Below are 54,971 nucleotides of genomic sequence, written 5' to 3' on the forward strand. Positions count from 1 at the left end.
CCGTACTTCGTGATGGAGTACGCCGACGCGGGCACCCTCGCCGAGCTGCTGGCGGACGGCCCGCTGCCGGTGCCCGACGCGCTGGCGCTGACGGCGGAGGCCGCGCGGGCCGCCGCCGCGCTGCACGAGGCGGGGATCGTGCACCGCGACATCAAGCCGACCAACCTGCTGCTGCGCACCGCCCCGGACGGCACCCGGCGGGTGCTGCTGGCCGACCTGGGGCTCGCCAAGAGTCTGGCGCAGGCCTCGGTGCTGACGCTCGCGGCGGGCTCGGCGGGGTACCGGCCGCCGGAGCAGGCCGAGCCCGGCGAGGGCATCGACGAGAGGGCCGACGTCTACAGCCTGGGCGCGGTCGGCTACGAACTGGTCACCGGGAGCGTGCCGGGAGCGCCGGGGAAGGTGGTGCCGCCCGGGCGGCTGCGGCCGGGCCTCGGGGACGACGTGGCGCGGGCCCTGCTGCGCGCGCTGGAACCGGACCGGAACCGGCGCTGGCCGGCCGCGCGGGAGTTCGCGGCCGAGCTGGACCGCCTGGCGGCGGGGCCCGGCGGGCCCGCGCGGCGGCGGCTGGACCGGGTCCGCGGGCGGCTCGGCGCGGTGACGCTGACGGTCGCCGCGCTCGCCGCCGCGGCGGTGACGGCGGCCGCGGTGACCGTGGTCCTGCACCACGACGGCACGGCGCGGCAGGCCCGGGTGGCGGACGCGCACGGGCGGGTGAGCGTGCGGGTGCCGGCCGGCTGGGACCGCCAGTTGCGCGACTCCGGCTGGGACCCGCGGGCGCTGGGCCTCGGCGCGGGCCACGAGCCGGGTCTGGTGGTCGCCGACGACCTCGCCCACTGGCCCGAACTGGACGCCCCCGTGGACGGGGTGTTCGTCGGGGTCAGCGAACACGGTGACGTCACCGCCCGGGTGAAGGCGCTCACCCATCCCGGCTGCCACTACTCCGGCAGCCGCGCTTTCACCGGCGCCGGCTGGCACGGCCTGGTGCGGGCCTGGAGCGGCTGTCCGGACGGCGGCTCGATCACCGAGTCGGCGCTGGTCCCGGCGGCCGGTGCCGGCGATCCCCAGGTGTACGTGCAGCTACGCCAGCGGGGTGACGGGGACGCCACCGATGGCGTACTGCGCTCGCTGAGGGTGGGCTGAGGAGTCGGCCGGGCGCCGAAGTGGGGAAAAGAACCCCTGTGTTCCGAACTTTTCCCACGGTCCGTGCATCGGAGTGGGGTGACGGCGCACTCGGCACCGTAGGCACGCGTCCGCACGCGTGCCCCGACCCTCCAGGAGTGTTGAGCGACATGGTGTACACCCCTCGGTCCGCGCGGCGCGGGGCCCTGCTCGCGGGCTCGATGGCCGTGCTGGGCCTGCTGACCGCCTGTGGCAACGGCCAGACCGTGCACAGCGATCCGCCCGTGACGGCCTCCGGTACGGCCGCGCCCGCGACCGATGCCTCGACGCCGTCGGCGTCCGACAGCCCGGCCGCACCCTCCGCCGGGTCCCCCACGCCCACCGGCGCCGCCTCGACGGCGGTGTCCCGGGCGACCCGGACCTCGGGCAGCGCGGGAGCGACCGCGGCGACGAGCACCCGCTGCCACACCTCCGAACTGCGCGCCTCGGTGGGCCGCAACGACCCCGGCGCCGGTCAGGAGAACTTCCCCCTGGTCCTCACCAACGCCTCCCACCGGACCTGCACCCTGCGCGGTTTCCCCGGCGCGGCCTTCGTGAGCGCGGGCGGCGCCCAGCTCGGCCCCGACCCCCGGCGCGAGTCGGGCTCCCCCACGACCGTCACCCTGCGGCCCGGGCAGAGCGCCTGGGCCGGGCTGACCTTCTCCAACCCGGAGGTCAGCGGCGCCAGGACGGCGAAGCCGGCCGCGCTGCTGATCACCCCGCCGGACGAGCGGGACCATCTGAAGGTGGCCTGGACGGGCGGCGCGGTACCCGTCTCCGGGAACTCCTCGTCCGTCTTCCTGACCGTGTTCAGCCCCGGTACCGCGCCCTGACCCGCCCGTGCCGACGGCGCGGGCACCGGGGGCGTCTGTTTTCATGGGCGGGAATGCCTGATCGATTCCGGAAGGACCCGCCCTGAACAGCCCGCTCGCCGAAGCACTCTCCGTCGTACTGCTCCTCGCGGTACTGGCCTTCGCCGTGGTACGGCCCTTCGGCTGGCCGGAGGCGGTCGTGGCCGTCCCGGCCGCCGGGGTCGCGATCGCCACCGGCGCCATCTCCCTCGACCACGCCCGGGCCGAGGCCGAGCAGCTGGGGCCGGTGGTCGGTTTCCTCGCGGCGGTCCTGGTGCTCGCCCACTTCTGCGACGTGGAGGGGCTGTTCAGGGCGTGCGGGGCGTGGATGGCCCGGTGGGCGGCGGGCCGTCCGGTGCGGCTGCTGACGGCGGTCTTCGCGCTCGCCTCCGCGATCACCGCCGTGCTCAGCCTGGACGCCACGATCGTGCTGCTCACCCCGGTGGTGTTCGCCACCGCCGCACGCACCGGCGTACGCCCCAAGCCGCATGTGTACGCCTGCACGCATCTGTCGAACACGGCGTCACTGCTGCTGCCCGTGTCCAATCTGACGAACCTGCTGGCGTTCGCGGCCAGCGGGCTGAGCTTCACCCGGTTCGCGGCGCTGATGGCACTGCCGTGGCTGGCGGCGATCGCCGCCGAGTACCTGGTGTTCCGGCGGTTCTTCGCCGGTGACCTGACCGCGGCGGCACCGGCGGCCCCGGACACCGGCGAACAGCCCCCCTTCCCCCGGTTCGCGCTGGTGACCGTCGCCTGCACGCTGGCCGGGTTCGTGGTGGCCTCGCTGTTCGGCGTCGAGCCCGCCTGGGTGGCGGCGGCCGGGGCGCTGGTGCTGGCCGGGCGGGCGCTGCTGCGGGGCCGGGCGACCCCGCTGGGCGTGGTGCGGGCGGCGGCCCCGGCGTTCCTCGCGTTCGTGCTGGCGCTGGGCATCGTGGTCCGGGCGGTGGTCGACAACGGGCTCGCCGACGTGCTCGGGCGGGTCGTGCCGGGCGGCACCGGACTGCCCGCGCTGCTGGGGATCGCCGCGCTGGCCGCCGTACTGGCGAACATCGTCAACAACCTGCCCGCGGTGCTGGTCCTGCTGCCGCTGGCGGCGCCGGCCGGCCCGGGCGCGGTGCTCGCGGTGCTGCTCGGGGTGAACATCGGCCCGAACCTGACCTATGCCGGGTCGCTGGCCACCCTGCTGTGGCGGCGGATCGTGCACCAGCACGAGCACGGGGTGAACCTCGGGGAGTTCACCCGGCTGGGTCTGCTCGCCGTGCCGTCCTCCCTGGCCGTCGCGGTGGTGGCACTGTGGGGGTCGCTGCACGTCTTCTGAGGGAGGCCGACCGTATGCGTGTGATCGCCTGGCTGGTGGAGGGGACCTGGCCCGCCTGTGTGGACGCCGTGCGCACCCATGCGCCGGAGAGCGCCGAGGTGGTGCTGCTGCACGTCAGCGGGCCCGACGTGCCCGGGGTGGCGCACGGCGCGTTCGCCGGGCTGCTGGGCCGGGGGCACCCGGAGCGCGATCCGGGCGCCCTGCTGGAGCGGCTCGGCGACACGTCGGCGGCGCAGCTCCTCTTGGCCGCGGCCGAGCGGCTGGGCCGGCCCTGTGCACGCGAGGAGCGCTCGGGCCGGGTCGAGCGGGAGGTGGTGGCCGCCGCCGAGGGAGCGGACCTGCTGGTGCTGGCGCGGGACGGCGACCGGTCCCGGCTGGGCCCGCACAGCCTCGGCCCGGCGGGCCGGTTCGCCGTCGACCACGCCCCCTGCCCGGTCCTCCTGGTCTGGCCGGAACCGGCTCCCGGTCTGGCGACCATCCCTCCCCCGCCGCCGCACCCCCACCCCTGAACCGGGCCCCGGCCCGGCGGTCGCTCAGTGGCCGCTGATGGCGTGCGGGGCGTAGGGCCGCTCCAGCTCCTCGATCTCCTTGTCCGACAGGGTGAGCTCGACGGCCGCGACCGCGTCGTCGAGGTGCCGCGGCTTGCCGGCGCCGACGATCGGCGCGGTCACGGTGGACTGGTGCAGCAGCCAGGCCAGCGCCACCTGGGCGCGCGGCACGCCCCGTTCGTCCGCGATCCGGGTGACCGCCTCCACGATCGAGCGGTCGCTGTCCGGGTACAGCCGGCTGCCGAAGGCGTCGTGCTCGCTGCGGTCGGTGACCGCGCCCCAGTCACGGGTGAGCCGGCCCCTGGCGAGCGGGCTCCACGGCAGCACGCCGACGCCCTGGTCCGCGCAGAGCGGCAGCATCTCCCGCTCCTCCTCGCGGTAGAGCAGGTTGTAGTGGTTCTGCATGGAGACGAACTTCGTCCAGCCGTGCCGCTCGGCCGTGTACTGCGCCTTGGAGAACTCCCACGCGTACATCGAACTGGCCCCGATGTAGCGGGCCTTGCCCGCCTTGACCACGTCGTGCAGCGCCTCCATCGTCTCCTCGATCGGCGTCTCGTGGTCGTAGCGGTGGATCTGGTAGAGGTCGACGTAGTCGGTGCCGAGGCGGCGCAGGCTGTGGTCGATCTCGGTCATGATCGCCTTGCGGGACAGCCCGCCGCCGTTGGGACCCGGCCGCATCCGGCCGTGCACCTTGGTGGCCAGCACGATCTCGTCGCGGTTCGCGAAGTCCTTCAGGGCCTTGCCGACGATCTCCTCGCTGGTGCCGTCCGAGTAGACGTTGGCGGTGTCGAAGAAGTTGATGCCCGCGTCCAGCGCCTGCCGGATCAGCGGACGGGATGCCTCCTCGTCCAGGGTCCATTCGTGGTTGCCTCTGTCCGGCAGTCCGTAGGTCATGCAGCCCAGACAGACGCGCGAGACGTCCAGGCCCGTCGAACCGAGCTTCACATACTGCATCGTTGCTGCTCCTGCCTTCGGGACGGGTGATCACCTCCGAGCCTACGACGTGGCTCGGCACCGGCTTGACGCCCTCGGCGCGCGGACGATTTGATCCTGACACGTGCCGCGCCGCCCGGCGTGGGCAGGAAGGAGCGGACGTGCCCCTTAGGGGTGTCTTTCGCGCCACCGGTCCGGCCAGGACCACCGGCGCCCTGTCACTGGCCCTCGGCGTCGCCGTCTCGGTACTGGCGGGCTGCGCCGCGCCCGACGGGACCGGCTCCGCGAAGCCCGCCGCCGTCCGGCTGCCGCCGCGGCACGCCGGGTTCGACTACCAGATCGGCGGCGCGTACACACCGCCGGCCGGGGTGCGGATCGTCAGCCGCGACCGGTCCGACACGCCCGCGCCCGGCCTGTACAACATCTGCTACGTCAACGCCTTCCAGGCGCAGCCCGACGAGCGCGGCTCCTGGCCGCGCGACCTGCTGCTGCGCGACGCGCACGGCGGGGTCGTCGTCGACCGGGACTGGAACGAGGCGCTGCTGGACATCGGCACCGCGGCCAAGCGCGAGCGGGTGGCGCAACGGGTGAACCGCTGGATCGACGGCTGCGCGCGCAAGGGCTTCGACGCGGTGGAACCGGACAACTACGACAGCTACACCCGCTCCCGGGGACTGCTCGACGCGGGCGACGCGACGGCCTTCATGGCGCTGCTCTCCCGCCACGCGCACGCCCGGCACCTGGCCATCGCCCAGAAGAACACCGCCGAACTGGCCGGGCAACGACGCCGGGCCGGACTGGACTTCGCGGTGACGGAGGAGTGCGGGCAGTACGACGAGTGCGGGGTGTACGCGAAGGCGTTCGCGGACCGGGTAGTGGACATCGAGTACACCGCGAGCGGTCTGCGCAAGGCCCTCGCGGGCTGGGGGAACCGCCTGAGCATCGTCCGCCGCGACCGTGACGTCACGACACCGGGCAGCGAGGGGTACGTGCGCGCGGTGCGCTAGGACGCGCAGGACAGGGCGGACGACGGGGGCATGGTCGCACGCAGCGTCCGGGGCCACCGCGGCGGGGCGGGTGCGGGCACCCCACGGCCACCGGGTACAAAGGTCGCCGTGTCCCGCCCCGGGTTTCGGGTGATGGGGCTTCGGTCACCCGGCCGGTCCCGGCCGCCGGGTGGCGCCATCACCGACCGAAGGAGTTCGACCATGGGATACGACGAGGCGGCGGGCTCGGCCGTGGTGACGGGGGCGTCGTCCGGAATCGGTGCCGAGTACGCCCTCCGGCTGGCGCGGCGCGGCTGGAACCTGGTGCTGGTGGCCCGGCGCGCCGATCGGCTCGACTCCCTGGAGCGACGGCTGCGGGCGGAGACCGGGGCGGAAGTGGAGTCGGTGGTGGCCGATCTCGCGCGCTCCTCGGACCTCGCCCGGGTCGCCGAGCGGGTCGCCGCGGACGATGTGGCGCTCCTGGTGAACAACGCGGGGATCAACGGCTACGGCTCCTTCGCCGAGGTCGACCCGGCCCTGCTGACCAAGGTGATCGGCGTGAACGTCGTGGCGCCGACGGTCCTGACCCGCGCCGCCGTCCCCGGCATGGTGGCGCGGGGCCGCGGCGCGGTCGTCAACGTCGCCTCGCTGCTGGCGTTCGCCGGCGCCCTGCCGCCCGGCCCCCTCCCGCAGCGGGCCGTGTACGGGGGCACCAAGGGGTACATGGTGACGTTCACCAGGACCCTCGCCGCCGAACTCGCCGGCACCCCGGTCGGCGTCCAGGTCGTCTGCCCCGGCCTCACCGCCACCGAGTTCCACCTGGGCACGGGTGAGGCGCCCGTCGCCGGGGAGGCCCGGGTCCACGACGAGGGCGGCATGGCACCGGCCGACGTCGTCACCGCGTCCCTCGCCGCCCTCGCGGCCGGGGAGGTGGTGTGTGTGCCCGGTCTGACCGAGCCCGCGGCCGTGGACCGGCTCGCCGAGGCGGAACTGGCCGTGCGCAACGGCTCCGGCACCACCCTGGCCCCCCGCTACCGGGCCGCGGAGCGCGCACACGACTGAACGGGTGCCGCCACCGGCCTTCCGGGCGCAAGTGTTGCTGCCACCAGGTGACCGCCCGGCGTGGGAGGCGGCCGAAGGTCGTACCGTCGGATGATCCTCGACCGCAGGCGACCGGTGCCCGGCCGGTCACGGCCGTACCGGAGGAACGCGGTGCCGACCCATCCGACCACGCTGAAAGCCCTGGCCGGGGCGGCGCTGCTGCCCCTGGCCCTCGTCACCCCCGCCTGGGGGAGCCCCGCCGCGCCGGCCCCGCGGGCCGACCAGCCGAGCACCCTGTGCGCCGTCGCCGGCACCCTGCGCGGCGACCACGGCCAGCACGCCGTGGTCTCCCTGTGCGCGGGCACCGGGACCCCTCGGTTCTCCGTCTCCGCCCCCGCCTCCTGCGGCCGGGCCGGTACCCGCGTCCGGTACAACTGCCGCAGCGACGGCAGGTGGACGGCCACCCGCTCAGGGAAGACCCTGGCCGGCGGCACGCTGCCCGGCTCGGGCGAGTACCCGGGGCCCGGGACGTACGACATCACGGCCACCGTGCGGGTGCGCTCCGCGCCCGCCGGGGTCGATCTCACGGGCACGGTGCGGGCCACCCTGACCCTGACCGATCCCAAGGCGAAGCCCACCCACGCCATCACCGTCGACCGGACGACGCTGCACCGCAACGCCACCACCACGTTGACCTACACCGTCCGCAGGGACAGCGCGCAGGGCGACGGCAGCGGGCGGTTCGGGCTGATCGGCGAGGCGGGCACCGGCGTGCGGATCACCACCTCCGACGCCCGCTGCGTCAACCCGCTGGTCGGCGAGTACCCGGCGAAGACCCGGCTGCCCTACTCCCTGGACTGCGCGCTGACCGAGTTGCAGCCCGGCCACCCTGAGCGGGTGAAGGTCCGTGTCACGGTCGGCGGCACCTGCTCCACGGTGGTGTCCAAGCTCGGCTTCTGGATGCCGGACGGCCAGGCGCTGGAGACCGGCGGCATGCTGGAGGGCCCGAAGCTGACCTGCGTCTGAGTCAGGGCCTCTCCAGCAGGTCGAGGGCCGAGGTCCAGGCGAACTCCGGGCGGCTGCCGTCCGGGCCCGGCTCGCCGGAGTACGGGTCCCCGAAGCGGACGCCCATCCCGCGCAGCCGTGCCAGGCTGTCCCGGTAGGCGGGGTGGGCGGCCAACGCCCCGGCGACACAGGGCAGCACGGCGACGGGCACCCCGAGTCCCGCGGCCTCGCACAGGGTGCCGAGGGCCAGGGTGTCGGCGATGCCCGCCGCCCACTTGTTGACGGTGTTGAAGGTGGCCGGCGCGACCACCACGGCGTCCGGCGGCGGGAACGGGCGCGGGTCGGCCGGTGACCGCCACGCCGACCGCACGACGCGGCCGGTCTGCGCCGCCACCGCCGCGGAGTCGAAGAACCCGTTCATCGCGACCGGAGTGGCGATCACCCCGACCTCCCAGTCCCGCTCCTGCGCGGCCGTGATCAGCTTGCTGACGCCCGCGGCGATCCCGGCGGCGCAGACGACGACGTACAGGAAGGGCTTCTCGCGTGTTCCGGCGTGTTCGGTCACCCGGGAAGCGTATCGAGCGACGACCGTCCGTACGGGCGCCCCCGCCCCCCATCGTCCGGGGTGGCGGGGGGCGCCCGGCCGGTCAGTCCGCCTGTGTCGGTGCCGGTTCGGAGTCCGTGACGGTGATCGCGCCCACCGGGCACGCACGGGCGGCCTCGCGGACCATGGGATCGCCCGCCCCGTCCTCATGGCCGGGGACCAGCATGCTGAAGCCGTCGTCGTCCTGGGTGAACACGCCCGGCGCGGTCAGCGCGCACTGCCCCGCGCCGATGCAGGCGTCCTTGTCGATCTCGATGTGCATGAGCTGAGCCTCTTACCAGGTCACGGGGAGTTCCAGCATCCCCTGGATGGTGTCGCCGGGTTTGAACGGGATGGTGTCGGCGGGTGCGGCCAGCCGCAGGCCGGGCAGCCGGCTGAGCAGGGTGCCGAGGGCGATCTCCAGCTCCGCGCGGGCCAGATTCTGGCCCAGGCACTGGTGGATGCCGAAACCGAACGCCACGTGGTGGCGGGCGGGGCGGTGGAAGTCGAGGACGTCCGGGTCCTCGTACTGGTCGGGGTCGCGGTTGATCACCGAGGTGGAGAAGAAGACACCGTCGCCGGCCCGGATGGTGGTGCCGTCGACCTCGATGTCCTCCAGCGCCACCCGCGCGAGCCCGTCGGCGATGGACAGCATCCGCATCAGTTCCTCGACCGCGGCGGGCAGCAGCGCCGGGTCGGCCCGCAGTTCGGCCAGCCGGGCGGGGTTCTCCAGGAGGGTGTAGGTGCCGAGGGAGATCATGTTGGCGGTGGTCTCATGGCCCGCGACCAGCAGGATCACGGCGAGCAGCACGACCTCGCCGCGCTCCAGCGTGCCCTGGGCCAGCTGCTGGTGGACCAGTTCGTCGAGGACGCCGTCGCCCGGTTCGGACTCCCGCTGCTTGACGTCGATCAGACCGCCGATGTAGTCCTCCAGGCGGGCACGGGCGGCCCGGGTGTCCTCGGCCGTCGGACCGCGCAGCAGCCGCCGGGACTGCTCCTCGAAGAACTCGTGGTCGGAGTAGGGCACGCCGAGCAGGTCGCAGATGACCATAGACGGTACGGGCAGCGCGAACGAGGAGACCAGCTCGGCGGGCGGCCCCTTCTCGATCATCGTGTCCAGCAGGCCGTCCACGATGCGCTGGATGGCGGGCCGCAGCCCGCTCGCGCGTTTGACGGTGAACGACGGGATCATCATCCGCCGCTGCCGCTGGTGCTCGGGGTCGTCCTGGCCGAGCAGGGCCACCCGGCGGTCGCGGACGCCCTCGAAGCGCTTGGTGGGCACCGGGAACTCGGGGCGCCGGCGGTCGCTGGACAGCCGGGGGTCGGCGAGCAGCGCGCGGGCGGCGGCGTGCCCGGTGACCAGCCAGACCTCGCGCCCGTCGTACAGGGTGACGCGGGACAGGGGCCGCTGCTCGCGCAGCGGGGCGTAGCCGGTGGGCGGGTGGTAGGGACAGGTGCGGTCCTGGGGGAAGGCGACGGGGTCGGCCGGGGTAGCCGGGCCGGTGATGTCCGTCAGTTCCGTCATGGAAAGACCTCGCAGACGAAGAAGTGCCTCGTGCCGATCTTCATTAGATGCCTCAGGCACCTATGAATCGACGGCAAGTTCGGCCACTTCCATGTTCTCCCCGATCTGTCCGATCCGCGAAGGTACGAGGAACCGGATCCGGCCATTCGGCCCCGGTCCGCGCGGCGGCGGGGCGGTTCAGGGCCGCCGGTCGCCTTCGGCGGACCTGGCGAAGGCACGGGCGACGGTGAGGCTGTCCTCGTAGACGTGATGGCGTACGACGAGGCCCTCGCGGACCGTCAGATGGAGGGCGAACCGGGCGGCGTAGGACCGGCCGGTCGGTGCGGCGGTCTGCCGGAGGACGCCGAGCACGACCGCGTCCTCGCCGTCGACCAGGATCCGCTCGACCGTGGTGGCCGCCTTCTCGGGGATGTGGTGGGCGGCCAGTTCCCGGTAGTGGGCGGCCGCGTCGGCGCGGGTGGCCCGGTGCCGGATCCACGGGGTGTCCGGGCCGCCGTGCTCCTCCTCGGGCCAGTCCAGCCGCCAGTCGCAGTCGTCGGCGTACAGCTCGGCGATCCGGTCCGGCTCGCCCTCGTCGATCCTGGCGAGCAGTTCCTGGACGGTGGTGCGGGTGGCGCGGGGGTGGCCGGTCGGCAAGGCGGGTGCTCCGGGGAAAGGGCGGGTCACGGCGACACCACTGTGCCGGGACCGGCCGGGTGACGCGATCACCCGGCGGGTAGTGATCTTGTTCGAGTTGTCATCCCGGCCGGCGTGAGGGCGTCGGTGGCGGGGAAGCACGGTACGGATGATTCACCGGGCATCCGGTGTTGCAGCCGGATGACGGACCATCCGTTGGAACGACGAAGGGGACTGATCCGATGCCTCTCGAGGGTGAGTACGAGCCGAGCCCCGAGCAGTGGGTGCGCGAGCAGGTCGAGTTGTACGAGAGTTCGGGCGGGACGGAGGGCACCACGCTGCGCGACACCGGGCTGCCGGTGATCGTGCTGACCACCCGGGGCGCGAAGAGCGGGAAGATCCGCAAGACGCCGCTGATGCGGGTGGAGCACGAGGGTGCGTACGCGGTGGTCGCCTCGCAGGGCGGCGCCCCGAAGCACCCGGTGTGGTACTTCAACATCAAGGCCGATCCGCGGGTCGAGCTGCAGGACGGCCCGGTGCGGCAGGACATGGTGGCGCGCGAGGTCACCGGGGCCGAGAAGGCCCAGTGGTGGGAGCGGGCGGTGGCCGCGTTCCCGCCGTACGCGGACTACCAGCGCAAGACGGACCGGGAGATCCCGGTGTTCGTGCTGGAGCGGGCCGGGGACAGCTGACCGGGCCGGGCCGCGGCCCGTTCCGGAGGATCCTCCGCCCGGCAGGTGTGAAGCCGCTTCCGGGCGGGCAGTCGTGCGATCAGGCCCCGCCGCGTTCCCCCGTCGCGGCGGGGCTCTGCCGTGTCCCGTCGGCCGGGCGGTCGGTGATGTCGAGGAAGATCTGGTCGGCGGCCGGGAACGTCGCGGACAGGGAGCGCTTGATGCGGTCGGCGGCCTCCTCGATGCGCTCACTGTCCAGGCCCGGTACGAGGTCGATCCGCGCGGCCACCAGGGTGGAGTCGAGGCCCAGCCTCATGGTGAACAGCGCCGCCACACAGTCGATCTCCGGCTGAGCCCGCAGCAGCGCGTGGATCCGCCCGCTCAGCTCCGGGTCGGCGGCCTCGCCGATGAGCTGGTCGCGGGCTTCGCGCCCGAGCCGGTAGGCGACGTACACCAGCAGCACACCGATGGCGAGCGAGGCGGACGCCTCCCAGACGACCTGGCCGGTCGCCATGTGCAGGGCCATGCCGGCGATCGCCAGGGTCACGCCGAGCACGGCCGTGCCGTCCTCGGCGACCACGGTGCGCAGCGCCGGATCGCGCAACGCGGCCCTGCCGCCACCCCGGCGGCGCACCTGGTGGAGGGCGCGCAGCAGCGAGGCGCCCTCGGCGAGCAGCGCCACGCCCAGCACGATCAGGCCCGCGACGTAGCCCTCGGTCTTCTCCTCGGTGCCCTGGCGCAGGGCCTCGACGCCCTGGAAGAAGGAGAAGCAGCCGCCCATCACGAAGATCCCGACGGCGGCGAGCAGGGACCAGAAGAAGCGCTCCTTGCCGTAGCCGAAGGGGTGCCGTTTGTCGGCGGGGCGGCGGCTGCGGCGCAGGGCGGCCAGCAGGAACACCTCGTTGAACCCGTCGGCGACGGAGTGCGCGGCCTCCGACAACAGCGCGGGCGAGCCGGAGAGGACACCGCCGACGGCCTTGGCGACGGCGATCAGCAGATTGGCGGCGAGGGCGACGAGCACGGTGATCCGGGTACGCCGGTCGGCGCGTGCGCCCTGTTGGTCTCGCGGTGATGGTTCGCTCACGTCCGCCGGTTGCCCCCGATGCGGACGGATCACACCGTGCGCCCGGCGGGAAACGGGGAAGTCGGTGCTTCGGGGACCCTCGCGGCGAGGAGGAGACATGGGCGGTGACGGCAACCGCGCCTACGGCCACAAGACGTTCAGCCGGTCGCGCAGCCACTTCAGGGACCGGATCACGGCGGACGGCTCGGACGGCTGGCCCGTGGCGCCGGGACGCTACCGGCTGGTGGTGTCCCGGGCGTGCCCGTGGGCCAGCCGGGCGGTGATCTCCCGCCGGCTGCTGGGTCTGGAGGACGCGCTGTCGATGGGGGTGGCCGATCCGGTCCAGGACGACCGCAGCTGGCGCTTCACCCTGGATCCGGACGGCCGGGACCCGGTGCTCGGCATCCGCTACCTGAGCGAGGCCTACGACCGCCGGGAGACCGGCTACCCGGGCGGGGTGAGCGTGCCGGCCGTGGTGGACGTGCCCAGCGGGCGGCTGGTGACCAACGACTACCAGCAGCTCACCCTGGACCTCGCCACCGAGTGGACGGCACTGCACCGCGCGGGCGCCCCCGAGCTGTATCCGGCGCGGCGGCGCGACGAGATCGACGCGGTGATGGCCGAGGTGTACGAGGACGTCAACAACGGGGTGTACCGGGCCGGTTTCGCCACCCACCAGAAGGAGTACGAGGAGGCGTGCGCGGGTGTCTTCCGGCGGCTGGAACTGCTCGCCGAACGGCTGTCCGGACAGCGGTATCTGGTCGGGGACACCCTCACGGAAGCGGACATCCGGCTGTTCACCACGCTGGTCCGGTTCGACCCGGTGTACCACGGCCACTTCAAGTGCAACCGGTGGAAGCTGGCGGAGGATCCGGTGCTGTGGGCATACGCCCGGGACCTGTTCCAGACGCCGGGCTTCGGCGACACGGTCGACTTCGACCACATCAAACGCCACTACTACCAGGTGCACTCGGGCATCAACCCGACCGGCATCGTGCCGCTCGGCCCGGATCTCGCCGGCTGGCTGAGCCCGCACCATCGCGAGCAGCTGGGCGGCCGGCCGTTCGGCGACGGCACGCCCCCGGGGCCGGTGCCCCCGGGCGAACGGGTGGCTCCCCAGGGCCGGCCCGCATGAGGATCCCTTGACGAGGAAGTAGTCAGCTATGTCCAAGTCGAAGAAGAAAAAGCTCCCCTTCGTTTACCAGCCGATCGGATTCGCGCTCAGCTGGGTGAGCGGCGCGGTCGCCGGTCTCGCCTTCAAACAGGCGTGGAAGGCGATACGCCACGAGGACGACGCGCCCAGCGCCCTGGACCAGGAACGCGGCTGGGGCGAGATCCTGCTGGCCGCGGCGGTGCAGGGTGCGATCTTCGCGGTCGTCCGCACCGCCGTGGACCGCACCGGTGCGAAGGCCATCGCGCGGTCGACGGGGGTGTGGCCGGTGGCCGACGACAAGGACGACGAGCACTGAGCCGACGGCCGGGGCGGCCGGGACCGCTCCCGGCCCCCTCGTCCCACCTGGCGGGACTTCACCCGATCGGCTCCAGCGCAACCCGGCGGCTGGTCCGGCCGGGACTCCTGGCCGGTTCCCGCTCAACCACGAGGGCCCGGCCGAAGTCCTCGCCCCGCGCGGCGGGCTCAGCCGGTGAGGAGCCAGTCGCCGTCGCGCATCAGGTCGCGTCCGGGCAGTTCGTTCGCTTCCCGCCAGGCCTGGATGCGGTCGGGGACGACGCGGAAGTACAGGTAGCGCGTCGTGAGGACACGGGGGTCGAAGCCGGTCTTGCCCGCGAAGACCTCGGCGTCCTCCTCGGGCAGGTCCTCGGGCGTGACCGCCTGGGCGCTGCCCTCCACGAGCACGACGTCCCGGGTCGGGCCGATGCCGAGCCGGGCCCGGCCGGTGGCCACCAGGTTGCGGCCGGTGGGGCTGTCGGCGGGGGTGGCGAACAGCAGCACCGCGCCGTCCCAGACGAACGACAGCGGCACGAGGTAGGGCGCGCCCCCGTCGGGGCCGGCGGTGGCCACCCAGGCGTCGACGTCGTGGTCCAGCCGGTGCAGGGTGTCCTTCTTGCGCTGCTCGGCGGTGCGGGCGGGCGGCGGGGTCATCGCGTTCGGCCTCCAGGAAGTGACGAGTGCGGTCCAGTGTGGCCGCCGGGGACACGCCGGCGCACGGATATGGGGAAGCGCCGGTGCGTCGCCGCCGGACGTCAGTCGCAGCCCACCTTCGGCTTCAGCAGCGGCCAGGCCTCCACGCCGTGCGCGGTGCGGACGTAGGCGGTGGCGCGGTCGGGGGTGAGCCACAGCCGCCAGTCGTGGTAGCGGTACCCGGTGTCGTACGCGTCGGCGGGCAGATGGTCCACCCGGCCCCGGTACGGCGCGGTGAGCAGACCCTCGCCGGCGAGGACGCCCCTGGGGTCGCGGGCGTAGTTCCGCCGGCCCATGTCCAGGAAGTGGGCGGATTCCCAGCCGCAGTGCTCCGGCCCCGACGAGCTCTCCAGCGTGGTCACCGGCACCCTCCTGCCGTCGCGGCCGGTCCAGATCTCCCGGCCGGTGGTGGCCGTGAAGCTCGCCGGGAGTTCGGCCGGGTCGCAGGAGGCGCTGGTCTCGGGGCCCCAGCCGGGACGGTTCGGCTGGTCCTTGGCCACCACCACGGCCGCCTTGGTACGGCCGCCGACGTCCAGGGAGAACAGCACCCGGTCGGCCTCACGGCGCTCCACGCGGTATCCGTGGTCGGGCAGTTCCGGCTGGAACATGTCCAGGTAGAGCGCGAGCCCCTGCTCGGGGGTGGCGCCGCCGTCGGACTCGCTCCAGCCGTCGGGCCCGGCGCCGTCGAAGATCCGGCCGTCGCACTCCAGCGCCCGCCCGGCGGCTCCGGATGCGGCCGACAGCGCCTCGGGACTGCTGTCGTCGGCGCTCTTGACCGGGACGTGGAGAGGCCCCCGGTACGGCGTGGCGGGCGGGGTGCCGCGTACCACCAGGTCCGCCCTGGGGCCGCCGCCGTGGCCGCAGCCGGCCGCCGCCACGGCCGTCAGGCCCGCCAGTGCCATCGTGACCAGCCCTCTGCGCATGCGCCGCCCCTTCCGCTCCCGGATCCGTACGGCTCTTGGACACGCGAGCGGCCCGGAAGGTTGGAGGACGGGCCGGAAATCGGATCATGGCGCCGTTTCGCGGACGCGCGGGGTGGGGCAGGCTGGGGGACCATGAGCGACGTGAACACCATGCGAGCCATCGGTCAGGACGTCCTCGGCGGTCCCGAGGTGCTGAAGGAAGTACGGCTGGAGCGGCCCGAGCCGCGGCCGAACGAGGTACTGGTCCGGGTGCGGGCCGCCGGGGTGAACCCCACCGACTGGAAACACCGGGCCACCGGCGGGTTCCTGGGCGAGCCGCCGTTCGTGCTCGGCTGGGACGTGTCCGGGGAGGTCGCCGCGACGGGGGTCGGCGTGGCCGCCTTCCGGCCCGGCGACGAGGTGTTCGGCATGCTGCCCTACCCCTTCGGGCACGGCTCGCACGCCGAGTACGTGATCGCCCCGGTCCGCGCCCTGTGGCACAAGCCGGCGTCGATCGACCACACCCAGGCGGGCGCGCTGCCGCTGGTCTCGCTGACCGCCTGGCAGGCGCTGACGGAGCAGGCCGACGTGCGGCCGGGGCAACGGGTGCTGATCCACGCGGCGGCCGGCGGGGTCGGGCACGTGGCCGTGCAGATCGCCAAGGCGCGCGGCGCGTACGTGATCGGCACGGCGAGCGCGGGCAAGCACGGCTTCCTGCGGGAGATCGGCGTGGACGAGCCCGTCGACTACCGGTCCACCGATGTCACGGAAACGGTGCGGGACGTGGACGTGGTCCTGGACACCCTCGGCGGCGAGACGTCCCTGCGCTCGCTGCGGATGCTGCGGTCGGGCGGGGTCCTGGTCTCCATCCTGCCGGTGGGCTCCCGTGAGCTGTTCGACGAGGCCGAGCGGCTCGGCGTACGGGCGGTACGGATGCTGGTGGACGCCGACCGGGCCGGAATGCGGTCGGTCGCGGAACTGGTGGAGTCCGGGAAACTGCGGGCCACGATCGCGGGGACGTACCCGCTGACGGATGCCGCGAAGGCGCACGAACAGGGAGAGACCGGGCGCACCACGGGGAAGCTGGTCCTGCTGGTCGACTGAGCTGCCCCGGCGAGACACGCCTCAAACCGCAAGACATATGTCAATCGAACATGCTCAAATTCCTTCCATCGAGGGTAACTTGACGGTCGATAACCGACGTCCGGGTGCGGGTGGGAGGTGATGCCGAGGTGCGACGGGAGCCCGTGTCCCTCACCCGGCATCTGCGTGTGTACGCCTATCGTGCGCACACCGTCCTGGAGTTCCGGGGCGAGATCGACATCAGCGCGGCGGCGGAGATCCTCCCGGTCCTGGACCGGGTCACCGCCCGCCCCGGCGCACGGGTCGTGATCGATCTGCGGCCCGTGGACTTCTTCGACTGCTCGGGGCTGCGCCTGCTCTACCGGGCGCGGGCCCACGTCCAGGCGGGCGACGGACGGCTGCACCTGGTGTGCACCCATCCGCTGACCCTGCGCGTGCTGCGGGTGACGGGCCTGTCCCGGCTGCTGCCGCCGCACGCCACGCCGGACGCGGCCCTGGAGCAGGCCGGCGCCGCCTCCGGTTCGTGGTGAGCCGCTCCTCAGCCCTCCTCGAACAGGGCGCTGACGGACTCGCCGTCGTGGATGCGCCGTACCGCCTCCGCGAGGGCCGGGGCGATGGACAGCACCCGCAGCTTCTCGGTGCGCTCGTCGGCGGGGATCGGCACGGTGTTGGTGCAGACGATCTCCAGCACGTCGGGCTGCTCGCTTAGGCGCTTGAGCGCCCCGGAGGCGAACAGCCCGTGGGTGCACGCCACTCGGATCGAGCGGGGGCCCGACTCCCGCAGCCGGTCCAGCAGTTCCATCACGGTGCTGCCCTTGGCGATCTCGTCGTCGAGCACGATGACGTCCCGCCCGGCGATCTCGCCGATGACGGAACTGATGCTCACCCGGTCGTCCGCGTACCGCTGCTTGGCGCCCGCCGCCACCTGTGCGCCGATGCGCCGGGCGAAGGCGGCGGCCTCCTTGGCGTTGCCGAGGTCCGGGGAGACCACCGTGGTGCGCGAGAGGTCGTACTGCCGGAAGTGGTCGGCCAGTTCGCGCAGCGCGTGCAGATGGTCCACCGGCACCGAGAAGAAACCGTGCACCTGCGGGGAGTGCAGGGTCATGGCGAGCACCCGGCTCGCGCCCGCCGCCACCATGAGGTCGGCGACCAGCCGCCCGCCGATGGAGATGCGGGGCGCGTCCTTCTTGTCGGAGCGGGCGTAGGAGTAGTGCGGCATGACGACGGTGATCCGGGAGGCCGAGGCGCCCCGCGCCGCGTCGCACATCAGCAGCAGCTCCACCAGGTGTTCCTGCACCGGCTTGACCAGCGGCTGGATCAGGAAGACGTCCCTTTCCCGGCAGTTGGCCTGGAGTTGGACCTCCAGGCAGTCGTTGGCGAACCGGCTGATCCGCGTGGGGCTGAGCGGCACACCGAGGTGGGCGCAGACCTCCTCGGCCAGGTCGGGATGGGCACTGCCGCTGAAGACGGCGATGTCTCGCACGATCTGCTCCTCGCATGATCATTCCGGGCTGCCGCGTTCATGCTACTGACCCACGTCGCAGCGGTAGAGCGTCTGGCCCGGGGCGGCGGCCGTGCCACCGTAGGCCGCGGCCGGGACCTCGGCGCAGGAGGACGCGACCCAGTCGGAGATCCGCGTCGCCGCCGTCTTCCCGGCCGTCGCGTTCGCCGTACCGGCCGCCGCCGGGCCGAACCCCGCGCTGCCGCCCGCCAGGACGTACCGGACCCGGCCCTCGGCCACCAGCCGGCGGAACCGCGCCGGCGTCGGGAAGGGCACCCGGCCGCTGAACCCGCCGAGCGGGAGCACCTCGGCGCCGGTCGCGAGGATGTACGGGGACGCCGCGTTCCAGTTGGTGGTGGCGAACACATAGCGGGCGGAACCCCGGTGGGCGCGGGTGTAGTCGAGCAGCCGGCGCTGGGCCGGGGTCATGCCGCCGTCCGAGGCGATGCCGCCCCAGGCACCGGGCCCGGCGGAGGCGGGCGTATGTCCGCGGGCCGCCTGGGCGCCAGGGGTGCCGGTGTGCGCGGTGCCCCGGTCCGGGGCGGTCGGGCCGACCGAGCCCATGCCCGCGGTGCCGTACGCGGGGTCGAAGACCTGCACCGCCCACGCGGTCGGGGCGGCGAGCAGGGCCGCGAGGGCGGCGGCCGGTCCGCCGAGCGCGAGCCGGCCGCCGGCGCGGGGGCGGCCAGGACGGGTGAGGACCAGCAGGACGGTGGCGGCCGACCCGAGCACGGCCACCGCGGGTGCCAGCCACGGCAGGAAGGCGGGGAAGCGGCCGGCCAGGTACGCGCTCCAGGCCGTCGTCGCCGCGACCGCGCCCGGCAGGGCCCACGCGCGGCGCCCGCCGGCCCGGTGGGCGCGCCACAGCCGTACCGCCCCGGCGCCGGTGAGCGCGGCGAGCGGTACGGCGATCACGCCCATGTAGTAGGTGTGCGGGCCGACGCTGCCGGCGCTGAAGACCAGGAAGTACGTGGCGAGCCAGGTGCCCCACAGCAGGAAGCCGGCCCGCGCCGCGTCGGTGCGCGGCCGCCCCCGGCGCCAGAGCACTCCGCAGCCTGCGGCCACGGCGGCGAACGGGTAGAGCCAGCCGGTCTGGGCGGCGAGCGCGGGGCCGAACATCTTCGCCCAGCCGTCGCGGGCGCCGCCGAAATCGCCCCCGCCCCGGGGCGCGGCGCCCCCGGGACCAGCCGCGCCCCGGTCCCCGGCACCCCGGTGGGCGGGCCCGGCCGCGCCCGTCGCACCGGTGCCGTGCCGTGCGCCCAAGTGCCCGGTCGCATCCGGGACCGCGGCGCCCGGCCCGCCGGTCCCCCGCCCGGCGCCGGCCCGGTGCCCGCTCCCCTGGGTCGCGCTCACGCTTCCCGTGGCGGCCGCGCTGACGCCCAGGGAGCCGAAGCGGTTCAGGAAGTTGTAGCCGACGACCATGCTGAACGCGGAGTTGTCGGTGGTGCCGTCCACGTACGGCCGCTCCTTCGCCGGTACGAGGGTGACGGCGAGCATCCAGGAGGCCGACACGGCGACCGTCACCAGGGCGGCCAGGCCGAGGTGGGCGAGCCGGCGGCGCAGCGCGACCGGGGCCGAGACCAGGTGGACCAGGGCGAGCGCGGGCAGCACGGCCCAGGCCTCCAGCATCTTGGCCTGGAAGGCGGCGCCGACCCAGAAACCGGCCCGCAGCAGCGGGCCCGGCCGGCCGGAGCGGGCGGCGCGCTGGGTGGCCTCGGCGGCGAGCAGCAGGCACAGGGTGAACGCCGGGTCCTCGACGGAGGTGCGGAACAGACCGACCGCGGCCGGGGTCACCAGGAACGCCGCACCGGCGACGAGGGCCGCGTGGGTCCCGGCCCAGCGGTGCACCAGCCGGTACAGCACCAGCAGGCTCGCCACGCCTTCGAGGACTTGGGGCAGGGTCAGGGTCCACGGGTGGAAGCCGAGGAGGCGGGCGCAGAGCGCCTGCGGCCACAGGAATCCCGGGGTCTTGTCGAGGGTGATGGAATTCCCGGGGTCGAAAGAGCCGTAGAAGAACGCCTTCCAGCTCTGCGTCATGCTGCGGGCCGCGTCGGCGTAGAAGGTGTGGTACTGGCTGTGCCCGATGTCCCAGGAGTAGAGCAGGGCGGCGAGCGCGGTGAGGACCAGCAGTGCGGGGCGGGCGTACGCGGGCTCGCCGGCCGGGGTCTTCCAGGGTGTGCGGCGGCCGGCACCGGTGGGGGCGGTCGCGTCGAGAACGTTCGTGGCCATGCGCGGCAGTGTTGGTCACGGTCCGCGTCGAGAACGCCGTGTCGCGGCCTCTTCAAGGAAACTCTCATCGCCGGCAGGGCAAGTCTTTGACCGCACCAGCAGAAATTTGCTCGGGTGAAGCGCATTCATTGCCTTCACCGCATGCGGCACCGGCGTGCCCCGGTCAGCCGCCGAGCACGCCGGGCAGGGCGAGCGCGGCCAGCAGCGTGGCGCCGACCACCACCCAGGCGACGTAGTCGCCGACATGGCCGGACTGGAGGCGGCGCAGGGACGTGGTCCACGCGGGGGCGGCCGGGCGGCGCGGCCGGGTGACGGTGACGGCGGCGACGGCCACGGCGAGGACGGCGGAGAGCAGACCGAGCAGCACGCCGTGCGCGGTCCACGCGGCCGAGGCCCGGGCACCGCCCGAGCCCGCCTCGTTGACCGAGCGGGCCACGAGGTCGCCGAAGCCGGGGACGGTGCCCACGGCGAGCGCGGCGGCGAGCAGCACGGCGGCGACCGTGGTCATGGTGTCCGGGACCCGGCCGACCAGCCCGGAGGTCTCCGGCTCCTCCTCGGAGCCGCTGGTCTGGTAGGCGTCGGTGTCCTCGGGGGGCGGCCCGAGGCCGAAGAAGACGCGGGCGGTCACCCGGAGCACCGCGGCCGCCGTGAGCGCGGAGACGGCCACGTACACCACGGTGAGCGGGCCGCCGACCGCCTCCTCGCTGACCGCCTTGCCGAGCCCGGTGCCGAACGGCGGCAGGCCCGCGAGGGCGAGACCGCCGACGGCGAACAGCACGGCGGTGGTCCGCAGCCGGCCCGCCCGGCCGTGCAGCGCGTGCTCGTCCACGCTGCCGAACCGGTCCAGCAGGGCGCCCGCACAGGCGAACAGCGCCGCCTTCACCCCGGCGTGGCCGAGGATGTACAGGGCGGCCCCGTCGTCGCCCTCGGGGGTGAGGACGCCGACGGCGACGAGGAACAGGCCTGTGTGGGCGATGGTGGAGAAGGCGAGCAGCCGTTTGATGTGCCGCTGGTACCAGCACATGACGGCGCCGGTGACGGCGGTGAGCACGCCGAGCGTCAGCAGGGCGCGGGTCAGGTCGGCGGCCGGGATGCCGCCGGGTCCGGCGAAGACGGTGCCGTAGACGCGCCAGACGCCGTACACACCCAGTTCGACCATCACGCCGGACAGCAGCATGCACACCGGGGTGGGGGCGACGGCGTGGGCGTCGGGGAGCCAGAAGTGGAAGGGCACGGTGGCCGCTTTGACCAGCAGCCCGGTGAGCACCAGCACGAAGGCGGCCAGCACCAGTGCGTCGGGGCCGCCGTGACCGGCCGTGCCGTCGAGACCCCGGCCGATCTTCGTCATGGACAGCTCGCCGGTGCGGGCGTACAGCAGCGCGATGCCCGTCAGCATGCCGTACGCGCCCAGCGAGTTGACGACGCCGAAGGTCAACGCCCCCTGGACCGCCTTGGCCTCGTCGATGCGGTAGCCGGTCAGGGCGTAGGCCACCACGCTCATCAGCTCGAAGAACACGAAGGCGTTGAACAGGTCCCCGGCGACGGCGAATCCGCACATGGCGCCCTGGAAGACCAGCATCAGCGCGGGGAACGAACCGGCGTGGCCGTGCGGCGGCTCGTCGAAGTAGCGCCAGGAGTAGGCGAGGGCCGAGAGGGCGAGCAGGGAGACGAGCGCCGCCATGCCGAGCGACGGGCCGTCCCCGATCAGCTCGATGCCGACGCTCTCGCCGCCGACGGGCGTCCAGCCGCCGACCCACTCGACCATCGGCGGTGAGGAGCCGAGCAGCAGCACGAGGGCGAGCGCGGCGGTCGCGGCGGAGACGACGAGGCCGGTCAGCTCGGCGGCTGCGCGCGGCAGTCTGCGGCCCGCGGCGGCCAGCAGGGCGGCCCCGAGCAGCGGCACCGCGACGAGGAGGGGGAGCAGATGACGCATCAGCCGCGCAGCTCCCGCAGTTCGTCGGGGTCGACGGTGCCGTGCCGTTTGACGATCTGCAGGACCAGGGCGAGCAGCAGGGCGGTGACGGTGGCGCCGACGACGATGTCGGTGAGGGTGAGGGCCTGTACCACCGGGTCCACCACGGGCCGGGAGCCCGGCTTGATGTCCGAGAAGACGGGTGCGGTGCCGCCGGACCGGTAGCCGACCGCCAGCAGCAGGATGTACGTGGAGACCTGGCACACCGACAGACAGCCCACGGCGTGGATCAGGTTGCGGCTGGTGGCGAGGCCGTACACGCCGGTCAGGAAGACGTAGGCGGCGACCAGGTACGGCAGGACGTGCGTCACGGTGCTCACCCTGCGGGCTCCTCCTCGATCTCGACGGCCTGGTCCAGGAAGTTGGCGAGCAGGACGACGACCGCGCACGCCACCTCCATGCCGACGGCCGCGTTCAGCAGCGGGACGGTGCCGCCCGAGGACAGCGTGTTGAACGTGCCGTACGGCAGCAGGGTGTTGGCGAGGAACGCGGTCCCGGCCAGGACCCCGGCGAGGCCGAGCACCAGGTAGGCGCAGACGGCGAGGGCGTCGGTGGCCTCGAAGACGCCGAGGGGCCGGATGCGTTCGAGCGCGTGGTAGTCGGCGCCGAGGTACAGCAGGTGCAGGGCGGTCGCGGCGACCACCCCGCCTTGGAAGCCGCCACCGGGGCTGAGCTGGCCGTGGGCGATGACGTACAGGCCGCAGACCAGGGCGACGGGCATCACGAGCAGCGCGTAGCGGCGCACGGGCAGGGCCACGCGGGCGGGTTCGGGGCGGGCCAGGTGTTCGTCGCGGGCCTGGCGCAGCAGCACCACGCAGCCGAGGACGGCGGCGAACAGGATGCTCATCTCGCCGAGGGTGTCGTAGGCGCGCTGGTCGAAGTTGACGGAGGCGATGGTGTTGGCGGTGTGCCGGGTGAGGGAGGCGTGCACCGCACGGGTGCCGTAGGGGTGTGAACGGCCGCCGAAGCCGGGCAGGTCGAGGCAGGCGGCGGTCAGCAGCGCGGCGAGGCCCGCGCCGCCCACGGCCAGCAGCCACAGCCGCAGCCGCCGGCTCACCGCGCGCCGTCCCGGTCCCGGCCGCGGCGGCGGATCTTGCGCACCGACAGCATGACCAGCAGCGGGGTGAGGACGGCGCCGACGGCGAGCTGGGACAGGCCGACGTCGGGCGCCTGGAGCACGGTGAACAGCACGGCCAGCAGGATGCCGAGGACGGACAGGACCAGCGCCTGGCGGGCGGGGTCGCGCTGGGCCACGGCCGCGGTGGCCGCGCCGGCCACCAGCAGCAGGGCCACGAGGATCACGGCTTCGTCCATGCCCCACCTCCCGTCCGGGGTGCCGGCTCAGCCACCGCGCACCCCCCGGAAGGCGCCCGACAGGGCCCGTGAGGCGATCAGGTTGCCGCCGATCAGCAGGGCGCCGATCACCAGCAGCTTCACCATGGCCCGGCCCGGCCCGGTGGCCGCGCAGACGGCGGCCACGACCACGGCGCCCACCGCGGCCACGGCGTAGGTGAGCCCCCAGGCGCTCGGCCGCTGTCCCTCCAGGTCCTCGTGGAGCAGCCGGGCGAAGACCAGGGTGCCGACCGGTCCGAGCAGAGCGAGCAGCAGGGCGAGGTCGACGTAGGCGGGGCGGCCGTACCCCTGGGCGAGCAGCAGCAGCGCCGGGCACAGGGCCGCGGTGGTGAGGTTCTGGGCGACGACGCGGCGGGCGGTCCCCCCGGTGGTCACGCCCCACAGGGCGGCCGCCCCTCCCCCGCCCAGTTCGACCGTCGCCGCCAGGATCCAGCCGTTCACCGCCAGCTCACCGCCCGCCGGCCGGCCCGTGCCAGCAGCGCGCCCACGGCGGCGACGCTCGCGCCCACGATCCACTCGAGGGGGTAGACGCTGCTGATCAGCACCAGCCAGAGCAGGGTCAACGCGACCCACCACAGGAGGAGTTCACCGACGACGAGCAGCACCGCACGGGGTGTCGTCCGCCGGTCCATCCGCCACCTCCTCGTTTCCGGTTCGCGGCGGTGTGTCCGCTTCGCCGCCCGGTGCATCCAAGCACCGCCGGACCCCTGGCGGGGCGGCGGCACGCGGGACCGGGGGCGGAGTGCCCCGGGAGCGTGAACGGAAACCGGGGCATGACCGGCGCCTCAAGTGAAGGTCTGTGCCCGACTCTTGACGCCCCCTTATCTCACTCCTTAAATCAACCAGGAAACTTCCCCCCACCGACCCCCCACGATCGGAGTGCCATGGCCTCCCCACGCCTGCTGCGCAGATGTCTGTTCGCGGCCCTGTCCGCCGTGCTGATCGGCTCGGCCGCCGTCGGCCCGGCCCACGCGCGTCCCGCCGACCCGGCCGCCGCGCCCGCCGCGACCGTGACCGCCTTCTCCGACACCTTCGACGGGCCCGCGGGCTCACCGGTCGACTCCTCGAAGTGGACGCTGGAGACGGGCGACAACGTCAACAACCACGAGCGGGAGTACTACACCTCCGGCACCCACAACGCGGCCCTGGACGGCCAGGGCCATCTGGTGATCACGGCCCGCAAGGAGAACCCGGCCGGTTACCAGTGCTGGTACGGCACGTGCCAGTACACCTCGGCCCGGCTGAACACCTCGGGGAAGTTCACCGCGCGCTACGGCCATGTCGAGGCCCGGATGAAGATCCCGCGCGGGCAGGGCATGTGGCCCGCGTTCTGGATGCTGGGCACCCCGGTGAACTGGCCGGACTCGGGCGAGATCGACGTGATGGAGAACGTCGGCTTCGAGCCCTCGACCGTGCACGGCACCATCCACGGCCCCGGCTACTCCGGCTCGGGCGGCATCGGCGCCGCCTACTCGCTGCCGAACGGGCAGGCCTTCGCGGACGGCTTCCACACCTTCGCCGTGGACTGGGCACCGGACTCGATCACCTGGTCCGTGGACGGAAACGTCTACGAGCGGCGCACGCCCGCCGACCTCGGCGGCAAGACCTGGGTCTACAACGACCGGCCGTTCTTCCTGATCCTGAACCTGGCGGTCGGCGGCTACTGGCCCGGCGACCCGGACGGCAGCACCCAGCTCCCGGCGCAGCTGGTGGTGGACTCGGTGTCCGTCACGACCACGGACAGCGCGGCCGGGCTCCCGATCCGGGGGCTGGCGGGCAAGTGCGTGGACGTGGCAGGCGCCAACTCCGCGAACGGCACCCCGGTCCAGCTCTACGACTGCAACGGCACCGCGGCCCAGTCGTGGACGGTCGGCTCGGACGGCACGATCCGGGCGCTCGGCAAGTGCCTGGACGTCACCGACGCGGGCACGGCGGACGGCTCGACGGTCCAGCTGTGGGACTGCACGGGCGGGGCCAACCAGAAGTGGACGGTCACCGGGGCGCACGACATCGTGAACCCGCAGGCGAACAAGTGCCTGGACGTCACCGGGAACGACTCGGCCAACGGGACGCGGCTGCAGATCTGGTCCTGCACCGGCGGGCCCAACCAGAAGTGGACGGTCGGCTGAGCGAACGGCTCAGTGCAGCTTCCAGGTGTACTTGTCGCCACCCACCCAGCGGACCACGTCCGGGTCGTCGAGGTCGTGGATGGTGATGCCGTGAGCCGCGGCGACCTCCAGGACGTCGGTGACGGTCCTCGCCTCGCCGATCACCTCCTTGTCGATCTCCACGACCCGGAAGGGCGGCTCGCCCGGCTTCCCCGGGCAGACGCCGAGCACCAGGACCCGTGGCCGGCAGATGTGGGGAGCTGCTTGTTCGGTCATGCAATTCAGGTTAGGACGGAACGCCCGCCGACGGGTCGCCGCGCACCGGCGCCGTCCGCGCTCACGGGCGGCGCCAGTCGTCGCTGGTCAGATGGGAGCCGGCCTGCGGTCCCATGCGGAGCATGCCGCCGTCGACGCTCCAGGAGGCGCCGGTGACGTAGGAGGCGTCCGGGCCCGCGAGGAAGGCGATCACGGCCGCGACCTCGCGGGCGTCGCCCGGCCGCCCGAGCGGCACCCCGGGGCGGCGCACGCCGCGGACGTCGGTGTCCTCCTGGCCGGTCATCGGGGTGGCGATCTCACCCGGCGCGACCGCGTTCACCGTGATGCCGTGCTCGGCCAGCTCCAGGGCCATCACCTGGGTGAGCAGCCCGAGCCCGCCCTTGGCCGCGCAGTACGGGGCGGAACCGACCCGGGGCTGGTGCTCGTGCACCGAGGTGACGTTGACGATCCGGCCGCCGTCGCCCTGCCGGATCATGTGCCGGGCCGCCCGCTGCCCGCACAGGAAGGGGCCGACGAGGTCGACGTCCAGGACCCGGCGGACGTCCTCCAGGGTGAGGTCGAGGTAGGGCGTGCTGGTGCCCGTGCCGGCGTTGTTGACCAGCACGTCGAGCCGGCCGAGCGTCTCGCACAGCTCGTCCACGGTGTCGGCGGCCTCGGGCAGCCGGGTCAGGTCCAGCCGGGCGACGGCGGCGGTGCGGCCCTTCTCCCGGATCTCCCGCGCCGTCTCCTCGGCGCCCTGCTCGTCCGTGTGCCAGGTGATGCCGACGTCCAGGCCCGCCTCGGCCAGTCGTACGGCGGTGGCCCGGCCGATGCCGGAGTCCGCGCCGGTGACGACTGCCGTGCGGCGCGCGGCCGGGGATGCGGGCATGGTGTGCCTCCTTCGGTGGTCGGCTCTCGGACGAGTCACCGCAGTACCCGGGGCGGAACCGGCAAAACGGCCGATGCGCGGCTCCCCGCGCCGGGTGCCGGGTGCCGGGCGCTGAGGCAACCTTGGCTGCATGGACCCCGTTGCCGCCCTGGAGCGGATCGCGTTTCTGCTGGAGCGGGCGCTGGCGCCGACCTACCGGGTGCGGGCCTTTCGCACGGCGGCCCGGGTGCTCGACGGGCTCGGGCCCGGCGAGGTGGCGGCGCGGGCGGCGGACGGGACGCTGGAGGGGCTGAAGGGCGTCGGGCCGAAGACCGCCCAGGTGGTGCGGGAGGCCCTGTCCGGCGAGGTGCCGGGGTATCTGCGCAGGCTGGAGGAGGAGGCCGGGAGCGAGGCCGCACAGGGGCCCGGGGCGACGCTGCGGGCGCTGCTGCGCGGCGACTGCCACACCCACTCCGACTGGTCCGACGGGGGCAGCCCGATCGAGGAGATGGGGCGGGCGGCGGCCGCCGTCGGCCACGAGTGGGCCGTGCTCACCGACCACTCCCCGCGGCTGACCGTGGCCCGGGGCCTGTCGCCCGAGCGGCTGCGCGAGCAGCTGGACGTGGTGGCGGAGCTGAACACGCGCTGGGCGCCGTTCCGGCTGCTCACCGGGATCGAGTGCGACATCCTCGACGACGGCTCGCTGGACCAGGAGCCCGAACTGCTGGAGCGGCTGGACGTGGTCGTCGTCTCCGTGCACTCCAAGCTGCGGATGGACGCCCGCGCGATGACCCGTCGGATGGTGACCGCCGTACGCGATCCGCACGCCGATGTCCTCGGGCACTGCACCGGGCGGCTGGTCACGGGCCGGGGGCGGCCGGAGTCGCGGTTCGACGCGGACGAGGTGTTCGCCGCCTGCGCCGAGTCCGCAACGGCCGTGGAGATCAACAGCCGGCCCGAACGGCTGGACCCGCCCCGGCGGTTGCTGCGCCGGGCGGTGGCCGCGGGGACGCTGTTCTCGATCGACACCGACGCGCACGCGCCCGGCCAGCTGGACTGGCAGATCCTCGGCTGTGCCCGGGCCGAGGAGTGCGGGGTGCCGGCCGAGCGGGTGGTGACCACCTGGTCGGCCGACGAGCTACTGGGCTGGACGCGGCACGGCCGGGTGCCGGCACGCGTGGCGCGGGCGTGACGTGGTACCCGGAACCGGAACGGAAAAAGTCCTGCCAGAGAGGGTCACCGTATGGAGCGCGCCGCGGTCTTCGATGTCGACGGAACCCTCGTCGACACCAATCATCTGCACGTCGTCACCTGGTGGGAGGCGTTCCGGCAGGCCGGACACGACGTGCCCATGCACGCGGTGCACCGGGCGGTCGGCCTCGGTTCGTCGGACCTGATCGCGCATCTGCTGGGCGAGGACCGCGACCGGGAGCAGGACGACGCGCTCAGCGCCGCGCACAAGGCGCTGTACGGACAGTACTTCGACCGGCTGCCCGCCCTGCCGGGCGCCGGGGAGCTGCTGCGGCGGCTGCACCATGACGGCTGGACGGTCGTGCTGGCCACCTCGGCGAGCGGTTCGGAGCTGGGCGCGCTGCGCCGGGCGATCGACGCGGACGACGCCATCGCCGACACCGCGAGCAGCGACGACGTCCAGCAGGGCAAGCCCGCTCCGGAGCCGGTGGAACACGCGCTGGAGCTGGCCGGAGTACCGGCCTCACGGGCGGTGTTCGTCGGAGACACGGTCTGGGACATGCGGGCCGGCACCAAGGCCGGGGTGCGCTGCGTCGGCGTGCTGTGCGGCGGACTCCCCCGGGCCGATCTGGAGGAGGCGGGCGCGGAGGCGGTCTACGCGGACCCCGCCGACCTGCTGGCACGCCTCGACACCAGCCCTTTCGCCTGACGGCCGTGGTGTGTGAGGCAGGTCACGGACGGGGGTGGAACACCACGGTCCGCCCGCCCGTTGAACCGACCGTGGGTGCGGATGGGACAGTGTCCCCGGGCCTCACCTTTTGCCCACAGGGACGATCGTTCGGCTGAAGCCCTGTGGAGCCTTTCGCCGAGAGGCGACCGCCATCCGTGCCCACCCACAGACCGCCCCGGCCGTGAATCCCCCCGTCACGGCCGGGGCTTTCCTCTGCTCGCGCGACGGGATGCGCCGGAGCCGTCCCGGGGACGCGCGGTGCGCGTCGGGCACGCGTGTGCGCCAGGGGCCCCCGGGTACCCGGCCGGTCGGTGCGGGCCTTTCGCCCGAGGACCGGAAGGAGCCAAGGTGAGCAGCTCAGCGGGCAGCAGGGTGGTGGTCACGGGGGCCACCGGCAATGTCGGTACGAGCGTGGTGCGTCTGCTCTCCCAGGATCCCGGGATCAAGTCGGTGCGGGGCATCGCCCGGCGCATCCCCGACTGGTCGCCGGCGCGGACCGAGTGGTCCGCCGTCGACCTGGCGTCGGACCGGGCGAACCTGGCCGAGCGGTTCGAGGGCGCCGACGCGGTGATCCATCTGGCGTGGGCGTTCCAGCCGACGCACGATCCGGCGACCACCTGGCGGACCAATGTGCTCGGCGGGATCCGGGTGCTGGAGGGGGTCGCCGCGGCGCGGGTGCCGGTGCTGGTGCACGCCTCCTCCGTGGGCGCGTACTCGCCGGGCCCCAAGGACCGCGCGGTGGACGAGTCCTGGCCGACGCACGGGTGGCCGGACGCCGCGTACTGCCGGGAGAAGGCGTACCTGGAGCGCACCCTGGACGTGTTCGAGCGCGATCACCCCGAGGTGCGGGTGGTGCGGATGCGGCCGGCCTTCCTGTTCAAGTGGGAGTCGGCGAGCGAGCAGCGCCGGATCTTCGGCGGGCGCTTCCTGCCCGGCCGGCTGGCCCGGCCCGACCTGCTGCCGTTCCTGCCGGACATCCCGGGCCTGCGGGTACAGGCCCTGCACACCGACGACGCCGCCGAGGCATACCGGCTCGCGGTGCACTCGCCGACCGCCCGCGGCGCCTTCAACCTCGCCGCCGAGCCCCCGCTCGACGCCACCGTGCTCGGCGAACTGCTCGGCGCCCGCCCGATGCGGTTGCCGCGTACGGCGGCCCGCTCGGCCATCGCCGCGGCATGGGGCCTGCATCTGCTGCCGGCCTCCCCGCACCTGTTCGACGCGGTGCTGCGCCTGCCGCTGATGGACTGCACCCGGGCCCACGAGGAACTGGGCTGGCGGCCGCGGTGGACGGCGACGGAGGTGCTGGAGGAATTCCTGGACGGGCTGCGGCAGGGCGGCGGCATGGACACCGCGCCGATGCACAGCGGCACGATGGGCTGACCGGACGCCACTGGGAGAATCGACATGGCCGCAGAGAACGACCAGCGACACGACGAACAGTCCGACCAGAAGCCCGGCCACCCGCCGGACCCGGTCCCGCGCGACCTGCCCGACCAGCAGTCCCACCCGGACGACCACTGGGACCCGGACCACCCGGCGCCCGGCCCGGCCGAGGAGACCCCCGACCCGGACGAGGCGGGCACCGGCCCCCGGAACGCCCCGCGCACCGGGACGGTCCACCCGGAGCATCCGGAGCCGCAGGAGCCCTCGGACTGAGGGGGCACTGCGTCTCACCGGGACGGGTGACCGGTCGGCCCGGTGCCTTGTGCGTCGGCGCGGGCCCGGGGAAGCATGACCGGACATGCCCACCAAGACTCTTTCGGTCCCCACCCCGGACGGCGTCGCCGACGCGTACGCCGCCTTCCCCGACGACGGCGAACGGCACCCGGGTGTGCTGCTCTACCCCGACGCCTTCGGCCTGCGGCCGGTGCTGGAGGAGATGGCCCGGACGCTGTCCGGACACGGGTACTGCGTGCTCGTGCCCAACGTCTACTACCGCGAGGGCCCGGCGCCGCTGATCGACCTTCCCGAGCACATCGGCGAGGAGGACAGGCCCGCGGTCATCGCCCGGCTGAAGCCCCTGGTCGACGCGCACACCACCGAACGGGTGCTGCGCGACGCCGACGCCTTCCTCGCGTTCCTCGCCGCCCGGCCCGAGGTGGCCCCGGGGCCGGTCGGCGCGATCGGCTACTGCATGGGCGCCGTCCTGGCGATGCGTACGGCGACGGCGCACCCCGGCCGGGTGGCCGCGGTCGCCGGGTTCCACCCCGGCTTCCTGGTCACCGACGACCCCGACAGCCCGCACCGGCTCATCCCGCAGCGCCTCACCGCCGAGGTCCACCTCGGCCTCGCGGAGAACGACATGTCACCGGAGGCCATCCGCGAGATCGAGCGGGCCTTCGAGGCCGCCGGCGTCGGTCACACCACCGAGGTCTACCCCGGCAGCGTCCACGGCTTCACCATGTCCGACACCGACGCCTTCGACCCGGCCGCCTACCAGCGCCACTGGGACCGGCTGCTCCCGCTGCTCGGCCGCGCCCTGAAGAACGGCTGAGGCGCCGCGGGCCGGCGCGCCCCGTCACGCCCCCGGGGTGCGCTCCCGCAGCGCCGTCCGCCAGGCGGGGGGCGGGCTCTCGGGGGCCGGGGCGGGGCGGTGACCGCCGGCGGCGAAGAAGTCGGCCAGGGGGAGGATCGCGGCGCCGACGGTCACCGCGTCCGGGCCGAGCCGGCCCAGTTCGATGGTGACCTTGTCGGCGGGGTGGCGCAGGGCGTACGTCGTCGCGTGCCGGCGTACGGCGGGCAGGAAGCGGGTGCCGAGCTGGAGCCCGGCCCAGCCGCCGACGATGATCCGCTCGGGCTGGAAGAGGTTGATCAGGTCGGACAGTCCCGCCCCCAGGTACTCGGCGGTCTCCTCCAGGACGGCCAGCGCCACCGGGTCCGCCGCGCGGCCCTCGGCGGGGTAGGCGGCGGCGAGCATGGCGGTGAGCGCGGTCTCCTCGTCGGCGTCCGCCGGTGGCCGACCGCCCTCCTCGCGCCAGCGGGCGAGCAGCGACTCGGCGCCCGCGTACGCCTCCAGGCAGCCGGGTGCGCCGCACCGGCAGCGGCGCCCGCGCACCCGTACCGTCAGATGGCCCCACTCGACGGCCCGCCCGCGCTCCACCTCGGGAGTGACCAGGCAGGCGCCGACGCCGGAGCCGAAGAGCACGACCACCGCGTTGCGGGCGCCGCGCCCCGCGCCGAACCACATCTCGGCCTGGCCCAGGGTCTTGGCGCCGTTGTCGATGAAGTACCGGACGGTTTCCGGCAGTTCGGAGGAGGAGCGGAGCAGCTGCTCCAGCGGTACCGCCTCCCAGCCGATGGTCTGCCCGTGCACGACGGCGCCCCGGTCGGCGGTGTGCTCCACGATGCCGGGCACGCCGATGCCGATGCCCAGCAGCCGCTCGGGCACGGCGGCCTCGGCGGCGAGCATCTCGGCCACGCCGTCGCGGATGTGCCCGGCGATGACCTCGACGTCGTAGCCCAGCGGGGTCAGCGGGCGTTCGGTGCGGGCCAGTTCGGTCAGGGCGAGGTCGAACAGCTCGATGCGGACGCGGGTCTCGCCGACGTCGACGCCGATCAGCTGCCCGCTGTCCGGGGAGACCCGCAGCAGGGTGCGGGGCCGGCCTCCGTCGGAGTCGACGCTGCCGGCCTCCTCCACCAGCCCGTCGGCGACCAGATCGGCGACCACGTTGCTGACCGAGCCGGAGCTGAGGCCGGTGGCCGGACCCAGCTCGAAGCGGCTCAACGGACCGTCGAAGTACAGCCTCTGCAGCACCGCGGTGCGGTTGCCCCGCCGTAGGTCACGTACCGTGCGCCCGTTCCGCCCCGCCATGCGGCTCCTTTCACGAACCATGCCCGACCTGCAACATACTCCTTCGGGCGACCGGAACGCGACTTTCCACCAACCCTTAGTTCACGCTGTGAGCTAAGGCGGGGGTCCGTGCGCGTCCCGGCGGGGCGGCGTTCCCGGCTTCAGCCGGCCGCGTACACGTCCTCGACGTAACGGCCCTGCGCCACCAGGGAGTCGAGCCAGCGCCCGGCGGCCGCCTCGTCGGCGCCCGGGGTGCGCTCCCGGTACAGGGTACGGAACGCCTCGCGGACGCCCGGCGCCATGCGGGCGCCGTCGCCGCAGACGTACACCCGGGCGCCCGCGGAGAGCAGCGCCCACACCTCGTCGGCCTCGGCGGCGATCCGGTGCTGCACGAAGCGGGCACCGTCCTCGGGTGCCTCGCTGAAGGCCGGGCGCAGCCGGACCGCGCCCGCGGCCTCGGCGGCACGCAGCTCCTCGGCGTGCAGGAAGTCCGCGTCGGGCGCGTCGCAGCCGAAGTAGAGCAGCGCCTGCGGGAGTCGGCCGCCCGCGCGCACGGCGGCGACCCGGTCGGCGACGGTGCCGCGGAACGGGGCGAGTCCGGTGCCCGCGGCCACCATCACCACCGGCGCGGAACCGTCGACGCGGAAGGCCTCGCGGCACGGCTGCACCCGGGCGTACACGGTGTCGCCGGGCCGCAGGCCGGCCAGGTGGCCCGACCCGGTGCCCCGGTACCGGCCGCGGCCCGAGCGGGCGGGGGCGTCGAGGACCGAGACCATCAGGTCGGCGTGGCGCGGGTCGGCCGCCGGGGAGGAGGAGAGGGAGTAGTGGCGGGGCCGCAGCGGGGTCAGCAGGTCGAGCAGGAGCGGCCAGTCGAGGGCGCCGCGCAGCGCCGGGTGGTCCTCGGCCAGTTCCACGAGGGTGCGCGGGTCGTCACCGGGCAGGGCCGCGAGGGCGGCGCGCTCGGGCGGGCAGGGGTTGGCCTGCGCGAGCAGGGCGAGCTGCCGGGCCGTGGGCCGCTCCTGCAGCTCGACGTGGTGGGTCAACAACTGCCGTACGGTCAGCGGGCGGTCCACCGCGAGACCGTCGCGCCGCGCCCGGGTGGCGCGGATGTCCAAGACGGTGCCGCCGTCCAGGCCGAAAGCGGCGAGCGCGCGGTCCACCAGGCCGGGGGCGTTGACGGGGAGGACGGCCAGGTGGTCGGCGGTGCGGTAGGTGACGCCGTCGGGCAGGGCGATGCGCAGGAACCGCTTGGTGCGCGGGTGGCCGGGAGCGGTGAGATCGTACGCCTCGGTGACGGTCATCTCGGTCAGCCCGTGCCGTTCGGCCAGGGCGTCCAGCGGGCCGCCGGTGAGCGTGCGCACCTCGTAGGCGTGTCCGGGCTGCGGCCGGGCGTCCCGGGTGGCGTCCGGATCGCCGTACGCGGTCAGCAACGCGGTGCGCAGCCGGTCGGTGAACTCCCGTACGGTGCCGGTGAGGTCGCCGGAGGCGTCGGCGGCCGCCCGGTCGGTGAGCCGGGTCGCGCCGAGTTCGGCGAGGCGGGCGTCGATGCGGGTGGGGACCTGCTGGTAGGTGGCGGACCAGTTGCGGTCGCCGACGCCGAGGACGGCGTACGTCACCCCGGTGAGGTCGGGGACACCGTCGAGCAGGGCGGTGAAGGCGGTGGCGTCGTCGGTGGGGCGGCCGTTGTAGGAGGCGGCGGTGATGACGACGGCCCGGTCCGTGGGCAGCCCGTCCGCGTAGGAGTCGAGCGCGGCCACCTCGGTGGCGCAGCCCAACGCCGCTGCTTCGTCGGCGAGTTGCCTGGCGAAGGCGCGGCAGGTGCCGTAGTTGCTGCCGTGCAGGAAGAGCACGCCGGTGCCGGGGCGGACCCGGGACGGGAGAGCGTCCGGGGCCGTCGTCGGCTCGCTCCGCGCGGGGGTGCCGGGCAGCGGGGCGTGGACCCGGTCGGCGGAGGTGCGCGGGGTGAGGGTGAGGGTGAAGCCCTCGGGCTTGAGGGTCAGGGTCTCCTTCACGTCGAGCCGGTAGCCGGCGTGGTCGTGCAGCCGGTAGCGGTGCACCAGCAGGGCGAGCAGCATGGTCGCCTCGTGCAGCGCGAACTGCCGTCCGATGCAGGCGCGTTCGCCGGTGCCGAAGGGCTTGAAGGCGTGCACCGGGCGGGCCTGCTCCGCCTCGGCGGTGAACCGCTCGGGGTCGAACAGCTCCGGGTTGTCGCCCCAGACGGGTTGGCGGTGCAGCATCGGGGTGAGCACGGTGACGGGCTGTCCGGCGACGAGCGGGATCCGGCCGCCGAGCAGGGTGTCCTCGCGGGCGTGCCGGCTGAACGCGGCGGCCGTCGGCCACAGCCGCAGCGCCTCGTTGAGCACCTGGCGGGTGTAGGTGAGCCGTCCGACGTCCTCGTACGTCGGCTCCGGGTCGGCCGCGTCGCCCCACAGCGCGTCGGCCTCCCGCTGCACCAGCCGGAGCACGGCGGGGTGCTTGACCAGGTAGTACAGGGCGAAGGACATCGCGCCCGAGGTGGTCTCGTGCCCCGCGATCAGGAAGGTGATCACCTGGTTGCGGATGTTGGCGGCGTCCAGGGTGGTGCCGTCCGCCGGATGCGGCGCGCTGAGCATCAGCCCGAGCAGGTCCTCGGCGCCGCTCTGGTCGGTGCCGGTGCGGGCGGCGACGACGTCGTCCACCACCCCGGCGAGGAAGTCCGCGTCCCGGCGGAAGGCCGCGTCGGCCGCCGCGTGGTCGCGGTCCGCGGGCGCGGCCACGCGGGTCATGCTCCACTCCAGGCAGCGGACCATGGACTCCACGAAGGGGTGCGGCCGTTCGCGCCCGAAGGAGCCGAAGTCGTAGCCGAATCCGGCGAGTCCGATGGTGTCGAGGGTCATCCGGGTCATGTCGTCGGCCACGGCGACCGGGCGCCCGGCGTGGGCCGCGCGGTCCCAGGAGTCGATGAGCCGGCGGGCCACCCGCAGCATCACCGGGTGGTAGGTGCGCATGGAGCCGAGCGCGAAGGCGGGCATCAGGATGTCGTGCGCCTTGGCCCAGTTCGGTTCGTCGTTGTACGCGGTGAACAGGCCGTCGGCGGTGAAGGCGCGCACGTTCTCCAGCGCGGGTCCGACGTGCTTGGCGAAGCGGTCCTCGTCGGCCAGGTCGGCGACCAGGTCCGTGTCCGCGACGAACAGGGTCTCCCGGCCGTGCAGCCGGCGCACCAGCACCGGCCCGTGGGTGCGCATCAGGCCCATGGTGTGCTGGATGGGGGTGCGTCCGACACCGGTGGTGCCGAGGTCCACGACGGGGACGCCGGAGGGGGCGGGATGCGGTGCGGTGGGGGGCATGGCGCGGCAACTCCCTTTCACGGTGCGCGAGTCTCTCGCGCTCCAGCCTGCTCGCCGCGCTCCCCCGGTCGGGACCACACCACTACACGATCGTGCAGTGGAAACCGGCCCGCGGGACTTGCGCGCGGCCGCGGCCGGTGCCCCGCCGATTTGGCGCCGGCCTGGGCCTTCGTCTTGGATGAGGCGGACACTGCGGCACGTCGGGAGGTACGCGTGGAGACGGGCGACGCCGTGGTCTGGCGCAACCGCGCCCTGACCCTGTTCGACCGGGTGGCGGTGCCGGTCGCGGTGTGCGACGCGTACGGCCGTGTGGTGCTCGCCAATCCCGCGATGGCCGCGGAGTGCGGCACGACGCCGGGGCGGCTGCGCGGCCGGGACGTGCTGGAGCTGTTCCGCCCGCAGCGGGCCACGCAGGTGGAGCGGATCGTCGAGGCGCTGCGGCTGCGGCGCCGTTCGCGCTACCGGGTCTCGGTGTGCTGGCGGGCGCCGGACGGGGGCGAGCGGTACGGGGAGCTGACCGCGGACCCGGTGAGCGACAGCGTGGAGGAGACGCCCGCGCTGCTGGTGATGCTGCGGATCGAGGACGAGCGCCCCGCCGCCCCGCCGGTCCCCGCCCCCACGCCGGTCACCCCCGTCGAGGGCCGGGTGCTGGCCTTGCTGGCCTCGGGCGCCACCACGGCCCGCGCCGCCCGCGAACTCGGCCTCACCACCGACGGCGTCAACTACCACCTGCGCCGTCTCTCCGCCCGCTGGGGCGCCGCCAACCGCACCGAACTGGTGGCCCGCGCCTACGCGTCGGGGGTGCTGGCCCCGGGGGTGTGGCCGCCCGAGGCACCCTGACACGCGGGCCTGCCCCCGGCGGAGCGGGGGCAGGGGATGAACGGCGCGGCAGCGCCGGCCCCCGGAGCCGCGCCCACCGGGCGGTCGCCGGTCGTCAGTTCCCGACCGCGGACGGCTCCCGGACGGCGCCGAAGCGGGCCAGGACGTGCCAGACCTTCTTCAGGTCCTGGAGGTCGTAGCGGCCGGTGCGGGCCGCGTCGCCGATGACCCGCGGGGTGAGTACGCCCCGCTCCGCGATCCGGGCGCCCAGGCGGGTGTACTCGGCGCCCCGGAAGTCGGCGTGGCGGTGCAGCCGGTCGGCGGTGAGCCGGTAGCCGGGATGCCACTCCAGCGGGAACGGCAGCCGCCGGGCCGCCGCCTCCACGGGTGTGCCCCGGTAGCTCGGGTCCAGCACCAGCGCCCGCACGTCCCGGGTGAGCAGCACGCCCCCGTGCACATGGCACTCGATGTAGTCGTCGAGCGCGTCCCGCTCGTCCGCCTCGGCGAGCGTGATCAGCGGCATCGCGCCGGCCACCCCGAAGTCGGTGGGCTCGGCCGCGCTGTCCGGGTAGCAGAAGGTGGCCCGGTGCGCGACGGGTGCGTCCAGCCGCAGGAAGGAGGAGCCGAACCGCGGCGCGGCGCCCCCCGGTTGGCGGCGGAAGTCCAGGGCGCCGTACACCGGCCGCTCCTCCGCCTCGGCGTCGTCGTAGGCGCCGCCGAAGATCCGGCTCTCCCAGCGCCAGCGGTCGCCGCCCGGGTGCGCGGTGAGGCCGCCGTTGCTCGTGCCGGTGACGAACTGGGAGTGGTAGACGCCGTCCCGGGCGAGGGAGTCGAGGACGGGGAGCCCGCCCGACAGCCGGTCCGGGTGGAAGTTCAGGGTGATGTGCGGGCCGGGGGCGAGCGCGGGCCCGGACGCGCGGGCGGTCACGTGCCGCAGGGCCCGGTGGGCGCGTAACGGCAGGCCGTCCGGAAAGCCCGGGAAATCCATTGGCTCCCCCTCCCCCGAGGTATCTACGCTGCTCAGGGACCCATCTTGCGGGTTCCGTGCACGTACGACGAAGGAATTTCCCATGAGATCGCTCACCGAGCAGGACATCCGCGGCTCTTTCGTGAACTGCTCCAAGGGGGAGGCCAAGCGGCTGGCGATACCCCGGGACCTCGACGAACGGCCGTGGGACGATCTGGACTTCCTCGGCTGGCGGGACCCGGGCGCGCCCGACCGCAGCTATCTGGTGACCGAGCGGGCGGACCGGCTCGTGGGCATCGCGCTGCGCTTCCCGGCGTCCCAGCGCGGCTTCCTGCACCGCAGCATGTGCTCGGTGTGCCTGACCACGCACCCCGGCGGCGGCGTGTCGCTGATGACCGCGCGCAAGGCGGGCACGGCGGGCCGCGAGGGCAACTCGGTGGGCCTGTACATGTGTACGGACCTGGCGTGTTCCCTGTACGTCCGCGGCAAGAAGGTGCCCGAGTCCGGTACGCGGTTCGAGGAGAGCCTGACGCTGGAGGAGCAGATCGCGCGGACGGCCGGCAACCTGGCCGCCTTCGTCGACAAGCTCTACGCCTAGGGCGCGAAGGCCTGCCGGACAGCGTGCGGGCCGGTGGGCTCCTCCGGTCGCAGCGCTGGTCACCGGCGCTCGGCCGGATGGCCCAAGCGTCTTCGCCCCGCGCCCGCCCTCCTCGAACGGCCACGTTCGACGCGGCCGAGGAACGGGAACAGGCGAAGGAATGTACGACGTACGCAAGGGGATCGAGGGACTGCGGCGCCTGGTGATGCGCCGCCGGGAGCCGGTGGTCGTCCAGACGCTGCGGTCTGCCGCGGCGGCGACGGTCGCCTATGTCATCGCGCTCCGGCTGAGTCCCGAGCCCGCCCCGCTGACCTCGCCCCTGACCGCGCTGCTGGTGGTCCAGGTGACCTTCTACGCCACGCTGACCAACGGCATCCGGCGGGTGAACGCGGTGGTGGCCGGTGTGCTGGTCGCCATCGCCTTCAGCGTGCTGGTGGGCCTGACCTGGTGGAGCCTGGCGCTGCTGATCGTGGCCGCGCTGGCGGTGGGCCATCTGGTGCGGGTGGACGAGTACGTGGCCGAGGTGGCGATCAGCGCCATGCTGGTGCTGGGAGTGACCACGGTCGGCTTCACCGCCTGGGCGCGGATCGTGGAGACGCTGATCGGCGCGGTCGTGGGCACCGCCTGCAATCTGCTGCTGCCGCCGCCGGTGTGGGTGGACGCGGCGGGCCGGTCGATCGCGGACCTGGCGCGCCGGGTGCGGCAGTTGATGCTGCGGATGGGTGAGGAGGCCGCCGGCCACATCCCCTGGCAGCGGGCGGCCGAGCGGCTGCACGAGGCACGCCGGCTGGACCAGTACATCGCCGAGGTGGACGCCTCGCTGCGGCAGGCCGAGGACAGTCTGCGGCTCAATCCGCGGGTCAAGGAGGGTCTGCTGCACCGGGTGGTGCTCCGTACCGGCCTGGACACGCTGGAGATCTGCACGGTGGTGCTGCGGGTGCTGGCCCGCTCCTTCACCGACCTGGCCAAGGCGCGTGGCTCCGAGGACCTGTTCCCGCCCCGGGTCGGGGCGGTGGTGGAGGAACTGCTGTCGGAGATCGGCGACGCGGTGGTCAGTTTCGCGGTGCTGGTCACCGCCCATCTGAGTGCGGACGCCGAGTCGGCGGAGGCACGACTGACGGCCGAGCTGCACACCGCGGCCGGCACCCGGGACCGGCTGGCCGAGCTGCTGCGCGAGGAGGTCCGCAGGGACTGGGCGAACTGGCAGCTGCTGGGCGCCGTACTGACCGAGACGACCCGGATCATCGACGAGCTGAACACCGAGCACCGCACCCGGCGCCTGCTGGAGGAGCTGGACCGGGTCTCCGCCGAACAGCGTGCCAAGCTGCCCCGGATGACGCGGATGCGCGAGCGGCTCGGCATCCAGGAGAAGCTGTGGAGCGACCGGGCGGGGTTCGGCGACCGCACTCCGTGAGGCCGGCCGGCTGCCGTGTCCCGCGTCGCCGTCCTTGCCCCGCGCACCCGGCTCGGGCCAAGGTGGCCCTCACGACCGGGCGACCGACGACCTGAGGTGTGGGATGGACACGGAGGCAGCGGCGAGCGGCGGCTGGAGCAGGCGCCGGTTCATCGGGGTGGGCGCGGGCGCGGCGGCCGTGGTCGCGGTGCCGTCGCCGGCCGCCCCGCCCCCTAGCGCCGCGCGGGCCGCGGACCCGCGGCGGCCGCCCGGTGACCGCTCGGCGGGGCCGCGCCCGCTGTACGTGGGCACCTACACCTCCGCCCCGGGCGGCGGCACCGGCATCCGGCTCGCCTCCTACGACCCGGAATCCGGTGCGATCACGGGCTCCGGAACGCTCACCGGGGTCCCCGACCCGTCGTACCTCGCCGTGCACCCGGACGGGCGCACGCTGTACGCGGTGGACGAGCGGCAGGACGGCGGGGTGACGGCCGTACGCCTGGCGGACCGGCGGATCCTCGGCACGCGGAGCACCGGGGGCGCCGGGCCCTGTCATCTGTCGGTGCACCCCTGCGGGCGCTGGCTGCTCAGCGCGAACTACGGGTCCGGCAGTGTCGCCGTGCATCCGATCGCCGCCTCGGGCGCCCTGGGCGAGCGCACCGACCTGGTCACGCACACCTCCCCGGCGCCCGGTCCGGGCCAGGAGGGGCCGCACGCCCATCAGTTCACGACCGCTCCGGACGGCCGGCACCTGCTCGCGGTGGACCTCGGCACGGACACCGTCTACACGTACCGTCTGGACACGGCGAAGGGCACCCTCACCGAGACCGGTCAGGCGCACACCCGGCCGGGCGCGGGGCCCCGCCATCTGACCTTCCATCCGGGCGGGCGGCACGCCTATCTGGCCAACGAGGTCGACGACACGATCGCCGTCTGCGCCTACGACCCGCCCTCCGGCCGGCTGACGATCGGCGCGCCGCAGCCGACGGGCTCCTCGGGGGACGTCACCAACTACCCGGCGCAGATCCTGGTCACGGGCGACGGCCGGTACGCCTTCCTGGCCAACCGCGGCCACAACAGCCTGGCGAGGTACGCGGTGGAGGCCGGCGGGTCCCGGCTGCGGCTGCTGGGCACGGTGCCGGTCGGCGGGGACTTCCCGCGGCAGATCGCGTTCTCGCCGGACGGCCGGCTGCTGTTCGCGGCGAACCAGCGCTCGGGCACGGTCACCGTCTTCCACGTCGACACCGATCGCGGTGAACTGCGGCTCGCCGGTGAGCCGTTCGCGTCACCCGTCGCCGTCTGCGCGCTGCCGCTGTAGCGCCCGGGGGCAGCCTGCGGTGCCCGCCTGTGCCAGCAGGGCGTGCACCCGCTCGGTGAGCTGGGCGAGGTCGTCGGCGGGGCGGTGGAAGGGCAGGCGTACGTCGCCGTGGGCGCGGGTGCGTTCGATGCGCAGGGTCAGCCCGTGCCGGTCGACGGCGAGGGGCAGTACGCGGGTCGCCGCGTGCAGGCTCTCGGGCCGTACCAGCCGGGTGAGCCGCCGCACGGCGTCCGGGTGGGCGTCGGCGAGATGGGTGAGCAGCCGGGCCTCGGCGGTGGCCAGCGGGTCGGGGCGGGCGGCGGTGAACTCGTCCGGTTCGAGGAGTACGGCGCCGTCGGCACGCCGCAGCACCACGCGGTCGGGGTGGCAGCGCAGGGCGCCGCCGTCGGGGGCCGGGGCAAGGCGGCCGGCCAGCCAGAGGCGTGCGCGGATGCGGTCGCGCACGGGTACGGGCGCCACGTCGGGGAACTCCAGTACCGCGCGGGTGCCCTGCCGCGCCGCCGCGGGGAGGTCGCTGTCCTCGGGCACCGCGAGCAGGACCGCGCCGTCGTCGGCCACGGTGTGCGCGCCGACGTACTCCTCGCGCGTGCCGCCCGCGGTCACCGCGCACGACCATGCGGCGGCGAGCACCGACCGGGCTCGTTCCGCCGCGCCGGGGGCGGCCGTCCACTCCTGCGTGTCATCCAGGGTGCGGCCCGACCGGGCGCCTCAGGCGATGGCGCCCAGCAGTGCCCGCGCGCACAGATCGCGCACCTGTTCCCGGCTCGCCTCGCCGTCGCGCAGCCACTCCAGGCAGACGGCGGTGGTGAAGGCGAGCCAGCCGCGCACGGCCAGCCGCAGCTGCGGGCCGCGCTCGCAGACGGGTCCGAACTCGGGGTCGGCCGCGAGGGCGGCCAGGATCTGCTTCTCCTGGGCGGCCAGGGCCTGCCGGTAGACCCGGCGCACGGCCTGGTCGCCGGCGGCGTCGGCGCGGTGGAAGGCGCGGAACCCGTGGGCGTGGGCCTCGACGTAGCCGAGGTAGGTGTCGAGTCCGGCGGTCAGCTGCTCGCGCACCGGCACCCCGGGCTCGGCCGCCGTCATGCGCAGCATCCGCTCGCTCTCGCGCTCCACGACCGCGGCGAAGAAGTCCCGCTTGGTCGGGAAGTAGTGGTACAGCAGCCCCCGGGAGACCCCGGCGAGGTCGGCGACCCGCTCGATCCACACGTCGTCGTAGGGACTCTCCGAGAACAGCCGCGCGCCGACCGACAGCAGCTGCTCACGGCGTTCCCCGGTGCTGAGTCGACGCCGGGCGCGTTCCCCCTGGTTCGCGGGCATGCCGTCACTTTACTTGACGTCGGTTCAACAAGCGGACCAGACTGGAAGCCTTATTGAATCCACGTATAACAGGCGCGGATCAAGCTCGACGGTCCGCCCGGGCAAGGGAGTTCGGCGTCATGACGGGTACGGCGGAGGGACCACGTTCGAGCGGGGCCGCACGGGGCGCGGGTCCGGCCGAGCCCGCGCTGCCGAAGGGCTTCCGCAGCGCCGAGCTGGGCTGGCCCGAGCTGCACCGCATCCCGCACCCCCGCCACCGGCTGCCGCTGCTCGGTGATGTGCTGGGCGTCGACCGGACCCGGCCGGTACAGGACTCGATGCGCCTCGGGCGCGAGCTGGGGCCGATCTTCCGGCGGCGGATCTTCGGCAAGGAGTTCGTCATGGTGTGGGGCGCGGAGCCGGCCGCCGACCTCGCCGACGAGTCCCGGTTCGCCAAGCACGTCGGCCTCGGCGTGGCCAACCTCCGGCCGGTCGCCGGGGACGGGCTGTTCACCGCGTACAACCACGAGCCCAACTGGCAGCTGGCCCACGATGTGCTGGTGCCCGGGTTCAGCCGGGAGGCGATGGCGGGCTACCACGGGATGATGCTGACGGTCGCCGGGCGGCTGACCGACCACTGGGACCGGGAACTGGCCGCCGGCCGCGCGGTGGACGTGCCCGGGGACATGACCAAGCTGACCCTGGAGACGATCGCCCGGACCGGGTTCGGGCACGACTTCGGCTCCTTCGAACGGGAGCGGCCGCACCCCTTCGTCACGGCGATGGTCGGCACGCTCTCCTATGCGCAGCGGCTCAACAGCGTGCCCGCCCCGCTGGCCCCGCTGGTGCTGCGCGGCGCCGCCAGGCGCAACGCGGCCGACATGGCCCTCCTGAACCGCACGGTCGACGCGCTGGTCGCACAGCGGCGCCGGTCGGGCGGCGGGGAGGGGGACCTGCTGGACCGGATGCTGGCCACCGCGCACCCGGAGACCGGCGAGAAGCTCTCCCCGCAGAACGTCCGCAGGCAGGTGATCACGTTCCTGGTGGCGGGCCACGAGACCACGTCCGGCGCGCTCTCCTTCGCCCTGTACTACCTGGCCCGGCACCCGGAGATCGCCGCGAAGGCGCGGGCCGAGGTGGACCGCGTCTGGGGCGGCACCGAGCGGCCCGGCTACGAGCAGGTGGCCAAGCTGCGCTATGTGCGCCGGGTGCTGGACGAGTCCCTGCGGCTGTGGCCGACCGCGCCCGGCTACGCCCGCGAGGCCTTGCGGGACACGGTGCTCGCCGGGGGCCATCCGATGCGCCGGGGGGCGTGGGCGCTGGTTCTCACGCCCCTGCTGCACCGCGACCCGGGGGTGTGGGGCGAGGGCGCCGAACGCTTCGACCCGGACCGCTTCGAGCCCCGGGCGGTCCGCACCCGCCCGCCGCACACCTTCAAGCCCTTCGGCACGGGCGTACGGGCCTGCATCGGCCGCCAGTTCGCCCTGCACGAGGCCACCCTGGTCCTGGCCCTGCTGCTGCGCCGCTACGAGCTGCGGGCGGACCCCGGCTACCGGCTGACGATCACGGAGCGGCTGACCTTGATGCCCCAGGGGTTCCGGCTGCACCTGGAGCGCAGGCGACCGGAGGGATCGGGGCCGTCGGCCGCGCAGGAGGCGGCGCCGTGGGCCCGGGAGGAGGACACGGCGCCCGCCGAGGGGTGTCCGCTGCACACGGCCGGCAGCAAGGCGGCCCCCGGCGCCCCGGCGTAGCGCGCGAACGACGCGGTGCCACGGGCGGGTCGGGGCGACCCGGGGGCTCGCCGCCCGGTGGGAGCGGTCAGTCCGCCGTCTCCCAGTGCGCCGGGCGCCGCACCGACCGGGGGAGTTTCGTGGCCCGGTTGCCGCGGGCCGCGTTGACCTGGGGCTGGGTGAGGAAGAAGGCACCGGTGAGGTCCGCGCCGCCGAGGTCGGCGTCACGGAGGTCGGCGCCGATCATGTCCGCGTCGCGCAGATCGGCCCCGGTGAGGTCGGCCGCGATGAGGTACGCGCCGCGCAGGCTCGCCCCGCGCAGGTCGGCGCCCCGCAGCCGGGCCCCGATCAGGTCCGCGCCCCGCCGGTCCTTGGCCTTGCGGCCCTTGCGGTCCCCGGCACGGACCAGCTCGCTGGTACGCAGCAGCAGCACATTGACCCGCCCGCGGTGCGCGTCGACGCCCAGCCCGGCCAGTTCCTCGGCCGGCTGCCGGGTGAGCCGCTCGGTCTCCCGCAGGAGCCGCCGCAGTTCGGGGTGAACGGGGCGGGCGGCGGCCAGTCCCAGCGCCTCGGTCAGGTACCACAGCAGTTCGTGGAGCTGTCGTACGACGGGGAACACGTCGAACATCAGACGGGCCCGCTCCTTGGGGGCGCCCCGCCAGTCCTGCCCGCCGAAGGTGTGCCCCGAGACCTTCTGCCCCGCGCCGAAGCAGTCGTAGACGGTGCAGCCGGTGAATCCCTCGCCCCGCAGCCGGGCGTGGATGCCGCAGCGGTGGTCGGTGCCGAGGTTGGGGCAGGGCCGCCCCGCGGGCTTGTCGAGCGCGAAGTCCGCGGAGGCGGCGAAGGGGAGTGCGACGCAGCACAGCCCGAAGCAGTTCCCGCAGTCGCCGCGCAGCTCCGCGAGCCCGGCCGTCTCATCTGACATGAGCACAGCCTACTCGCGCCGACCTGCCGGAATGCCCGCCACCACCGGGGTTGCGGCCCCTGCGCCGGAGGAGTTACCTGGAAGTACCGGCGGTGAAGCGCGCGCACGGGGGCTCCGGCACGTACCGAGGGCCCGGGTCGTCGTGTGCTCCCCCGGCCCCGGCTCCTGCTCGCCGCCGCCGTCCAGCGCTCCACGCGGAGGTGACCAAGGTGAAAGCCGTCGTCTACGAAAAGCCGTTCAGCGTGACGGTGAGGGACGTCGATGACCCTCGGATCCAGCACCCCAACGACGTGCTCGTGCGCGTCACGTCGACCGCGATCTGCGGCTCCGACCTCCATATGTACGAGGGCCGCACGGCGGCCGAACCGGGCATCGTCTTCGGACACGAGAACCTCGGTGTGATCGAGGAGATCGGCAGCGGCGTGAGTTCCCTCTCGGTGGGCGACCGTGTCGTGATGCCGTTCAACGTGGCCTGCGGATTCTGCAAGAACTGCCTGGCCGGCGAGACCGGTTTCTGCCTGACGGTGAACCCCGGCTTCGCAGGCGGTGCCTACGGATACGTGGCCATGGGCCCGTACAAGGGCGGGCAGGCCGAGCACCTGCGGGTGCCCTTCGCCGACTTCAACTGTCTGAAGCTGCCGCCGGGCGAACAGTTCGAGACCGACTTCGTGCTGCTCGCCGACATCTTCCCGACCGGCTACCACGGCTGTGAGCTGGCCCAGGTGTCCCCCGGTGAGAGTGTGGCCGTCTACGGCGCCGGTCCGGTGGGCCTGATGGCCGCCTACTCGGCGCTGCTGCGCGGCGCGTCCAAGGTGTTCGTGGTGGACCGGGTGCCCGAGCGGCTGGCCAAGGCCGAGGAGATCGGAGCCGTCCCCATCGACTTCACCAAGGGCGATCCGGCCGAGCAGATCCACGCCCAGACGAACGGCGAGGGCACGGACAAGGGCGTGGACGCCGTCGGCTACCAGGCCCAGGCGCACGACGACGCCAGCCACGAGGAACCGGCCGTCGTCCTGAACTCGCTGGTGGAGACGGTACGGCCGACCGGCAGGCTCGGTGTGCCGGGGCTGTATGTGCCCTCCGACCCGGGCGGGCCCGACGAGCACGCGAAGCACGGCCAACTCCTGGTCTCCATCGGCAAGATGTTCGAGAAGGGCCAGAAGGTGGGCACGGGCCAGTGCAACGTCAAGCGGTACAACCGCCAGCTGCGCGATCTGATCATCGCCGGGCGGGCCAAGCCCAGCTTCGTGGTCTCCCATGAGCTGCCGCTGGAGGACGCGCCGCAGGCGTACGAGAAGTTCGACAAGCGGATCGAGGGCTACACCAAGGTCGTCCTGCACCCGGGTCACGCGCTCGCCGCATGAGGCCCCGGGGGTCCGGGCGCCCGGCGCGGGTGCCCGGACCCCCGTGTGTCACACCTCGTCCCGGACGACCGCCAGCAGCCGGTCCAGCACCCGGGGCGCGCCCGTGCGCAGCCCGTCGTGCTCGTACTCGTTCGTCACCCAGGGCCGCAGGCCGCGGATGGCGCTCGCGGTCTCCAGGGAGTGGCCGGCGTCGACGTACATGTCGTCGTGGTAGACGGCCGCGGCGACCGGCACCTCGTTGCGGGCCAGGCGGTCGCGGTCGTACAGCGGGGTCCAGTCGGTACGGGCGGCGAGCAGTTCGGCCGTCTCGCGCAGCGGGCGCAGCGCCGGGTCGTTCTCGAACATCCAGGGGTGCACGGTCTCGCCGGTGAACAGCACCGGGGCGTCCCCCGCGAGCGCCTTCGCCGCGTCGAACTGGGGGAACTCGGCGCGGACGCGCTCGGCGGCCCAGGCGGTGGGTCGGCTGTCCTGGCCGTAGATCGACTCGTGGACGAGGGCGTACAGCGGGTGCGCGGCGTACGACAGCAGGGCCTGCGCCTGCTCCTGGAAGGCGTCCGACAGTTCGGGACCGGCCGGGGTGCGGACGAACGCGTCGGCGAGGAGGTGGTGGAGCCGGTGGCTGCCGTCTCCGGTGCCGAGCATCAGGCCGAGGGACTGGAAGGCCTCGACGGTGAAGCGGTAGCCGTTCGGCAGGACCACGTCACGGGTGAGCAGGTGGTCGGCGATCCGGCGGGCCCGCTCGACGTCCTGCGGGTAGCGGGCGTAGTGCGCGGATACCTTGCGCTCGATGCGCGGGTAGGCGGCGCGGTAGACGTCGTCGGCGTGCGCGTCGAGGGAGGGCAGCCCTCCGGTGATCAGGGCGGTGGCGAGGCCCTCCGGGGCGAGGGAGAGGTACGACACCGTGCAGAAACCGCCGAAGCTCTGGCCGAGCACGGTCCAGGGGGCGCCGCCGGTGACCTCGGCACGGATGTGCTCGCAGTCGCGGACGATGGAATCCGCGCGGAAGCGGGCGAGGTAGTCGGCCTGTTCGGCGGGGCCGCCGCGCAGCGGCAGCGTCTGCCGGTTCGCAGGCGTGGAGCTGCCGGTGCCGCGCTGGTCGAGCAGCAGCACCCGGTACTCCCGCAACGCCCGGTCGAGCCAGGCCTGCCGTCCGACGAAACGATTCGCCCCGAATCCCGGGCCGCCCTGGAGGTACAGCAACCAGGGCAGCTCCTCCCCCGCCTTCTCCCCGGCGACCACCTCCCGCGCGTACAACTCGATGCTCTCGCCACCCGGATCGGCGTGATCAAGCGGCACGGTGAACCGACGATCGGTCAGTACGACGCCGGGCTGGCGGTAGCTGGTGCTCAACGGGTCTCCCGGAGGGGTGGGACGGAGGGAGTCCAGTTCAGCACACGGGGTCGGGGCGGCAGGGCGCCAGGGTGGTGCTCGCCGCCACCGGCCGGCGGTCGGGCGCCGCCGCGGGCCGGGGCCGCCGCACACGGCCGGCTCGTGGCCGCCGGTGCGGCTGCGGACCGGCCGCCGCGGGCCGACGCGCGGGCGGCCCCGGGGCCCGGCTGCCGGACCCCGTACGGTTGCGGAGAGGGCAGGATTCGAACCTGCGCAGGTCCTTGCGGACCCGACCTCCGAGCCATGCTCGCCGGTCCCCGTTGAACCGCTCCGGGCACCTCTCCTCGCTCCCGGCCGGGCCTTCGCGGACCCGCGCCGTTCACGAGGACCAAGGTGCCAGGACCCGCTGACCCGGCGCTGACACGGGCATCGCCCGACGCCGTGCACCCTCCGGCCGGGAACCCGGGGACCCCCTCCGACGTGGCACTCCGCGTCAATTCGACGCACCGGTGATTCATCTGTCCGAGTGACCTCTTCGCATTCTTTCGGGCAGCTGTTTCAGCCATTGACCAAGTCAATGCCCCGTGAGTGTGAGGCACGTGGGCGTCCTGTTCCGTCGTCGCCCCTGCCCGCGAAAACGACAGGACGGTACTTCACGGGCATCTGCACGGGAAACCTCCCGTGCGGGCTTGGCCGGTAGCGCGGGCACGCCGCTTTGCGGTGGCGGCGGAATGCGCTGTCCTGCTCGCGCAACCAGCCGACGCCCGGACCCTGCGACCACCGGGCCCCGCCGGCTGTTCCACCACGCAGCACCCAGCAAAGGGGGAAGGCTGTGACCACTCCCGTCCCGTCCCGGATCGCCCTGGCGAACGGCAGCTTCGAGCAGCCCGCCGTCAGCGGCTTGGGCTTTCTGCCCGACGCTTCCCAGACCCAGAACCCACAGCACGTTCCGGGCTGGCTGACCACCGCCACCGACCACCTCATCGAGATCTGGCACGACGGCTTCAACGGCGTCCCGGCGGCAGACGGCGTGCAGTTCGCCGAGCTGAACGCCAACCAGGTCTCCACCCTCTACCAGGACCTGCCCACCACCCCGGGCGCGACGCTGTACTGGCGCCTCTACCACCGGGGGCGGCTCGGGCAGGACACCATGGCGCTGGACATCGGCGCCCCCGGCGCGGTCGTCCAGCAGCGCACGTTCACGGACGGCAACCACGCCTGGGGCTTCTACACCGGCACCTACACCGTCCCCACCGGTCAGACCACCACCCGCTTCGCCTTCCGCTCCGTCTCCGCCGCCGGCGGCGACCCGACGGTCGGCAACTTCCTCGACGGGATCTTCTTCGGCACCGCCCCGTCCGTGGCCCTCGCCAAGTACGCCATTCCGGACGGGCCGCTGCAGGTGGGTGACGTGATCACCTACCGCGTCGTCGTCAGGAACCAGGGCGGCGGCAACGCCGAGGCGCTGACCCTGAGCGACACCGTCCCGGCCGGCACGACGTACGTGCCCGGGTCGCTGCGGATCGTCAGTGGCCCCAACGCCGGGGCGAAGACCGACCGGCCTGGCGACGACCAGGCGTATTTCGACGTGGCGGGCAACCGCGTGGTGTTCAACCTGGGCAACGGCGCCACCAGCGGTCAGGGCGGCAGCCTGCCCAACACCGACGCCCTGCCGAACGGGACGACGGTCGAGTACCGCGTCACCATCGACGAGGCCAGTGCCGGCGGCCGCGTCGCCAACACCGCCACCGCGACCTACGAGAACCGCCTCGGCCCCACCCCGCAGCCCCTCACCGCCACGTCCGACGAGGCCGACACCCAGGTGCTGCCGGCCGCGGACCTGAGCGTGACCAAGTCCGCCGACGCCACCACCGTCACGGTCGGCCAGACCGTCACCTACCGCGTCAGCGTCCGCAACGCCGGGCCCAACACGGCCACCGGCGTCACCGTCGCGGACGCCCTGTCCGACCACCTCGCCTTCGTCTCCGCCACGCCGTCCACCGGCAGCTACGACCCCGCGACCGGCCAGTGGGCCGTCGGGACCCTGGCCAAGGGCGCGACGGCCACCCTCACCCTCCACGCCAAGGCCACCGCCACCGGCCCCGTCACCAACACCGCCACCGCCCACGCCGACGAGACCGACCTCCACCGCGGCAACAACACCGACAGCGTCACCGTCTGCGTCGAACCCGCCCCCAGCTGCCGGCCCTGTCCCCCGGCGCCCGCCTCCGGCTGCTGCTGACGCGGCGCCGGCCCCGGTTCCGCGCACCGCCCGCCAGGTGCCGGCCGCCATCGGCGACCGGCGCCTCGCCGGACCCGCGTACCGTCACGCCGTCGGTCGTCGGCATCCCGGCCGCGGGAGCTCCGGTGCGGACTCCCGCCCGCGCCACGCGCGCCTCCTGGTCTCCGGTGGCCGTGACGGGGCGATTAGGCTGCGATGCGTCCCGTGGTCGACTCGGAGGAGCCGCGATGCGTGTCGCCCTGTTCCTGACGTGTGTCAACGACACGCTCTATCCGGACACCGGACGGGCCGTGGTGAGGCTGTTGCGGAGGCTGGGGATCGACGTCGAGTTCCCGCTGGGGCAGACGTGCTGCGGGCAGGCGCACTACAACACCGGGTACCGGCACGAGGCGGAGCCGCTGGCGCGCCGCTTCGCCGAGGTGTTCGAGGGGTACGACGCGGTCGTGACGCCCTCCGGGTCCTGCGGGGCGATGGTGCGCGAGCTGTATCCCCGGATGGGCGAGCGGGCGCGGGCGGAGGGGCGCGGGGACTCGCTGGCGCGGACCCTGGCGCCGGTGGTGCCGAAGACGTACGAGCTGACGGAGTTCCTGGTGGACGTGGTGGGCGTGACCGATGTGGGCGCCTGGTACCCGCACCGGGTCACCTACCACCCGACCTGCCACGGGCTGCGCACCCTGGGCCTGGGCGACCGGCCGCGCCGGCTGCTGGAGGCCGTCGGGGGGCTGGAGCTGGTCGAGTTGCCGGGCGCGGAGGAGTGCTGCGGGTTCGGCGGGACGTTCGCGGTGAAGAACGCCGCGGTGTCGGCGGCGATGGGCACGGACAAGGTGCGCAACGCCGAGTCGACCGGCGCCGAGGTGCTGTGCGCGGCCGACAACTCCTGTCTGATGCACATCGGCGGCACCCTGAGCCGTCTCGGGGCGGCCATGAGGCCCGTCCACATCGCGGAGATCCTGGCGAGCACGGAGGAGGACCCGGCACGGTGAGCGGCACCTACGTCGGCATGCCGGCGTTTCCCGAAGCGGCGCGCGACGCCGTCGACGACCGTACGCTGCGCGGCAATCTGCGCCACGCGACGCACACCATCCGCGCCAAACGGGCGGGTGCGGTGGCCGAGTTGGCCGACTGGGCGCAGCTGCGCGAGGCGGGCCGCCGGATCAAGGACCACACCCTGCGCCATCTCGACCGGTACCTGGAGCAGTTGGAGGCGTCGGTGACCGCGGCGGGCGGCACGGTCCACTGGGCCGCCGACGCCGAGGAGGCCAACCGGATCGTGACCCGGCTGGTCAAGGAGACCGGCGAGTCGGAGGTCGTCAAGGTCAAGTCGATGGCCACCCAGGAGATCGGGCTCAACGAGGCGCTGGAGGCCGGGGGCATCCGCGCGTACGAGACCGATCTCGCCGAGCTGATCGTGCAGTTGGGCCACGACCGCCCCTCGCACATCCTCGTCCCGGCCATCCACCGCAACCGCGGCGAGATCCGTGACATCTTCGCGCACGAGATGGGCTCCTGGGGCCGCCCGGCTCCCGCGGGCCTGACCGACAGGCCCGCCGATCTCGCGGAGGCCGCCCGGGTGCACCTGCGGGAGAAGTTCCTGCGGGCCAAGGTCGGCATCTCCGGTGCCAATTTCATGGTCGCCGAGACCGGCACCCTGGTCGTGGTGGAGTCCGAGGGCAACGGACGGATGTGCCTGACGCTGCCGGAGACGCTGATCTCCGTGGTGGGCATCGAGAAGATCGTGCCCACCTGGCGCGACCTGGAGGTCTTCCTCCAGACCCTCCCCCGCTCCTCCACCGCCGAGCGGATGAACCCGTACACCAGCACCTGGACCGGCACCACCGACGAGGACGGCCCGCGGACCTTCCACCTGGTGCTGCTCGACAACGGCCGCACGGACACGCTGGCGGACCAGGTGGGCCGCCAGGCCCTGCGCTGCATCCGCTGCTCGGCCTGCCTCAACGTCTGCCCCGTCTACGAGCGGGCCGGCGGACACGCCTACGGCTCCGTCTACCCCGGCCCCATCGGCGCCATCCTCACCCCCCAGCTCCGGGGCACCGCGAGCGAGATCGACGCCTCGCTGCCGTACGCGTCCAGCCTGTGCGGGGCCTGCTACGAGGTGTGCCCGGTCGCCATCGACATCCCCGAGGTGCTGGTGCACCTGCGGGAGCGGGTCGTGCAGGGCGGCCCGGCGGTACGGCGGGGCAACAAGGTGGTGCTGCGCCCGGCGAAGGGGCACGCGGCCGAGCGGGCGGCGATGCGGGCGGCGGGCTGGGCGTTCACGCACCCCGGCGCGCTGCGCACCGGGCAGCGGCTCGCCTCCCGCAGCCGCCGGCTGCACCCCCGTACCCTGCCGGGCCCCGGCCGGGCGTGGACCGGCAGCCGGGATCTGCCGGCGGTGCCGGCGGAGCCGTTCCGGGACTGGTGGCAGCGTACGCGCGGCGGAGAGGACGCCAAGTGAACAGCAGGGAACGGATCCTGGGCCGGGTGCGGCGCGCGCTCGCCGACGTGCCCGCGGACGACCCGCCGTACGATCGGGCAGTGCCCCGGGACTATCTGCGCGAGCACGGGGAGCGGACCACCGAGGAGACGGTGGAGCTGCTGGCGGAGAACCTGGCGGACTACCGGGCGGTCGTGCACCGCACCGGCGGCGAGGAACTGCCGATCCTGATCGCGCGGTTGCTGGACGCGCACGGCACCCGCGAGGTGCTGGTGCCCGACGGGCTGCCCCCGGAGTGGCTGGCCGCGACGGACGCGCGGCGGGTCGAGGACCGCGTGGCGGACACCCCGGACCGCCTCGACCGGGTCGACAGCGTGGTGACGGCCTGTGCCGTGGCCGTCGCCGAGACCGGCACCATCGTCCTCGACGGCTCCGCCGCCCAGGGCCGGCGCCGCATCTCGCTCATCCCCGACCACCACATCTGCGTGGTGCGGGTGCCGGAGCAGGTCGTGGGGTCCGTCCCCCAGGCCCTCGAACGGCTCGACCCCGCCCGCCCGTTGACCTGGATCTCCGGACCGTCGGCCACCAGCGACATCGAGCTGGACCGGGTGGAGGGCGTGCACGGACCGCGCGCGCTGGAAGTGATCCTGGTGGGCTGATCCCTCCTTCCGGACGAGGCCGGCGCAACCGGCGTGCGGGCGGCGGCCGATCAGGCCGCGGTGAAGCCGCCGTCCGCGGCGAGTACGGCGCCCGTGACGAAAGCGGACCGCGGTGAGGCCAGGAAGCACAGGACCTCCGCGATCTCACGGGGCTGCGCCACCCTGCCCAGGGGCTGGGCGTCCGCGAAGGACGCGAGATAGGCGCGGCTGTCGGGGCGGAAGGTGTCGAGGAGATCGGTTTCGACGACGCCCGCGGCGACGAGGTTCGCGCGGATGCCCAGGGGTCCGCCTTCCAGTGCCAGCACCTTGGTCAGCTGGGCCAGCGCGCCCTTCGACGCGCTGTAGGCGACCCCTTCGGGCAGTCCTACGGTGGACGCGTAGGATCCGGTGCCGACGATGGCGCCGCCACCGCGCTCCGCCATGGCCCGGAAGGCTTCGCGGGCGAAGAAGAAAGCGCCGCGGGCGTTGACGTCCATCACGCTGTCCCAGTCCTGTGCGGTGGTGTGCGTGACGGGCTTGTTCAGGGTGCGTCCGGCGTTGTTGACCAGGATGTCCAGCCCGCCGAAGGCGTCGACGGCGGTCCCTACCGCGCGGGCGGCGGACTCTTCCGCGGTGACATCGCCGGTCACCGTCACGACGCCGGGGAACTCCGTTGCCAGGCGGTCCAGTTCGGGTCGTATGTCGAGGGCGACGACATGTGCGCCGCGGGCGTGGAGGAGTGCCACGGTCTCCTTGCCGATGCCACGCGCGGCGCCGGTGACGACAGCCGTCTTCCCGGTGAACTCGGCGGCTTCGGTGGACGCGGTCGTGGATGTCATGCGGGTGTGCTCCCGGTGGGGTGGTGGTCGGGTGTCCGTGCGTGGTGACGGATGGTTGGCGGGAAAGGGAGGGGCCACGCCGTCAGTGGTCCCGGCTGCCGGTCCGGTGCCGGAGGAGGAGGGTGCCGCCCAGGCCGGCGAGCACGACGGCGACGATGACGGCGGTGCCAGGGCCGTAGCCCGCCAGCGGGTCACTCCGGTTCGCCCGCTGTCCGGCTTCGTCGACCGCCGTGACGAGGGCGAGAACGACGGCGCCGCCGATCTGCATGAAGGTGTTGAGCAAGGCGCCCGCCAGTCCCTGGTCCCGGTCGGGCACCCCGGCCACCGCGCTCATGTTCAGGGCGGGGAATGTCGCCGCGGTGCCGATTCCGTTGACGACCATGACGGGCAGGATCACGGTGAGGAAGGAACTGTCCGGCCCGATCCGGAAGAACAACGCGTAGGACAGCGCGAGGACCAGCATCCCGGCGGCGATCGTCCTGTGCACGCCGAACCGGGTCGCGAGCCGCCCCGCGAACGGCGCCAGCGCGCCGTTGGCGAGACCGAGCGGGACGAAGGCGCCGGCCGTCCGCAGCGGCGTCCAGTCCAGCACGTTCTGCAGGTAGAGCGTGGCGAGGAACGCGAAGGACGTGTAGGCGCCCCACATGGCGAAGATCGTCAGGTTGGTGCCGGCGGTAGCGCGCCCGGCGAGGAAGGACAGCGGGACCAAGGGCCTGGGCGCGCGGGACTCGACACGCAGGAACAGGCCGAGCAGGCCGGCCGCGGCGGCGAGGAGGACGAGGGTGCGGGCGGACAGCCAGCCGTGCGGGGGAGCCTGGGTGAGGGCGTAGACCAGAAGCACCAGTGCTCCGGTGGCCGTCAGCGCACCCGGGACGTCGATCCTCTCGCGTGCGCTGTCACGGGGGTCCGCCGGGAGCAGGCGCGGCCCTGCGAGCAGTGCCGCCACGGCGATGGGCACCGGGAGCGCGAAGACCAGTCGCCACGACAGTCCGGTCAGCAGGCCGCCGAGAACGAGTCCTCCGATGAAGCCGCAGGCGCCTGCGGTCGCGTACCAGCCGAGAGCGCGTCCGCGCCGCGTGCCTTCCGGCCAGTCGGTGGTGATCAGGGAGAGGGCCGCCGGGGCGAGGAAGCCCGCAGCGATGCCCTTCGCCAGCCGTGCCGCGATCAGCAGGCCACCGGTCGGAGCGAGCGCTCCCAGCACGCTCACCACGCCGAAGACGGCGACGGCGGCCAGGAAGGCGCGTCGTCGGCCGAACAGGTCGGCGACCCGGCCGCCCAGGAGAAGAAACCCGCCGTAGCCGAGGGCATAGGCGGACACGACCCACTGCAGAGAACCC

54 protein-coding genes and 2 pseudogenes (2 of these 56 cut by a window edge) are annotated in these 54,971 nt (G+C 73.9%); 28 read left to right on the forward strand and 28 right to left on the reverse strand.

All coding sequences use genetic code 11. The annotated features are described in order from the left end of the window. The 4 genes from HZZ00_RS21750 to HZZ00_RS21765 form a co-directional block, all read left to right on the forward strand. Positions 1-1,140, forward strand: partial view of a serine/threonine-protein kinase gene (locus tag HZZ00_RS21750; RefSeq protein ID WP_180328006.1) — the 3' portion only. It extends 249 nt beyond the left edge of the window; the window shows 1,140 of its 1,389 coding nt (coding positions 250-1,389); its start codon lies off the left edge, out of view; the stop codon is at positions 1,138-1,140. 149 nt (positions 1,141-1,289) lie between these two features. Next, positions 1,290-1,991, forward strand: coding sequence for a DUF4232 domain-containing protein (locus HZZ00_RS21755; RefSeq protein ID WP_180328007.1), 702 nt, complete (start codon positions 1,290-1,292; stop codon positions 1,989-1,991). Between the two features lie 82 nt (positions 1,992-2,073). Next, the gene (locus tag HZZ00_RS21760; protein ID WP_180333651.1) at positions 2,074-3,327 is read left to right on the forward strand and encodes an SLC13 family permease; all 1,254 of its coding nucleotides are present in this window, start codon (positions 2,074-2,076) and stop codon (positions 3,325-3,327) included. A gap of 14 nt (positions 3,328-3,341) precedes the next feature. Beyond that, positions 3,342-3,836, forward strand: coding sequence for a universal stress protein (locus HZZ00_RS21765; RefSeq protein ID WP_180328008.1), 495 nt, complete (start codon positions 3,342-3,344; stop codon positions 3,834-3,836). Between the two features lie 24 nt (positions 3,837-3,860). On the opposite strand, the gene HZZ00_RS21770 is transcribed toward HZZ00_RS21765, so the two are convergent. Beyond that, the gene (locus tag HZZ00_RS21770) at positions 3,861-4,829 is read right to left on the reverse strand and encodes an aldo/keto reductase (RefSeq protein ID WP_180328009.1); all 969 of its coding nucleotides are present in this window, start codon (positions 4,827-4,829) and stop codon (positions 3,861-3,863) included. A gap of 140 nt (positions 4,830-4,969) precedes the next feature. On the opposite strand from HZZ00_RS21770, the gene HZZ00_RS21775 reads away from it, so the two are divergent. From HZZ00_RS21775 to HZZ00_RS21785, 3 genes are all read left to right on the forward strand, one after another. Next, the gene (locus HZZ00_RS21775) at positions 4,970-5,815 is read left to right on the forward strand and encodes an endo alpha-1,4 polygalactosaminidase (protein ID WP_374028474.1); all 846 of its coding nucleotides are present in this window, start codon (positions 4,970-4,972) and stop codon (positions 5,813-5,815) included. 201 nt (positions 5,816-6,016) lie between these two features. Continuing rightward, positions 6,017-6,856 carry an SDR family oxidoreductase gene (locus HZZ00_RS21780; RefSeq protein ID WP_180328011.1) on the forward strand — a complete coding sequence of 280 codons (840 nt, stop codon included), beginning with the start codon at positions 6,017-6,019 and terminating at the stop codon, positions 6,854-6,856. A gap of 150 nt (positions 6,857-7,006) precedes the next feature. Beyond that, complete coding sequence (locus HZZ00_RS21785; RefSeq protein WP_257585016.1) at positions 7,007-7,861, forward strand: hypothetical protein; 855 nt, start codon at positions 7,007-7,009, stop codon at positions 7,859-7,861. Position 7,862: 1 nt separating this feature from the next. Here the strand turns inward: HZZ00_RS21785 and HZZ00_RS21790 are convergent, their stop codons facing one another. From HZZ00_RS21790 to HZZ00_RS21805, 4 genes are all read right to left on the reverse strand, one after another. Beyond that, positions 7,863-8,405, reverse strand: coding sequence for a flavoprotein (locus HZZ00_RS21790; RefSeq protein WP_180328012.1), 543 nt, complete (start codon positions 8,403-8,405; stop codon positions 7,863-7,865). An 82-nt stretch (positions 8,406-8,487) separates the two neighbouring features. Then, complete coding sequence (locus HZZ00_RS21795) at positions 8,488-8,706, reverse strand: ferredoxin (protein ID WP_180328013.1); 219 nt, start codon at positions 8,704-8,706, stop codon at positions 8,488-8,490. Positions 8,707-8,718: 12 nt separating this feature from the next. Next, complete coding sequence (locus tag HZZ00_RS21800) at positions 8,719-9,948, reverse strand: cytochrome P450 (protein ID WP_180328014.1); 1,230 nt, start codon at positions 9,946-9,948, stop codon at positions 8,719-8,721. A gap of 177 nt (positions 9,949-10,125) precedes the next feature. Beyond that, on the reverse strand, positions 10,126-10,584 hold the full coding sequence (locus HZZ00_RS21805) for a nuclear transport factor 2 family protein (RefSeq protein ID WP_180328015.1): 459 nt from the start codon (positions 10,582-10,584) through the stop codon (positions 10,126-10,128). Between the two features lie 221 nt (positions 10,585-10,805). Here HZZ00_RS21805 and HZZ00_RS21810 point away from each other — a divergent pair, with 221 nt between their 5' ends. Continuing rightward, the gene (locus HZZ00_RS21810; RefSeq protein WP_180328016.1) at positions 10,806-11,255 is read left to right on the forward strand and encodes a nitroreductase family deazaflavin-dependent oxidoreductase; all 450 of its coding nucleotides are present in this window, start codon (positions 10,806-10,808) and stop codon (positions 11,253-11,255) included. Between the two features lie 79 nt (positions 11,256-11,334). On the opposite strand, the gene HZZ00_RS21815 is transcribed toward HZZ00_RS21810, so the two are convergent. Beyond that, the gene (locus HZZ00_RS21815; protein ID WP_374028475.1) at positions 11,335-12,351 is read right to left on the reverse strand and encodes a cation diffusion facilitator family transporter; all 1,017 of its coding nucleotides are present in this window, start codon (positions 12,349-12,351) and stop codon (positions 11,335-11,337) included. 64 nt (positions 12,352-12,415) lie between these two features. On the opposite strand from HZZ00_RS21815, the gene HZZ00_RS21820 reads away from it, so the two are divergent. Then, a complete protein-coding gene (locus tag HZZ00_RS21820) occupies positions 12,416-13,432 on the forward strand; it encodes a glutathione S-transferase family protein (protein WP_180328018.1) in 1,017 nt (338 codons plus the stop codon). 28 nt (positions 13,433-13,460) lie between these two features. After that, a complete protein-coding gene (locus tag HZZ00_RS21825) occupies positions 13,461-13,766 on the forward strand; it encodes a DUF4235 domain-containing protein (protein ID WP_180328019.1) in 306 nt (101 codons plus the stop codon). 167 nt (positions 13,767-13,933) lie between these two features. Here HZZ00_RS21825 and HZZ00_RS21830 read toward each other — a convergent pair whose 3' ends face one another. Beyond that, on the reverse strand, positions 13,934-14,398 hold the full coding sequence (locus tag HZZ00_RS21830; RefSeq protein WP_180328020.1) for a pyridoxamine 5'-phosphate oxidase family protein: 465 nt from the start codon (positions 14,396-14,398) through the stop codon (positions 13,934-13,936). Positions 14,399-14,499: 101 nt separating this feature from the next. Beyond that, positions 14,500-15,360 (reverse strand): hypothetical protein, encoded by an 861-nt coding sequence (locus HZZ00_RS21835; RefSeq protein ID WP_180328021.1) that lies wholly within the window; start codon positions 15,358-15,360, stop codon positions 14,500-14,502. A gap of 132 nt (positions 15,361-15,492) precedes the next feature. Between HZZ00_RS21835 and HZZ00_RS21840 the strand changes: the two genes are divergently transcribed. Together HZZ00_RS21840 and HZZ00_RS21845 are read left to right on the forward strand one after the other, a co-directional pair. Next, entirely contained in the window at positions 15,493-16,443 is a 951-nt protein-coding gene (locus tag HZZ00_RS21840; protein ID WP_180328022.1) for an NADP-dependent oxidoreductase, read from the forward strand. Positions 16,444-16,571: 128 nt separating this feature from the next. Next, a complete protein-coding gene (locus HZZ00_RS21845) occupies positions 16,572-16,952 on the forward strand; it encodes an anti-sigma factor antagonist (protein WP_070023276.1) in 381 nt (126 codons plus the stop codon). An 8-nt stretch (positions 16,953-16,960) separates the two neighbouring features. On the opposite strand, the gene HZZ00_RS21850 is transcribed toward HZZ00_RS21845, so the two are convergent. The 8 genes from HZZ00_RS21850 to HZZ00_RS21885 all read right to left on the reverse strand — a co-directional run bounded on the left by HZZ00_RS21850 (position 16,961) and on the right by HZZ00_RS21885 (position 24,109). Further along, positions 16,961-17,905 carry a ribose-phosphate pyrophosphokinase gene (locus HZZ00_RS21850; RefSeq protein ID WP_180328023.1) on the reverse strand — a complete coding sequence of 315 codons (945 nt, stop codon included), beginning with the start codon at positions 17,903-17,905 and terminating at the stop codon, positions 16,961-16,963. Positions 17,906-17,947: 42 nt separating this feature from the next. Continuing rightward, the gene (locus HZZ00_RS21855) at positions 17,948-20,152 is read right to left on the reverse strand and encodes a glycosyltransferase family 39 protein (RefSeq protein WP_180328024.1); all 2,205 of its coding nucleotides are present in this window, start codon (positions 20,150-20,152) and stop codon (positions 17,948-17,950) included. 163 nt (positions 20,153-20,315) lie between these two features. Next, positions 20,316-22,085 carry a complex I subunit 5 family protein gene (locus tag HZZ00_RS21860; protein WP_180328025.1) on the reverse strand — a complete coding sequence of 590 codons (1,770 nt, stop codon included), beginning with the start codon at positions 22,083-22,085 and terminating at the stop codon, positions 20,316-20,318. Then, positions 22,085-22,435, reverse strand: coding sequence for a sodium:proton antiporter (locus HZZ00_RS21865; RefSeq protein ID WP_180333653.1), 351 nt, complete (start codon positions 22,433-22,435; stop codon positions 22,085-22,087). Before HZZ00_RS21865 ends, HZZ00_RS21860 begins: the two co-directional genes overlap by 1 nt. 5 nt (positions 22,436-22,440) lie before the next feature. Continuing rightward, entirely contained in the window at positions 22,441-23,181 is a 741-nt protein-coding gene (locus HZZ00_RS21870) for an MnhB domain-containing protein (protein ID WP_180328026.1), read from the reverse strand. Next, entirely contained in the window at positions 23,178-23,438 is a 261-nt protein-coding gene (locus HZZ00_RS21875; RefSeq protein ID WP_180328027.1) for a hydrogenase subunit MbhD domain-containing protein, read from the reverse strand. Before HZZ00_RS21875 ends, HZZ00_RS21870 begins: the two co-directional genes overlap by 4 nt. A gap of 27 nt (positions 23,439-23,465) precedes the next feature. Further along, positions 23,466-23,918 (reverse strand): monovalent cation/H+ antiporter complex subunit F, encoded by a 453-nt coding sequence (locus HZZ00_RS21880; RefSeq protein WP_180328028.1) that lies wholly within the window; start codon positions 23,916-23,918, stop codon positions 23,466-23,468. Further along, positions 23,915-24,109, reverse strand: coding sequence for a hypothetical protein (locus HZZ00_RS21885; RefSeq protein ID WP_180328029.1), 195 nt, complete (start codon positions 24,107-24,109; stop codon positions 23,915-23,917). Before HZZ00_RS21885 ends, HZZ00_RS21880 begins: the two co-directional genes overlap by 4 nt. Positions 24,110-24,361: 252 nt before the next feature. On the opposite strand from HZZ00_RS21885, the gene HZZ00_RS21890 reads away from it, so the two are divergent. Further along, positions 24,362-25,606 (forward strand): lectin, encoded by a 1,245-nt coding sequence (locus HZZ00_RS21890; protein WP_180328030.1) that lies wholly within the window; start codon positions 24,362-24,364, stop codon positions 25,604-25,606. 9 nt (positions 25,607-25,615) lie between these two features. Here HZZ00_RS21890 and HZZ00_RS21895 read toward each other — a convergent pair whose 3' ends face one another. Together HZZ00_RS21895 and HZZ00_RS21900 are read right to left on the reverse strand one after the other, a co-directional pair. Next, on the reverse strand, positions 25,616-25,861 hold the full coding sequence (locus HZZ00_RS21895) for a hypothetical protein (protein WP_180328031.1): 246 nt from the start codon (positions 25,859-25,861) through the stop codon (positions 25,616-25,618). A gap of 61 nt (positions 25,862-25,922) precedes the next feature. Continuing rightward, entirely contained in the window at positions 25,923-26,729 is an 807-nt protein-coding gene (locus HZZ00_RS21900; protein ID WP_180328032.1) for an SDR family oxidoreductase, read from the reverse strand. Between the two features lie 130 nt (positions 26,730-26,859). Here HZZ00_RS21900 and HZZ00_RS21905 point away from each other — a divergent pair, with 130 nt between their 5' ends. From HZZ00_RS21905 to HZZ00_RS21925, 5 genes are all read left to right on the forward strand, one after another. Then, positions 26,860-27,900 carry a PHP domain-containing protein gene (locus tag HZZ00_RS21905; RefSeq protein WP_180328033.1) on the forward strand — a complete coding sequence of 347 codons (1,041 nt, stop codon included), beginning with the start codon at positions 26,860-26,862 and terminating at the stop codon, positions 27,898-27,900. 51 nt (positions 27,901-27,951) lie between these two features. Continuing rightward, positions 27,952-28,608: an HAD family hydrolase gene (locus HZZ00_RS21910; protein ID WP_180328034.1), complete on the forward strand. Its 657-nt coding sequence runs from the start codon at positions 27,952-27,954 to the stop codon at positions 28,606-28,608. Between the two features lie 369 nt (positions 28,609-28,977). Then, positions 28,978-30,009 carry an SDR family oxidoreductase gene (locus tag HZZ00_RS21915; protein ID WP_180328035.1) on the forward strand — a complete coding sequence of 344 codons (1,032 nt, stop codon included), beginning with the start codon at positions 28,978-28,980 and terminating at the stop codon, positions 30,007-30,009. Positions 30,010-30,033: 24 nt separating this feature from the next. Continuing rightward, positions 30,034-30,285 carry a hypothetical protein gene (locus HZZ00_RS21920; protein ID WP_180328036.1) on the forward strand — a complete coding sequence of 84 codons (252 nt, stop codon included), beginning with the start codon at positions 30,034-30,036 and terminating at the stop codon, positions 30,283-30,285. A gap of 85 nt (positions 30,286-30,370) precedes the next feature. After that, positions 30,371-31,123, forward strand: coding sequence for a dienelactone hydrolase family protein (locus HZZ00_RS21925; RefSeq protein WP_180328037.1), 753 nt, complete (start codon positions 30,371-30,373; stop codon positions 31,121-31,123). A 24-nt stretch (positions 31,124-31,147) separates the two neighbouring features. On the opposite strand, the gene HZZ00_RS21930 is transcribed toward HZZ00_RS21925, so the two are convergent. Then, positions 31,148-32,440 (reverse strand): ROK family transcriptional regulator, encoded by a 1,293-nt coding sequence (locus HZZ00_RS21930; RefSeq protein WP_180328038.1) that lies wholly within the window; start codon positions 32,438-32,440, stop codon positions 31,148-31,150. A gap of 140 nt (positions 32,441-32,580) precedes the next feature. Then, positions 32,581-35,745, reverse strand: a complete 3,165-nt coding sequence (locus HZZ00_RS21935; RefSeq protein WP_180328039.1) for a cytochrome P450 — start codon at positions 35,743-35,745, stop codon at positions 32,581-32,583. Between the two features lie 213 nt (positions 35,746-35,958). Between HZZ00_RS21935 and HZZ00_RS21940 the strand changes: the two genes are divergently transcribed. Next, entirely contained in the window at positions 35,959-36,585 is a 627-nt protein-coding gene (locus tag HZZ00_RS21940; protein ID WP_180328040.1) for a PAS domain S-box protein, read from the forward strand. On the opposite strand, the pseudogene HZZ00_RS21945 reads toward HZZ00_RS21940, so the two are convergent. Beyond that, positions 36,534-37,552: pseudogene (locus HZZ00_RS21945) on the reverse strand (DUF3626 domain-containing protein). The gene HZZ00_RS21940 and the pseudogene HZZ00_RS21945 sit on opposite strands and share 52 nt — an antisense overlap. A gap of 82 nt (positions 37,553-37,634) precedes the next feature. Between HZZ00_RS21945 and HZZ00_RS21950 the strand changes: the two are divergent. From HZZ00_RS21950 to HZZ00_RS21960, 3 genes are all read left to right on the forward strand, one after another. Continuing rightward, a complete protein-coding gene (locus HZZ00_RS21950) occupies positions 37,635-38,129 on the forward strand; it encodes an FBP domain-containing protein (protein WP_070023257.1) in 495 nt (164 codons plus the stop codon). Between the two features lie 160 nt (positions 38,130-38,289). After that, on the forward strand, positions 38,290-39,543 hold the full coding sequence (locus HZZ00_RS21955; protein ID WP_177329940.1) for an aromatic acid exporter family protein: 1,254 nt from the start codon (positions 38,290-38,292) through the stop codon (positions 39,541-39,543). 103 nt (positions 39,544-39,646) lie between these two features. Continuing rightward, positions 39,647-40,840 (forward strand): lactonase family protein, encoded by a 1,194-nt coding sequence (locus HZZ00_RS21960; protein ID WP_180328042.1) that lies wholly within the window; start codon positions 39,647-39,649, stop codon positions 40,838-40,840. On the opposite strand, the gene HZZ00_RS21965 is transcribed toward HZZ00_RS21960, so the two are convergent. Both HZZ00_RS21965 and HZZ00_RS21970 read right to left on the reverse strand, forming a co-directional pair. Further along, positions 40,808-41,527, reverse strand: coding sequence for a DUF2470 domain-containing protein (locus tag HZZ00_RS21965; protein ID WP_180333654.1), 720 nt, complete (start codon positions 41,525-41,527; stop codon positions 40,808-40,810). The genes HZZ00_RS21960 and HZZ00_RS21965 overlap by 33 nt on opposite strands. A 21-nt stretch (positions 41,528-41,548) precedes the next feature. Next, complete coding sequence (locus HZZ00_RS21970; RefSeq protein WP_180328043.1) at positions 41,549-42,154, reverse strand: TetR/AcrR family transcriptional regulator; 606 nt, start codon at positions 42,152-42,154, stop codon at positions 41,549-41,551. 119 nt (positions 42,155-42,273) lie between these two features. Between HZZ00_RS21970 and HZZ00_RS21975 the strand changes: the two genes are divergently transcribed. After that, on the forward strand, positions 42,274-43,884 hold the full coding sequence (locus HZZ00_RS21975) for a cytochrome P450 (RefSeq protein WP_180328044.1): 1,611 nt from the start codon (positions 42,274-42,276) through the stop codon (positions 43,882-43,884). Between the two features lie 67 nt (positions 43,885-43,951). Here HZZ00_RS21975 and HZZ00_RS21980 read toward each other — a convergent pair whose 3' ends face one another. Continuing rightward, entirely contained in the window at positions 43,952-44,788 is an 837-nt protein-coding gene (locus tag HZZ00_RS21980; RefSeq protein ID WP_180328045.1) for a pentapeptide repeat-containing protein, read from the reverse strand. A gap of 209 nt (positions 44,789-44,997) precedes the next feature. Between HZZ00_RS21980 and HZZ00_RS21985 the strand changes: the two genes are divergently transcribed. Further along, positions 44,998-46,152 carry a glutathione-independent formaldehyde dehydrogenase gene (locus HZZ00_RS21985; RefSeq protein WP_180333655.1) on the forward strand — a complete coding sequence of 385 codons (1,155 nt, stop codon included), beginning with the start codon at positions 44,998-45,000 and terminating at the stop codon, positions 46,150-46,152. Positions 46,153-46,200: 48 nt separating this feature from the next. Here HZZ00_RS21985 and HZZ00_RS21990 read toward each other — a convergent pair whose 3' ends face one another. Together HZZ00_RS21990 and HZZ00_RS21995 are read right to left on the reverse strand one after the other, a co-directional pair. Next, positions 46,201-47,502: an alpha/beta fold hydrolase gene (locus HZZ00_RS21990; protein WP_180328046.1), complete on the reverse strand. Its 1,302-nt coding sequence runs from the start codon at positions 47,500-47,502 to the stop codon at positions 46,201-46,203. 227 nt (positions 47,503-47,729) lie between these two features. Next, a pseudogene (locus HZZ00_RS21995) lies at positions 47,730-47,825 on the reverse strand. 488 nt (positions 47,826-48,313) lie between these two features. On the opposite strand from HZZ00_RS21995, the gene HZZ00_RS22000 reads away from it, so the two are divergent. From HZZ00_RS22000 to HZZ00_RS22015, 4 genes are all read left to right on the forward strand, one after another. Further along, positions 48,314-49,723, forward strand: a complete 1,410-nt coding sequence (locus tag HZZ00_RS22000; RefSeq protein ID WP_180328047.1) for a CARDB domain-containing protein — start codon at positions 48,314-48,316, stop codon at positions 49,721-49,723. 227 nt (positions 49,724-49,950) lie between these two features. Further along, positions 49,951-50,706, forward strand: a complete 756-nt coding sequence (locus HZZ00_RS22005) for a (Fe-S)-binding protein (RefSeq protein ID WP_180328048.1) — start codon at positions 49,951-49,953, stop codon at positions 50,704-50,706. Further along, positions 50,703-52,178: a LutB/LldF family L-lactate oxidation iron-sulfur protein gene (locus HZZ00_RS22010; RefSeq protein WP_180328049.1), complete on the forward strand. Its 1,476-nt coding sequence runs from the start codon at positions 50,703-50,705 to the stop codon at positions 52,176-52,178. The genes HZZ00_RS22005 and HZZ00_RS22010 overlap by 4 nt, the downstream gene beginning before the upstream one ends. After that, complete coding sequence (locus HZZ00_RS22015; RefSeq protein WP_180328050.1) at positions 52,175-52,816, forward strand: LUD domain-containing protein; 642 nt, start codon at positions 52,175-52,177, stop codon at positions 52,814-52,816. The genes HZZ00_RS22010 and HZZ00_RS22015 overlap by 4 nt, the downstream gene beginning before the upstream one ends. Before the next feature lie 50 nt (positions 52,817-52,866). On the opposite strand, the gene HZZ00_RS22020 is transcribed toward HZZ00_RS22015, so the two are convergent. After that, positions 52,867-53,634, reverse strand: a complete 768-nt coding sequence (locus HZZ00_RS22020; protein ID WP_180328051.1) for an SDR family NAD(P)-dependent oxidoreductase — start codon at positions 53,632-53,634, stop codon at positions 52,867-52,869. A gap of 82 nt (positions 53,635-53,716) precedes the next feature. Continuing rightward, positions 53,717-54,971, reverse strand: the 3' portion of a protein-coding gene (locus tag HZZ00_RS22025) for an MFS transporter (protein ID WP_180328052.1). Its footprint extends 182 nt past the window's final position; 1,255 of the gene's 1,437 nt are visible here — the last part of the coding sequence; the start codon falls outside the window, past its right edge; its stop codon occupies positions 53,717-53,719.

This window comes from Streptomyces sp. NEAU-sy36 (assembly GCF_013423905.1).
In the GTDB taxonomy this organism is placed as follows: domain Bacteria; phylum Actinomycetota; class Actinomycetes; order Streptomycetales; family Streptomycetaceae; genus Streptomyces; species Streptomyces misionensis.

Excerpts from the sequence above, each read along its gene's own strand:
- HZZ00_RS21755 (WP_180328007.1), top strand. The coding sequence starts at position 1,290 with ATGGTGTACACCCCTCGGTCCGCGCGGCGCGGGGCCCTGCTCGCGGGC.
- HZZ00_RS21765 (WP_180328008.1), top strand. The coding sequence starts at position 3,342 with ATGCGTGTGATCGCCTGGCTGGTGGAGGGGACCTGGCCCGCCTGTGTG.
- HZZ00_RS21770 (WP_180328009.1), bottom strand. The coding sequence starts at position 4,829 with ATGCAGTATGTGAAGCTCGGTTCGACGGGCCTGGACGTCTCGCGCGTC.
- HZZ00_RS21780 (WP_180328011.1), top strand. The coding sequence starts at position 6,017 with ATGGGATACGACGAGGCGGCGGGCTCGGCCGTGGTGACGGGGGCGTCG.
- HZZ00_RS21795 (WP_180328013.1), bottom strand. The coding sequence starts at position 8,706 with ATGCACATCGAGATCGACAAGGACGCCTGCATCGGCGCGGGGCAGTGC.
- HZZ00_RS21800 (WP_180328014.1), bottom strand. The coding sequence starts at position 9,948 with ATGACGGAACTGACGGACATCACCGGCCCGGCTACCCCGGCCGACCCC.
- HZZ00_RS21810 (WP_180328016.1), top strand. The coding sequence starts at position 10,806 with ATGCCTCTCGAGGGTGAGTACGAGCCGAGCCCCGAGCAGTGGGTGCGC.
- HZZ00_RS21820 (WP_180328018.1), top strand. The coding sequence starts at position 12,416 with ATGGGCGGTGACGGCAACCGCGCCTACGGCCACAAGACGTTCAGCCGG.
- HZZ00_RS21825 (WP_180328019.1), top strand. The coding sequence starts at position 13,461 with ATGTCCAAGTCGAAGAAGAAAAAGCTCCCCTTCGTTTACCAGCCGATC.
- HZZ00_RS21830 (WP_180328020.1), bottom strand. The coding sequence starts at position 14,398 with ATGACCCCGCCGCCCGCCCGCACCGCCGAGCAGCGCAAGAAGGACACC.
- HZZ00_RS21835 (WP_180328021.1), bottom strand. The coding sequence starts at position 15,360 with ATGCGCAGAGGGCTGGTCACGATGGCACTGGCGGGCCTGACGGCCGTG.
- HZZ00_RS21840 (WP_180328022.1), top strand. The coding sequence starts at position 15,493 with ATGAGCGACGTGAACACCATGCGAGCCATCGGTCAGGACGTCCTCGGC.
- HZZ00_RS21855 (WP_180328024.1), bottom strand. The coding sequence starts at position 20,152 with ATGGCCACGAACGTTCTCGACGCGACCGCCCCCACCGGTGCCGGCCGC.
- HZZ00_RS21860 (WP_180328025.1), bottom strand. The coding sequence starts at position 22,085 with ATGCGTCATCTGCTCCCCCTCCTCGTCGCGGTGCCGCTGCTCGGGGCC.
- HZZ00_RS21875 (WP_180328027.1), bottom strand. The coding sequence starts at position 23,438 with ATGGACGAAGCCGTGATCCTCGTGGCCCTGCTGCTGGTGGCCGGCGCG.
- HZZ00_RS21885 (WP_180328029.1), bottom strand. The coding sequence starts at position 24,109 with ATGGACCGGCGGACGACACCCCGTGCGGTGCTGCTCGTCGTCGGTGAA.
- HZZ00_RS21890 (WP_180328030.1), top strand. The coding sequence starts at position 24,362 with ATGGCCTCCCCACGCCTGCTGCGCAGATGTCTGTTCGCGGCCCTGTCC.
- HZZ00_RS21895 (WP_180328031.1), bottom strand. The coding sequence starts at position 25,861 with ATGACCGAACAAGCAGCTCCCCACATCTGCCGGCCACGGGTCCTGGTG.
- HZZ00_RS21900 (WP_180328032.1), bottom strand. The coding sequence starts at position 26,729 with ATGCCCGCATCCCCGGCCGCGCGCCGCACGGCAGTCGTCACCGGCGCG.
- HZZ00_RS21905 (WP_180328033.1), top strand. The coding sequence starts at position 26,860 with ATGGACCCCGTTGCCGCCCTGGAGCGGATCGCGTTTCTGCTGGAGCGG.
- HZZ00_RS21910 (WP_180328034.1), top strand. The coding sequence starts at position 27,952 with ATGGAGCGCGCCGCGGTCTTCGATGTCGACGGAACCCTCGTCGACACC.
- HZZ00_RS21920 (WP_180328036.1), top strand. The coding sequence starts at position 30,034 with ATGGCCGCAGAGAACGACCAGCGACACGACGAACAGTCCGACCAGAAG.
- HZZ00_RS21925 (WP_180328037.1), top strand. The coding sequence starts at position 30,371 with ATGCCCACCAAGACTCTTTCGGTCCCCACCCCGGACGGCGTCGCCGAC.
- HZZ00_RS21930 (WP_180328038.1), bottom strand. The coding sequence starts at position 32,440 with ATGGCGGGGCGGAACGGGCGCACGGTACGTGACCTACGGCGGGGCAAC.
- HZZ00_RS21935 (WP_180328039.1), bottom strand. The coding sequence starts at position 35,745 with ATGCCCCCCACCGCACCGCATCCCGCCCCCTCCGGCGTCCCCGTCGTG.
- HZZ00_RS21950 (WP_070023257.1), top strand. The coding sequence starts at position 37,635 with ATGAGATCGCTCACCGAGCAGGACATCCGCGGCTCTTTCGTGAACTGC.
- HZZ00_RS21955 (WP_177329940.1), top strand. The coding sequence starts at position 38,290 with ATGTACGACGTACGCAAGGGGATCGAGGGACTGCGGCGCCTGGTGATG.
- HZZ00_RS21960 (WP_180328042.1), top strand. The coding sequence starts at position 39,647 with ATGGACACGGAGGCAGCGGCGAGCGGCGGCTGGAGCAGGCGCCGGTTC.
- HZZ00_RS21970 (WP_180328043.1), bottom strand. The coding sequence starts at position 42,154 with ATGCCCGCGAACCAGGGGGAACGCGCCCGGCGTCGACTCAGCACCGGG.
- HZZ00_RS21975 (WP_180328044.1), top strand. The coding sequence starts at position 42,274 with ATGACGGGTACGGCGGAGGGACCACGTTCGAGCGGGGCCGCACGGGGC.
- HZZ00_RS21980 (WP_180328045.1), bottom strand. The coding sequence starts at position 44,788 with ATGTCAGATGAGACGGCCGGGCTCGCGGAGCTGCGCGGCGACTGCGGG.
- HZZ00_RS22005 (WP_180328048.1), top strand. The coding sequence starts at position 49,951 with ATGCGTGTCGCCCTGTTCCTGACGTGTGTCAACGACACGCTCTATCCG.
- HZZ00_RS22020 (WP_180328051.1), bottom strand. The coding sequence starts at position 53,634 with ATGACATCCACGACCGCGTCCACCGAAGCCGCCGAGTTCACCGGGAAG.